This window comes from Albimonas pacifica (assembly GCF_900113695.1).
Taxonomy (GTDB): Bacteria; Pseudomonadota; Alphaproteobacteria; order Rhodobacterales; family Rhodobacteraceae; genus Albimonas; species Albimonas pacifica.
Genome location: NZ_FOQH01000012.1, coordinates 1 through 53,559 on the forward strand (window position 1 = coordinate 1; position 53,559 = coordinate 53,559).

The 53,559-nt window shown below is 71.5% G+C and carries 63 protein-coding genes, 1 tRNA gene and 1 pseudogene (1 of these 65 only partly in view); 52 read left to right on the forward strand and 13 right to left on the reverse strand.

Annotation, left to right across the window (positions count from 1 at the left end; genetic code table 11):
* The 44 genes and pseudogenes from BM064_RS22500 to BM064_RS22715 all read left to right on the forward strand — a co-directional run.
* The coding region (locus BM064_RS22500; protein ID WP_143103427.1) for an EF-Tu C-terminal domain-related protein at window positions 1-111 on the forward strand (111 nt) is incomplete at its 5' end.
* Between the two features lie 87 nt (window positions 112-198).
* On the forward strand, window positions 199-507 hold the full coding sequence (gene rpsJ, locus BM064_RS22505) for a 30S ribosomal protein S10 (RefSeq protein ID WP_092864335.1): 309 nt from the start codon (window positions 199-201) through the stop codon (window positions 505-507).
* An 11-nt stretch (window positions 508-518) separates the two neighbouring features.
* Window positions 519-1,376, forward strand: a complete 858-nt coding sequence (gene rplC, locus BM064_RS22510) for a 50S ribosomal protein L3 (protein WP_092864338.1) — start codon at window positions 519-521, stop codon at window positions 1,374-1,376.
* The gene (gene rplD / locus BM064_RS22515; protein WP_092864341.1) at window positions 1,373-1,993 is read left to right on the forward strand and encodes a 50S ribosomal protein L4; all 621 of its coding nucleotides are present in this window, start codon (window positions 1,373-1,375) and stop codon (window positions 1,991-1,993) included. Before rplC ends, rplD begins: the two co-directional genes overlap by 4 nt.
* Window positions 1,990-2,286 carry a 50S ribosomal protein L23 gene (locus tag BM064_RS22520; protein ID WP_092864344.1) on the forward strand — a complete coding sequence of 99 codons (297 nt, stop codon included), beginning with the start codon at window positions 1,990-1,992 and terminating at the stop codon, window positions 2,284-2,286. The genes rplD and BM064_RS22520 overlap by 4 nt, the downstream gene beginning before the upstream one ends.
* Window positions 2,287-2,350: 64 nt before the next feature.
* The gene (rplB, locus tag BM064_RS22525) at window positions 2,351-3,190 is read left to right on the forward strand and encodes a 50S ribosomal protein L2 (protein ID WP_092864347.1); all 840 of its coding nucleotides are present in this window, start codon (window positions 2,351-2,353) and stop codon (window positions 3,188-3,190) included.
* Window positions 3,191-3,203: 13 nt separating this feature from the next.
* Window positions 3,204-3,482, forward strand: coding sequence for a 30S ribosomal protein S19 (gene rpsS, locus BM064_RS22530; RefSeq protein ID WP_092864350.1), 279 nt, complete (start codon window positions 3,204-3,206; stop codon window positions 3,480-3,482).
* A gap of 7 nt (window positions 3,483-3,489) precedes the next feature.
* Window positions 3,490-3,870, forward strand: a complete 381-nt coding sequence (gene rplV / locus BM064_RS22535; protein WP_092864353.1) for a 50S ribosomal protein L22 — start codon at window positions 3,490-3,492, stop codon at window positions 3,868-3,870.
* Window positions 3,870-4,568 carry a 30S ribosomal protein S3 gene (rpsC, locus tag BM064_RS22540; protein ID WP_092864356.1) on the forward strand — a complete coding sequence of 233 codons (699 nt, stop codon included), beginning with the start codon at window positions 3,870-3,872 and terminating at the stop codon, window positions 4,566-4,568. Before rplV ends, rpsC begins: the two co-directional genes overlap by 1 nt.
* Window positions 4,569-4,586: 18 nt before the next feature.
* Window positions 4,587-5,000, forward strand: coding sequence for a 50S ribosomal protein L16 (gene rplP / locus BM064_RS22545; RefSeq protein ID WP_092864359.1), 414 nt, complete (start codon window positions 4,587-4,589; stop codon window positions 4,998-5,000).
* A 200-nt stretch (window positions 5,001-5,200) separates the two neighbouring features.
* Window positions 5,201-5,410 (forward strand): 50S ribosomal protein L29, encoded by a 210-nt coding sequence (gene rpmC, locus BM064_RS22550; RefSeq protein WP_092864361.1) that lies wholly within the window; start codon window positions 5,201-5,203, stop codon window positions 5,408-5,410.
* Between the two features lies 1 nt (window position 5,411).
* Window positions 5,412-5,663, forward strand: a complete 252-nt coding sequence (rpsQ, locus tag BM064_RS22555; protein WP_092864364.1) for a 30S ribosomal protein S17 — start codon at window positions 5,412-5,414, stop codon at window positions 5,661-5,663.
* Window positions 5,664-5,733: 70 nt separating this feature from the next.
* Window positions 5,734-6,102 (forward strand): 50S ribosomal protein L14, encoded by a 369-nt coding sequence (gene rplN / locus BM064_RS22560; RefSeq protein ID WP_092864367.1) that lies wholly within the window; start codon window positions 5,734-5,736, stop codon window positions 6,100-6,102.
* On the forward strand, window positions 6,102-6,416 hold the full coding sequence (gene rplX / locus BM064_RS22565) for a 50S ribosomal protein L24 (protein ID WP_092864370.1): 315 nt from the start codon (window positions 6,102-6,104) through the stop codon (window positions 6,414-6,416). Before rplN ends, rplX begins: the two co-directional genes overlap by 1 nt.
* Complete coding sequence (rplE, locus tag BM064_RS22570) at window positions 6,409-6,969, forward strand: 50S ribosomal protein L5 (protein WP_092864373.1); 561 nt, start codon at window positions 6,409-6,411, stop codon at window positions 6,967-6,969. Before rplX ends, rplE begins: the two co-directional genes overlap by 8 nt.
* Before the next feature lie 20 nt (window positions 6,970-6,989).
* Window positions 6,990-7,295 carry a 30S ribosomal protein S14 gene (gene rpsN, locus BM064_RS22575; RefSeq protein ID WP_092864376.1) on the forward strand — a complete coding sequence of 102 codons (306 nt, stop codon included), beginning with the start codon at window positions 6,990-6,992 and terminating at the stop codon, window positions 7,293-7,295.
* Window positions 7,296-7,305: 10 nt separating this feature from the next.
* Window positions 7,306-7,704, forward strand: coding sequence for a 30S ribosomal protein S8 (rpsH, locus tag BM064_RS22580; RefSeq protein WP_425426189.1), 399 nt, complete (start codon window positions 7,306-7,308; stop codon window positions 7,702-7,704).
* Window positions 7,705-7,714: 10 nt separating this feature from the next.
* Window positions 7,715-8,248, forward strand: a complete 534-nt coding sequence (gene rplF / locus BM064_RS22585) for a 50S ribosomal protein L6 (RefSeq protein WP_092864379.1) — start codon at window positions 7,715-7,717, stop codon at window positions 8,246-8,248.
* Between the two features lie 12 nt (window positions 8,249-8,260).
* Window positions 8,261-8,620 (forward strand): 50S ribosomal protein L18, encoded by a 360-nt coding sequence (gene rplR, locus BM064_RS22590; RefSeq protein ID WP_092864382.1) that lies wholly within the window; start codon window positions 8,261-8,263, stop codon window positions 8,618-8,620.
* 11 nt (window positions 8,621-8,631) lie between these two features.
* Window positions 8,632-9,204, forward strand: coding sequence for a 30S ribosomal protein S5 (gene rpsE, locus BM064_RS22595; protein ID WP_092864385.1), 573 nt, complete (start codon window positions 8,632-8,634; stop codon window positions 9,202-9,204).
* Window positions 9,205-9,215: 11 nt separating this feature from the next.
* A complete protein-coding gene (gene rpmD / locus BM064_RS22600) occupies window positions 9,216-9,407 on the forward strand; it encodes a 50S ribosomal protein L30 (RefSeq protein WP_092864388.1) in 192 nt (63 codons plus the stop codon).
* A 106-nt stretch (window positions 9,408-9,513) separates the two neighbouring features.
* Entirely contained in the window at window positions 9,514-10,005 is a 492-nt protein-coding gene (gene rplO, locus BM064_RS22605; protein ID WP_092864391.1) for a 50S ribosomal protein L15, read from the forward strand.
* Window positions 10,006-10,103: 98 nt separating this feature from the next.
* Window positions 10,104-11,444, forward strand: a complete 1,341-nt coding sequence (secY, locus tag BM064_RS22610; protein WP_092864394.1) for a preprotein translocase subunit SecY — start codon at window positions 10,104-10,106, stop codon at window positions 11,442-11,444.
* Complete coding sequence (locus BM064_RS22615; RefSeq protein ID WP_092864397.1) at window positions 11,441-12,022, forward strand: adenylate kinase; 582 nt, start codon at window positions 11,441-11,443, stop codon at window positions 12,020-12,022. Before secY ends, BM064_RS22615 begins: the two co-directional genes overlap by 4 nt.
* 307 nt (window positions 12,023-12,329) lie before the next feature.
* Complete coding sequence (gene rpsM, locus BM064_RS22620; protein ID WP_092864400.1) at window positions 12,330-12,698, forward strand: 30S ribosomal protein S13; 369 nt, start codon at window positions 12,330-12,332, stop codon at window positions 12,696-12,698.
* 12 nt (window positions 12,699-12,710) lie between these two features.
* A complete protein-coding gene (rpsK, locus tag BM064_RS22625) occupies window positions 12,711-13,100 on the forward strand; it encodes a 30S ribosomal protein S11 (protein WP_092864403.1) in 390 nt (129 codons plus the stop codon).
* A gap of 134 nt (window positions 13,101-13,234) precedes the next feature.
* Complete coding sequence (locus BM064_RS22630; protein WP_092864713.1) at window positions 13,235-14,254, forward strand: DNA-directed RNA polymerase subunit alpha; 1,020 nt, start codon at window positions 13,235-13,237, stop codon at window positions 14,252-14,254.
* A 156-nt stretch (window positions 14,255-14,410) separates the two neighbouring features.
* Entirely contained in the window at window positions 14,411-15,436 is a 1,026-nt protein-coding gene (locus BM064_RS22635; RefSeq protein ID WP_092864406.1) for a hypothetical protein, read from the forward strand.
* Between the two features lie 133 nt (window positions 15,437-15,569).
* Entirely contained in the window at window positions 15,570-15,989 is a 420-nt protein-coding gene (gene rplQ, locus BM064_RS22640) for a 50S ribosomal protein L17 (RefSeq protein WP_092864408.1), read from the forward strand.
* A gap of 227 nt (window positions 15,990-16,216) precedes the next feature.
* Entirely contained in the window at window positions 16,217-17,626 is a 1,410-nt protein-coding gene (locus BM064_RS22645; protein WP_092864411.1) for a trypsin-like peptidase domain-containing protein, read from the forward strand.
* A gap of 4 nt (window positions 17,627-17,630) precedes the next feature.
* Entirely contained in the window at window positions 17,631-18,968 is a 1,338-nt protein-coding gene (locus BM064_RS22650; protein WP_092864413.1) for a replication-associated recombination protein A, read from the forward strand.
* A 138-nt stretch (window positions 18,969-19,106) separates the two neighbouring features.
* Window positions 19,107-19,493, forward strand: coding sequence for a fluoride efflux transporter CrcB (crcB, locus tag BM064_RS22655; protein WP_092864416.1), 387 nt, complete (start codon window positions 19,107-19,109; stop codon window positions 19,491-19,493).
* A 38-nt stretch (window positions 19,494-19,531) separates the two neighbouring features.
* Window positions 19,532-20,584, forward strand: a complete 1,053-nt coding sequence (locus BM064_RS22660) for an RluA family pseudouridine synthase (protein ID WP_092864419.1) — start codon at window positions 19,532-19,534, stop codon at window positions 20,582-20,584.
* Between the two features lie 397 nt (window positions 20,585-20,981).
* Window positions 20,982-21,683, forward strand: coding sequence for an HAD-IA family hydrolase (locus BM064_RS22665; RefSeq protein ID WP_245779255.1), 702 nt, complete (start codon window positions 20,982-20,984; stop codon window positions 21,681-21,683).
* A complete protein-coding gene (locus BM064_RS22670) occupies window positions 21,683-22,393 on the forward strand; it encodes an ATP12 family chaperone protein (protein WP_092864422.1) in 711 nt (236 codons plus the stop codon). Before BM064_RS22665 ends, BM064_RS22670 begins: the two co-directional genes overlap by 1 nt.
* 14 nt (window positions 22,394-22,407) lie before the next feature.
* Complete coding sequence (locus BM064_RS22675) at window positions 22,408-22,911, forward strand: PaaI family thioesterase (protein ID WP_092864425.1); 504 nt, start codon at window positions 22,408-22,410, stop codon at window positions 22,909-22,911.
* A 33-nt stretch (window positions 22,912-22,944) separates the two neighbouring features.
* Window positions 22,945-23,787: a fumarylacetoacetate hydrolase family protein gene (locus BM064_RS22680; protein WP_092864428.1), complete on the forward strand. Its 843-nt coding sequence runs from the start codon at window positions 22,945-22,947 to the stop codon at window positions 23,785-23,787.
* A 19-nt stretch (window positions 23,788-23,806) separates the two neighbouring features.
* A complete protein-coding gene (locus tag BM064_RS22685; protein WP_092864431.1) occupies window positions 23,807-24,499 on the forward strand; it encodes a DUF1045 domain-containing protein in 693 nt (230 codons plus the stop codon).
* Window positions 24,500-24,659: 160 nt separating this feature from the next.
* Window positions 24,660-24,956: an acylphosphatase gene (locus tag BM064_RS22690; protein ID WP_092864434.1), complete on the forward strand. Its 297-nt coding sequence runs from the start codon at window positions 24,660-24,662 to the stop codon at window positions 24,954-24,956.
* A 352-nt stretch (window positions 24,957-25,308) separates the two neighbouring features.
* A complete protein-coding gene (locus BM064_RS22695) occupies window positions 25,309-26,331 on the forward strand; it encodes an amino acid ABC transporter substrate-binding protein (RefSeq protein ID WP_092864437.1) in 1,023 nt (340 codons plus the stop codon).
* 150 nt (window positions 26,332-26,481) lie between these two features.
* Window positions 26,482-27,690, forward strand: a pseudogene (locus tag BM064_RS22700) (amino acid ABC transporter permease); the annotation flags it as partial.
* Between the two features lie 509 nt (window positions 27,691-28,199).
* Window positions 28,200-29,507: an amino acid ABC transporter permease gene (locus BM064_RS22705; RefSeq protein WP_092864443.1), complete on the forward strand. Its 1,308-nt coding sequence runs from the start codon at window positions 28,200-28,202 to the stop codon at window positions 29,505-29,507.
* Between the two features lie 22 nt (window positions 29,508-29,529).
* Complete coding sequence (locus BM064_RS22710) at window positions 29,530-30,327, forward strand: amino acid ABC transporter ATP-binding protein (protein ID WP_092864446.1); 798 nt, start codon at window positions 29,530-29,532, stop codon at window positions 30,325-30,327.
* 299 nt (window positions 30,328-30,626) lie between these two features.
* Window positions 30,627-31,445: a hypothetical protein gene (locus tag BM064_RS22715; protein WP_092864449.1), complete on the forward strand. Its 819-nt coding sequence runs from the start codon at window positions 30,627-30,629 to the stop codon at window positions 31,443-31,445.
* 83 nt (window positions 31,446-31,528) lie between these two features.
* Here BM064_RS22715 and BM064_RS22720 read toward each other — a convergent pair whose 3' ends face one another.
* From BM064_RS22720 to BM064_RS22760, 9 genes are all read right to left on the reverse strand, one after another.
* Window positions 31,529-32,113, reverse strand: coding sequence for a lipid-binding SYLF domain-containing protein (locus BM064_RS22720; protein WP_092864452.1), 585 nt, complete (start codon window positions 32,111-32,113; stop codon window positions 31,529-31,531).
* 173 nt (window positions 32,114-32,286) lie between these two features.
* Window positions 32,287-33,438 carry a PQQ-dependent sugar dehydrogenase gene (locus tag BM064_RS22725; protein WP_092864455.1) on the reverse strand — a complete coding sequence of 384 codons (1,152 nt, stop codon included), beginning with the start codon at window positions 33,436-33,438 and terminating at the stop codon, window positions 32,287-32,289.
* Between the two features lie 77 nt (window positions 33,439-33,515).
* Complete coding sequence (locus tag BM064_RS22730) at window positions 33,516-33,941, reverse strand: VOC family protein (protein ID WP_218161111.1); 426 nt, start codon at window positions 33,939-33,941, stop codon at window positions 33,516-33,518.
* Window positions 33,942-34,059: 118 nt separating this feature from the next.
* Entirely contained in the window at window positions 34,060-34,983 is a 924-nt protein-coding gene (locus BM064_RS22735) for a calcium-binding protein (RefSeq protein ID WP_092864462.1), read from the reverse strand.
* Window positions 34,984-35,149: 166 nt separating this feature from the next.
* Complete coding sequence (hemB, locus tag BM064_RS22740; protein ID WP_092864465.1) at window positions 35,150-36,157, reverse strand: porphobilinogen synthase; 1,008 nt, start codon at window positions 36,155-36,157, stop codon at window positions 35,150-35,152.
* A gap of 442 nt (window positions 36,158-36,599) precedes the next feature.
* Window positions 36,600-37,232, reverse strand: coding sequence for a GTP cyclohydrolase I FolE (gene folE / locus BM064_RS22745; RefSeq protein WP_092864468.1), 633 nt, complete (start codon window positions 37,230-37,232; stop codon window positions 36,600-36,602).
* 97 nt (window positions 37,233-37,329) lie between these two features.
* Window positions 37,330-38,121 (reverse strand): isocitrate lyase/phosphoenolpyruvate mutase family protein, encoded by a 792-nt coding sequence (locus BM064_RS22750; RefSeq protein WP_245779256.1) that lies wholly within the window; start codon window positions 38,119-38,121, stop codon window positions 37,330-37,332.
* Window positions 38,118-38,762 (reverse strand): methylated-DNA--[protein]-cysteine S-methyltransferase, encoded by a 645-nt coding sequence (locus BM064_RS22755; protein WP_092864471.1) that lies wholly within the window; start codon window positions 38,760-38,762, stop codon window positions 38,118-38,120. Before BM064_RS22755 ends, BM064_RS22750 begins: the two co-directional genes overlap by 4 nt.
* A 151-nt stretch (window positions 38,763-38,913) precedes the next feature.
* Window positions 38,914-40,332 (reverse strand): L-serine ammonia-lyase, encoded by a 1,419-nt coding sequence (locus BM064_RS22760; protein ID WP_092864474.1) that lies wholly within the window; start codon window positions 40,330-40,332, stop codon window positions 38,914-38,916.
* Window positions 40,333-40,757: 425 nt separating this feature from the next.
* On the opposite strand from BM064_RS22760, the gene BM064_RS22765 reads away from it, so the two are divergent.
* Window positions 40,758-42,602 (forward strand): putative bifunctional diguanylate cyclase/phosphodiesterase, encoded by a 1,845-nt coding sequence (locus tag BM064_RS22765; protein ID WP_177236375.1) that lies wholly within the window; start codon window positions 40,758-40,760, stop codon window positions 42,600-42,602.
* On the opposite strand, the gene BM064_RS22770 is transcribed toward BM064_RS22765, so the two are convergent.
* Together BM064_RS22770 and BM064_RS22775 are read right to left on the reverse strand one after the other, a co-directional pair.
* Window positions 42,592-44,892, reverse strand: coding sequence for an ATP-binding protein (locus BM064_RS22770; RefSeq protein WP_143103428.1), 2,301 nt, complete (start codon window positions 44,890-44,892; stop codon window positions 42,592-42,594). The two genes, BM064_RS22765 and BM064_RS22770, sit on opposite strands and share 11 nt — an antisense overlap.
* A gap of 82 nt (window positions 44,893-44,974) precedes the next feature.
* Window positions 44,975-45,367: a response regulator gene (locus BM064_RS22775; protein WP_092864482.1), complete on the reverse strand. Its 393-nt coding sequence runs from the start codon at window positions 45,365-45,367 to the stop codon at window positions 44,975-44,977.
* Between the two features lie 79 nt (window positions 45,368-45,446).
* Between BM064_RS22775 and BM064_RS22780 the strand changes: the two genes are divergently transcribed.
* Window positions 45,447-48,023, forward strand: a complete 2,577-nt coding sequence (locus BM064_RS22780) for a CheR family methyltransferase (protein WP_092864485.1) — start codon at window positions 45,447-45,449, stop codon at window positions 48,021-48,023.
* Window positions 48,024-48,109: 86 nt separating this feature from the next.
* Here BM064_RS22780 and BM064_RS22785 read toward each other — a convergent pair.
* Both BM064_RS22785 and BM064_RS22790 read right to left on the reverse strand, forming a co-directional pair.
* Window positions 48,110-48,184, reverse strand: a tRNA-Asn gene (locus BM064_RS22785).
* 112 nt (window positions 48,185-48,296) lie between these two features.
* Window positions 48,297-49,091 (reverse strand): IclR family transcriptional regulator, encoded by a 795-nt coding sequence (locus tag BM064_RS22790; RefSeq protein WP_092864488.1) that lies wholly within the window; start codon window positions 49,089-49,091, stop codon window positions 48,297-48,299.
* Between the two features lie 220 nt (window positions 49,092-49,311).
* On the opposite strand from BM064_RS22790, the gene pcaD reads away from it, so the two are divergent.
* The 6 genes from pcaD to BM064_RS22820 form a co-directional block, all read left to right on the forward strand.
* Complete coding sequence (pcaD, locus tag BM064_RS22795) at window positions 49,312-50,106, forward strand: 3-oxoadipate enol-lactonase (RefSeq protein WP_092864491.1); 795 nt, start codon at window positions 49,312-49,314, stop codon at window positions 50,104-50,106.
* The gene (gene pcaC / locus BM064_RS22800) at window positions 50,099-50,491 is read left to right on the forward strand and encodes a 4-carboxymuconolactone decarboxylase (RefSeq protein WP_425426190.1); all 393 of its coding nucleotides are present in this window, start codon (window positions 50,099-50,101) and stop codon (window positions 50,489-50,491) included. Before pcaD ends, pcaC begins: the two co-directional genes overlap by 8 nt.
* Window positions 50,481-51,224, forward strand: coding sequence for a protocatechuate 3,4-dioxygenase subunit beta (gene pcaH / locus BM064_RS22805; RefSeq protein ID WP_092864497.1), 744 nt, complete (start codon window positions 50,481-50,483; stop codon window positions 51,222-51,224). The genes pcaC and pcaH overlap by 11 nt, the downstream gene beginning before the upstream one ends.
* A 1-nt stretch (window position 51,225) precedes the next feature.
* On the forward strand, window positions 51,226-51,837 hold the full coding sequence (pcaG, locus tag BM064_RS22810) for a protocatechuate 3,4-dioxygenase subunit alpha (RefSeq protein ID WP_092864500.1): 612 nt from the start codon (window positions 51,226-51,228) through the stop codon (window positions 51,835-51,837).
* Between the two features lie 182 nt (window positions 51,838-52,019).
* On the forward strand, window positions 52,020-53,012 hold the full coding sequence (locus tag BM064_RS22815; protein ID WP_092864502.1) for a TRAP transporter substrate-binding protein: 993 nt from the start codon (window positions 52,020-52,022) through the stop codon (window positions 53,010-53,012).
* Between the two features lie 463 nt (window positions 53,013-53,475).
* A protein-coding gene (locus BM064_RS22820; protein ID WP_092864505.1) for a TRAP transporter small permease crosses the window boundary here: on the forward strand, window positions 53,476-53,559 show its beginning. It continues 429 nt past the right edge of the window; the window shows 84 of its 513 coding nt (coding positions 1-84); it begins with the start codon at window positions 53,476-53,478; its stop codon lies off the right edge, out of view.

The window sequence follows — 53,559 nt, forward strand, 5'->3', positions numbered from 1 at the left end:
TTCACCGTGCAGCTGATCGCCCCGATCGCGATGGAAGAGAAGCTCCGCTTCGCCATCCGTGAAGGCGGCCGCACCGTGGGCGCGGGCGTCGTCTCGAAAATTCTGAAGTAAAACCCGGCAGTTCTGCTCCCTGGCGGCCGGGGGAAACCCTCCCCCGGCCGCCTCGTTGAGTTTCCTGCCTTTCGGAGAGCCAGAGCCATGCAAGGCCAGAACATCAGGATCCGCCTGAAGGCGTTCGACTACCGGGTGCTGGATGCCAGCACCCAGGAGATCGTCGACACCGCCAAGCGGACCGGCGCGCAGGTGCGGGGGCCCATTCCCCTGCCCAACAAGATCGAGAAATTCACGGTCCTGCGCGGCCCGCACATCGACAAGAAGTCCCGCGAGCAGTTCGAGATCCGCACCCACAAGCGGCTCCTGGACATCGTCGACCCCACGCCGCAGACGGTGGACGCGCTGATGAAGCTCGACCTCGCCGCCGGCGTGGACGTCGAGATCAAGCTCTGAGGAGGGTCGAAATGCGCTCCGGAGTGATCGCCAAGAAGCTGGGCATGACCCGGCTGTTCATGGAAGACGGCCGCCAGATCCCGGTGACCGTGCTTCAGATGGAAAACGTTCAGGTCGTGGCCCAGCGCACGTCCGAGAAGGACGGCTATTCGGCCGTCCAGCTCGGCGCCGGCGCCGCCAAGGCCAAGAACACCTCGGCCCCGATGCGCGGCCACTTCGCCAAGGCGAACGTGGCCCCCAAGCGCAAGCTGGCCGAGTTCCGCGTGGCCCCTGAGAACCTCATCGAGGTGGGCGAGGAAATCACGGCCGACCACTACTTCGAGGGTCAGTTCGTGGACGTCGCCGGCACCTCGATCGGCAAGGGCTTCGCGGGCGCGATGAAGCGGCACAACTTCGGCGGCCTGCGGGCTTCGCACGGCGTGTCGATCTCGCACCGCTCGCACGGCTCCACCGGCCAGTGCCAGGACCCGGGCCGCGTGTTCAAGGGCAAGAAGATGGCCGGTCACATGGGCGCCGCCCGCGTGACCGTTCAGAACCTGCAGGTCGTCAAGACCGACTCCGAGCGGGGTCTGGTCATGGTGAAGGGCGCGGTTCCGGGCTCGCGCGGCGGCTGGGTCACCATCCGTGACGCGGTCAAGAAGCCGACGCCCGACAACGTGATCCTGCCGGCCGCCCTGCGCTCGGCCGCCGAGGAGGCCCGCAAGGCCGCCGAAGCCGCCGCCGCCGAAGCCGCCGCCGCCGCCGAAGCCGCCGAGGCCGAGCGTCTCGCCGCCGAGGCCGCGGCCCAGGAGGCTGCGCTGAAGGAAGCCGAAGCGTCGACCGACGAGGGCGATGCTTCCCAGACCCCCGAAGGAGGCGATGAGAAATGAAGACCTCTGTGGTCACTCTCGACGCCGGCGCTGCGGGCGAGATCGAGCTCGACGACGCGATCTTCGGGCTCGAGCCGCGCGCCGACATCCTGCACCGCGTGGTGCGCTGGCAGCTCGCCAAGCGCCAGGCGGGCACCCACAAGACCAAGTCGCGCGGCGAGGTCTCCTACTCGACGAAGAAGATCTATCGTCAGAAGGGCACCGGCGGCGCGCGGCACGGCGACAAGGCCGTCTCGCAGTTCCGCCACGGCGGCACCGTGAAGGGTCCGGTCGTGCGCTCCCATGCGCATGAGCTGACCAAGAAGGTCCGCAAGCTCGGCCTGAAGATGGCGCTCTCGGCCAAGGCCCGCGACGGCAAGATCGTCGTGCTGGACAAGGCCGAGCTCGACGAGGGCAAGACCAAGGCGCTGAAGGCGGGGCTCGAGAAGCTCGGCCTGAAGCGGGTGCTGGTGCTCGACGGGGCGTCGGTGCAGGAGAACTTCTCCCGCGCCGCGCGCAACATCGCCGACGTGGACGTGCTGCCCACCGCGGGCGCGAACGTCTACGACATCCTGCGGCGCGACACGCTGGTTCTGACCAAGGCCGGCGTCGAGGCTCTGGAGGCTCGACTGAAATGACCGCGAAGCACGAGCTCTACGACGTGATCCGCAAGCCGATCATCACCGAGAAGTCCACGATGGCGTCCGAGCAGAACGCCGTGGTCTTCGAGGTGGCGATCGACACGACGAAGCCGAAGATCAAGGAAGCCGTCGAGACGCTGTTCGGCGTGAAGGTGAAGGCCGTGAACACGACCGTCACCAAGGGCAAGGTCAAGAAGTTCAAGGGCAAGCCCGGCCGCCGCAAGGACGTCAAGAAGGCCTACGTCACCCTCGAAGAGGGCAACACGATCGACGTGACGACCGGGCTCTGAGCCCGGTCATCACGCTGAACCCCATCCCCAGGCGAGAGCCTGGACGGCAACGGAAGACAGCAAGATGGCGTTGAAAACTTACAACCCCACGACGCCGGGCCAGCGCGGGCTGGTTCTGATCGACCGTTCGGAGCTGTACAAGGGGCGCCCCGAGAAGAAGCTCACGCACGGGCTTACGAAAAAGGGCGGCCGCAACAACACCGGACGGATCACGGCGCGACGGATCGGCGGCGGGGCCAAGCGGCTCTATCGCATCGTCGACTTCAAGCGGCGCAAGTGGGACGTGCCCGCCACCGTCGAGCGGATCGAGTACGATCCCAACCGGACCGCGTTCATCGCGCTGATCCGGTATGAGGACGGCGAGGTGGCCTACATCCTGGCGCCGCAGCGCCTGGCGATCGGCGACAAGGTCGTGGCCGGCGCGAAGGTCGACGTGAAGCCCGGCAACGCGATGCCCTTCTCGGGCATGCCGGTCGGCACGATCGTGCACAACATCGAGCTCAAGGCGGGCAAGGGCGGGCAGATCGCGCGCTCCGCCGGCGCCTACGCCCAGTTCGTGGGTCGCGACGGCGGCTACGCGCAGATCCGGCTTTCGTCGGGCGAGCTGCGCATGGTGCGTCAGGAGTGCATGGCGACGGTGGGCGCGGTGTCGAACCCCGACCACTCGAACCAGGACTTCGGCAAGGCCGGCCGCACCCGTCACAAGGGCAAGCGTCCGTCCGTCCGCGGCGTCGCGATGAACCCGATCGACCACCCCCATGGCGGCGGCGAAGGCCGCACCTCGGGCGGCCGCACGCCGGTCACCCCCTGGGGCAAGGACACGAAGGGCCGCCGGACCCGCAAGAACAAGGCGACCCAGAAGTACATCATTCGCTCGCGGCATGCCCGCAAGAGCGGCCGCTGAGGAGGGACGATAGATGGCACGTTCCGTCTGGAAAGGTCCGTTCGTCGACTCCTACGTCCTGAAGAAGGCGGAGAAGGCACGGGAATCCACGCGAGCCGAGGTGATCAAGATCTGGTCGCGTCGCTCCACCATCCTGCCGCAGTTCGTGGGCCTCACGTTCGGCGTCTACAACGGCCAGAAGCATATCCCGGTGAACGTCACCGAGGACATGATCGGCCACAAGTTCGGCGAGTTCGCGCCGACCCGCACGTACTACGGTCACATGGCCGACAAAAAAGCCAAGCGGAGGTAACTGGGCGATGAGCAAGTCTTCCAACCCCCGCCGCGTGGCGGACAACGAGGCGATGGCGGTCTCCCGCATGCTTCGCATCAGCCCGCAGAAGCTGAACCTGGTGGCGGGCCTGATCCGCAAGAAGCCGGTCGGCAAGGCGCTGAACGAGCTGGCGTTCTCGAAGAAGCGCATCGCGCTCGACGTGCGCAAGACGCTTCAGTCCGCGATCGCCAACGCCGAGAACAACCACGGGCTCGACGTCGACGAGCTGATCGTGGCCGAGGCCTGGGTGGGCAAGAACCTGGTGCTGAAGCGCGGGCGTCCTCGGGCGCGCGGCCGCTTCGGGCGGATCGAGAAGCCGTTCAGCCAGATCACCATCAAGGTCCGGCAGGTCGAGGAGAGCGCCTGATGGGCAACAAGGTCAATCCGATCGGGCTGCGCCTGCAGGTCAACCGGACCTGGGACAGCCGCTGGTACGCGAACGCCAAGGACTACGGCGCGCTGCTTCACGAGGACATCCGGATCCGGGAGTTCATCAAGAAGAAGTGCGCCAACGCCGGCGTCAGCCGCGTCGTGATCGAGCGTCCGCACCGCAAGTGCCGGGTGACGATCCACACCGCGCGCCCGGGCGTGATCATCGGCAAGAAGGGCGCCGACATCGAGAAGCTTCGCAAGGACGTCGCGAAGCTGACCTCGTCGGAGCTGCACCTCAACATCGTCGAGGTGCGCAAGCCCGAGATCGACGCGCAGCTGGTCGGCGAGAACATCGCCCAGCAGCTCGAGCGTCGCGTCGCCTTCCGTCGTGCGATCAAGCGCGCGGTGCAGAACGCCATGCGCATGGGCGCGCTGGGCATCCGCATCAACGCCGGCGGCCGTCTCGGCGGCGCCGAGATCGCGCGGACCGAGTGGTATCGCGAGGGCCGCGTGCCCCTGCACACCCTGCGGGCGGACATCGACTACGCGCATGTCGAGGCGAAGACTGCCTACGGCATCATCGGGATCAAGGTCTGGATCTTCAAAGGCGAGATCATGGAGCACGATCCCCAGGCGCGCGACCGCCGTCAGCAGGAGCTGCAGGAGGGCGCGGCGCGCCCGGCCCGCGCCTGAGCTTGAGGAGTTGACAGGATGCTTTCTCCGAAGCGCACCAAGTTCCGCAAGCAGCACAAGGGCCGCATCCACGGCCTGGCGAAGGGCGGCACGGAGCTGAATTTCGGCGCCTACGGCCTGAAGGCCATCGAGCCGGAGCGCATCACCGCGCGCCAGATCGAGGCCGCCCGCCGCGCCATGACGCGTCACATGAAGCGTCAGGGCCGCGTGTGGATCCGGATCTTCCCGGACGTGCCCGTCACCCAGAAACCCACCGAGGTTCGCATGGGCAAGGGCAAGGGCTCGGTCGAGTACTGGGCCGCCAAGGTGAAGCCTGGCCGCGTCATGTTCGAGATTGACGGGGTGGCCGAACCTGTGGCACGGGAGGCCCTCCGATTGGCGGCCATGAAGCTGCCGATCAAGACCCGATTCGTCCAGAAAGAGGACTGGTGATCTCCGGGGCTCGCTTCACGCGGGCCACGGCGCTCAGTCTGACACGGATGAGACGCGGTTGAAGGCGAGGGGCTGGCGCTGGCCGGCCCCCCGTCGTCGTCATGAGATCGCCGGGACGGTTCCGGCAGGTGAATTCGGGGCTCGGCGCCGCCCGCAAGGGAACGGTCGAGGCCCCTAGGGATGCGAGAGGACGTAGGCTGATGAAAGCCGCCGATCTGCGCGAGAAGACGCCCGACCAGCTGCGCGACGAGCTCGCGGCGCTGAAGAAGGAGCAGTTCAACCTGCGCTTCCGGGCCGCCACCGGTCAGAACGAGAACACCGCGCGGATGAAGACCGTGCGCCGTGATGTGGCGCGCGTGCTGACCGTGCTGAACCAGAAGGCCGCCGCTGCGGTCTCGCAGGAGGCCTGACATGCCCCGTCGTATTCTCCAGGGCACCGTCGTCTCTAACAAGAACGACAAGACCGTCACCGTGCTGGTGGAGCGTCGCTTCACCCACCCGCTGATGAAGAAGACCGTGCGCATGACCAAGCGGTATCATGCCCACGACGAGACCAACGCGTGCGAGGTGGGCCAGACGGTCCGCATCACCGAGTGCCCGCCGCGGTCCAAATCGAAATCTTGGGAAGTCCTGACCGGCGAAGCCGGAGTCTCTCGGGACTGACGACCCAATTGTCGAAACCGCAGGGCCTCGGAACACCGAGTGAGGTCCCTGCAGGTCGGGAGAAACTGCCATGATCCAGATGCAGACCAACCTGACGGTGGCCGATAATTCGGGCGCGCGTCGGGTGCAGTGCATCAAGGTGCTCGGCGGCGCGAAGCGCAAGTACGCTTCGGTCGGCGACATCATCGTGGTCTCCGTGAAGGAGGCCATTCCGCGCGGCCGCGTGAAGAAGGGCGACGTGCGCAAGGCCGTCGTCGTTCGGACCGCCAAGGAGGTGCGTCGCGCCGATGGCACCGCCATCCGCTTCGACGACAACGCCGCCGTCCTGCTGAACAACCAGGGCGAGCCGATCGGCACCCGCATCTTCGGCCCGGTGGTTCGCGAGCTGCGCTCCAAGAACTTCATGAAGATCATCTCGCTGGCGCCGGAGGTGCTGTGATGGCCGCGAAGCTCAAGAAGGGCGACAAGGTCGTCGTGCTCGCCGGCCGCGACAAGGGCAACGAGGGCGAGATCCTCAAGGTCCTGCCGGCCGAGAACCGTGCGATCGTCTCGGGCGTGAACATGGTCGTGCGCCACCAGCGCCAGACCGCGCAGTCGCAGGGCGGCCGCATCTCGAAAGAGGCGACCATCGACCTGTCGAACCTGGCGCTCGTCGATCCGAAGACCGGCGGGGCGACCCGCGTCGGCTTCAAGATGGTCGACGGCAAGAAGGTCCGCTTCGCCAAGAAGTCGGGGGAGGTCATCGATGCTTGATACGACCGCATACGTTCCGCGTCTCCGCACCCACTACCGCGAGGTGGTGCGTCCGGCGATGAAGGAAGAGTTCGGCTACAAGAACGACATGCAGATCCCTCGCCTGGACAAGATCGTCCTGAACATGGGCGTGGGCGAGGCGGTGTCCGACTCCAAGAAGATCAAGGCCGCGGCGGACGATCTGACCAAGATCGCCGGCCAGAAGGTCGTGATCACCAAGGCGCGCAACTCGATCGCCGGCTTCAAGGTCCGCGAGGAGATGCCGCTCGGCGTCAAGGTCACGCTCCGCAAGGACCGGATGTACGACTTCCTGGACCGCCTGATCACCATCGCGCTGCCCCGCGTCCGCGACTTCCGCGGCGTGAAGGGCACGGCTTTCGACGGCCGCGGCAACTACGCCATGGGCCTGAAGGAGCATATCGTGTTCCCCGAGATCGAGTACGACAAGATCGATCAGATGTGGGGCATGGACATCGTGATGGCGACCACCGCCAAGACCGACGCGGAAGCCAAGGCGCTGTTGAAGCTTTTCAACATGCCCTTCGCGAGCTGAGCGCGGGAAAGGATATCGACATGGCCAAGACGAGCATGATCGAGCGTCAGAAGAAGCGCGAGAAGCTGGTGGAGCAGTATGCCGCCAAGCGCGCCGCGCTGAAGGAGCAGATCCGCGACGAGAGCCTGTCTCTCGCCGACCGCGTGAAGCTCTCGATGAAGCTGGCGAAGCTGCCGCGGAACTCCTCGGCGACCCGCCTCCACAACCGTTGCGAGATCTCGGGCCGCCCCAAGGCCTACTATCGCAAGCTGAAGATGTCGCGCATCGCGCTGCGGGATTACGCCTCCGTTGGCCAGATCCCCGGCATGGTGAAGTCGAGCTGGTGAGGAGCGCACAATGAACGTGAACGATCCCATCGGCGACATGCTGACCCGCATCCGCAACGCGCAGATGCGTTTCAAGTCGACCGTCCGCACCCCGGCGTCGAAGCTCCGGGGCCGCGTGCTCGAGGTGCTCGTCGCCGAGGGCTACATCCGCGGCTTCGAGGCCGTGGAAGGCCCCCGCGGCCTTCCCGAGTACGAGATCGCCCTGAAGTATTTCGACGGCATGCCGGCGATCAAGGAGATCAAGCGCGTCTCCAAGCCCGGCCGCCGCGTGTACTCGCCCGTCGAGACGCTTCCCTCGGTCCGTCAGGGCCTGGGCGTCGCGATCGTCTCGACGTCCAAGGGCGTCATGTCCGATGCGCAGGCCCGCGCCGACAAGGTCGGCGGCGAAGTCCTGTGCACCGTGTTCTGAGGAGACTGCAATGTCCCGCATCGGAAAGAGGCCGGTCGAGCTTCCCAAGGGCGTGACGGCGACCGTCTCCGGTCAGACCGTCGAGGTGAAGGGCCCCAAGGGGACCCGCGCCTTCACGGCCACGGACGACGTCACCGTCGCTGTCGAGAACGACGCGATCCAGGTCACCCCGCGCGGCACGTCCAAGCGGGCGCGCCAGCAGTGGGGCATGTCCCGCACGCAGGTCGCGAACCTGGTCACCGGCGTGACCGAGGGCTTCAAGAAAGAGCTCGAGATCCAGGGCGTCGGCTACCGCGCCCAGGTCCAGGGCAAGGTCCTGAAGCTGGCGCTCGGCTATTCGCATGACGTGGAGTACGCGATCCCCGAGGGGATCGACATCGTCTGCGCCAAGCCCACGGAGATCGCGATCACCGGCATCGACCAGCAGCAGGTCGGCCAGGTGGCGGCGAACATCCGCGACTGGCGGCGGCCGGAGCCCTACAAGGGCAAGGGCATCCGCTACAAGGGCGAGTACATCTTCCGCAAGGAAGGCAAGAAGAAGTAACCGGAGGCCGACATGGCACTGAGCAAGCGAGAGCTGTTTCAGCGGCGCCGCCTTCGGGTGCGCAACCGACTGAAGAAATTCGCGAACGGGCGTCCGCGTCTGAGCGTGCACCGTTCGAACAAGAACATCTCGGTCCAGGTGATCGACGACGTCGAGGGCAAGACCCTCTGCGCCGCGTCGACGCTGGAGAGCGCCCTGGGCGTGATCGGGAAGAACAACAAGGACGCCGCCGCGAAGATCGGCGCCGCGATCGCCGAGCGCGCCAAGGCCGCCGGCATCGAGGAAGTGGTCTTCGACCGTGGCGGCTACCTCTTTCACGGGAAGGTCAAGGCGCTCGCCGACGCCGCCCGTGAAGGCGGCCTGAAGTTCTGAGGAGGGCGACAATGGCCAGGGAAGACAACCGCGGCAATCGTCGTCGCGACCGCGACGAGGATCCGGAATTCCAGGATCGCCTCGTTGCGATCAACCGCGTGTCCAAGACGGTGAAGGGCGGCAAGCGCTTCGGCTTTGCGGCGCTCGTCGTCGTGGGCGACCAGAAGGGCCGCGTGGGCTTCGGCAAGGGCAAGGCCCGCGAGGTCCCCGAGGCGATCCGCAAGGCGACCGAGCAGGCCAAGCGCGGCCTGATCCGGGTGCCCCTGCGCGAGGGCCGGACCCTGCACCACGACGTGAACGGCCGCCACGGCGCCGGCAAGGTCGTGATGCGGACCGCCGAGGCCGGCACCGGCATCATCGCCGGCGGCCCGATGCGTGCGGTGTTCGAGATGCTGGGCGTTCAGGACGTGGTGGCGAAGTCCATCGGGTCCCAGAACCCCTACAACATGATCCGCGCCACCATCGACGGGCTGAAGAACGAGGCGTCTCCGCGCCAGGTCGCCTCCCGTCGCGGCAAGAAGGTCGCCGACATCCTGCCCAAGCGCGACAACGCGCCGGCGGATGCCGAGGCCGCCGAGGCCTGAGGAGCGAGAGCATGGGCAAGACCATCGTCGTGAAGCAGATCGGCTCGCCGATCCGCCGTCCGAAGATCCAGCGCGAGACCCTCAAGGGTCTCGGGCTGAACAAGATGCACCGCACCCGCGAGCTCGAGGACACCCCCTCGGTGCGCGGCATGGTGAACTCGATCCCGCATCTCGCGGTGATCATCGAGGAAAAGGGCGAGTAATCGCCCGCTCCGCCCGGGCGCCCCGCGCGCCCGGGCTTTCCATCCCAGGTCGATGGCCCGCCGCGGATGACGCCGCAGGCAGGGTCCGACACAAGGAACACGCGTCATGAAACTCAACGAACTCCGCGACAATCCCGGCGCCACGAAGCCCCGCAAGCGCGTCGGCCGGGGCCCCGGCTCCGGCGTCGGCAAGACCGGCGGCCGCGGCATCAAGGGTCAGAAATCCCGCTCCGGCGTGGCCATCAACGGCTACGAGGGCGGCCAGATGCCGATCTACCGGCGTCTGCCCAAGCGCGGCTTCACCAAGCCGTTCCGCGACGAATTCGTGGTGATCAACCTCGACGGCCTGGCCAAGTTCATCGAGGCCGGCAAGATCGACGCCTCGGCGAAGATCGACGAGGACGTGCTGATCGCCTCGGGCCTGGTGCGCCGCAAGCGCGACGGCGTCCGCCTGCTGGGCCGCGGCGAAGTCACGCAGGCCCTGACGATCGAAGTCACCGGCGCCTCGAAGTCCGCGATTGCGGCCATCGAGAAGGCCGGCGGCACGGTCACCGTCCTCGCCCCGGCCAAGGCCGCGGCCGAGAGCGACGCCGAATGACATTGCGGGCTCCCCGCCCTTTCTTTAACTAAACCGCGACGCCGCCGCGGGGCCTCGTCCCCCGGCGGCGTATGCATGACAGCCTGCGGGAGAGAAGCATGGCGTCCGCCGCCGAGCAGATGGCCCAGAACCTGAGCTGGAGCGCCTTTGGCAAAGCCAAGGAGCTGCAGAGTCGGATCCTCTTCGCGCTGGGCCTGCTGGTCATCTACCGGCTGGGGACCTACATCCCCATGCCCGGCATCGACCCGGTCCAGCTCGCGAGATTCATCGAACAGACGCAGTCCGGGATCCTGGGCATCTTCAACATGTTCGCCGGCGGCGCCGTGAGCCGCATGGCGATCTTCGCGCTGGGCATCATGCCCTACATCTCCGCGTCGATCATCATGCAGCTGATGAGCTCCATGATCCCGTCGCTGGAAGCGCTGAAGAAGGACGGCGAGGCCGGCCGGCGCAAGATCAACCAGTACACCCGCTACGGCACCGTGGTGCTGGCGGCGGTGCAGGCCTACGGCATCGCCGTGGGGCTGGAGGGGCAGGGCCTGGCGCTCGATCCCGGCTGGTACTTCCGGGCCTCGACGGTGATCACCCTGGTCGGCGGCACCATGTTCCTGATGTGGCTGGGCGAGCAGATCACCGCCCGCGGCATCGGCAACGGCATCTCGCTGATCATCTACGTCGGCATCGTGGCGACCATGCCCAGCGCGCTGGCGCAGCTGTTCGAGCTGGGCCGCACCGGGCAGCTCGCCGCCGGGATCATCGTCGCGGTGATCGTGGGCGCCGTCGCGGTCATCGCGGCCGTGGTCTACATCGAGCGGGCGCAGCGCCGGATCCTGGTCCAGTATCCCAAGCGCCAGGTCGGCCAGAAGATGTACGGGGGCGAGAACTCGTTCCTGCCGCTGAAGGTCAACACCGCGGGCGTGATCCCGCCGATCTTCGCCTCGTCGCTGCTGCTGCTGCCCGCCACCGTGGCCGGCTTCTCGGCCGACGGCGGCGCGGGCGGGATCATGGGCTACGTCTCGGCCTACCTGGGCCGCGGGCAGCCGCTGTATCTCGTCATGTTCGTGGCGCTGATCGTCTTCTTCGCGTTCTTCTACACGTCGGTCGTGTTCAATCCCGACGACGTGGCCGACAACCTCAAGAAGAACGGCGGCTACGTGCCGGGAATCCGGCCGGGCGCGAAGACGTCCCAGTACCTCGACTACGTGCTGACCCGACTGACGCTGGTGGGCGCGATCTATCTGTCGGTGATCTGCGTGATGCCCGAGATCCTGATCTCGAACGTCGGCATCCCGTTCTACTTCGGCGGCACGTCGCTGCTGATCGTGGTCTCGGTCACCATGGACACCGTCACGCAGGTGCAGAGCCATCTGCTGGCGCACCAGTACGAAGGACTGATCGAACGGTCCCGTCTCGGACGGCGAGGGAAGAGGAAGAAATGAACATCATTCTGCTCGGGCCGCCGGGCGCCGGCAAAGGCACCCAGGCGAAGCGTCTTGTCGAGGAGCAGGGCATGGTCCAGCTCTCCACCGGCGACATGCTCCGCGCGGCCCAGGCCTCCGGGTCGGAGATGGGCAAGGTGGTGGCCGACGTGATGGCCCGCGGCGACCTGGTGACGGACGAGATCGTCATCGGCCTGATCAGGGAGCAGCTCGAGTCGGGCGCCGCCGCGAAGGGCGCGATCTTCGACGGCTTCCCCCGCACGCTGGCCCAGGCCGACGCGCTGGGCGAGCTGCTGGCGAGCGAGGGGCTGACCCTCGACCGGGTGATCGAGCTCCAGGTGGACGACGAGACGCTGGTGAAGCGGGTCGTCAACCGCGCGAAGGAGGCCGAGGCCGCCGGCGAGAAGGTCCGCGCCGACGACAACGCGGACGCGATGCGCACGCGGCTGTTGAACTACTACAAGGACACCTCGCCGCTGATCGGCTACTACCATGCGCACGGCAAGCTCGCGCGCATCGACGGCATGGCCTCTCAGGACCAGGTCGCGGCCGATCTGAAGGCCGCGATGAACGGCTGACGAGGTTTCGGCGGCGTGGAGTGAGAAAAAGGACCCGAGTCTCGGCCCGCCCGGGTTGACGCGGGACCCGGCCTTCATATACTCTGCGCCTCCGAACAAGGGGAGTCGTCGGACGGCGCTCTGGACAAGGATCCAGAGAATCGCTGTGCCGGCGCTCGTTCGCAGACCGGGCAGGGGATCTCACGTCCCGCCGCGGTCCGACCCGCGGACAGGATTTCAGCCCGCTGGCGCCGCCGGGGGCGACGACAGGACAATGGAACCTTCGGCCCCCCGGGCGGCGGACCGGATCGAGATACGGAGCAGGACCTTGGCGCGCATCGCTGGCGTGAACATCCCCACGAACAAGAGGACGCACATCGCCCTCACCTACATCCACGGCATCGGGCATTCTTCCGCGAAGGAAGTCTGCGCCGCCGTGGGCATCGCCGAAGAGCGTCGGGTCAACGAGCTGTCCGACGCCGAAGTTCTGGCGATCCGCGAGTACATCGACGGCAACCTCGCGGTCGAGGGCGACCTCCGCCGCGAAGTCGCGGTCAACATCAAACGGCTGATGGACCTGGGCTGCTACCGCGGCCTGCGTCACCGTCGCCAGCTGCCCGTCCGCGGCCAGCGCACCCACACCAACGCCCGCACCCGCAAGGGCAAGGCGAAGCCGATCGCCGGCAAGAAGAAGTAAGGAGAGGCGTCGATGGCTCGCGACAAGCAGCGCGTGAAGCGCAAGGAGCGGAAGAACATCACGTCCGGCGTCGCCCACGTGAACTCTTCGTTCAACAACACCAAGATCCTGATCGCCGACGCGCAGGGCAACGCGATCGCGTGGTCGTCGTCGGGCGCGATGGGCTTCAAGGGCTCGCGCAAGTCGACCCCCTACGCGGCGCAGGTCGCCGCGGAGGATGCCGGCAAGAAGGCCGCCGAGCATGGCATGCGCACCCTCGAGGTCGAGGTTCAGGGTCCGGGCTCGGGGCGCGAGAGCGCGCTGCGCGCCCTGCAGGCGGTGGGCTTCACCATCACCTCGATCCGGGACGTGACCCCGATCGCCCACAACGGCTGCCGTCCCCCGAAGCGCCGGCGCGTCTGACGCGCCGCTTTTCGGTGGCCCCCGGCCCGCGCCCGCCGCGCGGGCCTTCGGCCGTTTACGTGGACGGAATTCAATTCCTCGGGACGCCCGGGCGGTCTGCGGATCCCGCTCAGGCACGGATGGAGGACCATCGCATGATCCACAAGAACTGGCAGGAGCTGATCCGGCCGACCGCCCTGGACATCCGTCCGGGCGCCGACCCCCAGCGCCAGGCCACCGTGATCGCCGAGCCGCTCGAGCGGGGCTTCGGCCTGACGCTCGGCAACGCCCTGCGTCGCGTCCTTCTGTCGTCGCTCCAGGGCGGGGCGATCACCTCGATCCAGATCGACGGCGTGCTGCACGAGTTCTCGTCCGTCGCCGGCGTCCGTGAGGACGTGACCGACATCGTCCTGAACATCAAGGGCGTCGCGGTCAAGATGGACGTCGAGGGACCCAAGCGCCTGACGCTCCGCGGCGAGGGCCCCGGCCTGGTCGTCGCCGGCGACATCCAGGAGACGGCGGGGATCGAGATCCTGAACCCGGATCACGTGATCTGCCACCTCGACGAGGGCGCCAGCTTCCACGTCGAGCTCGTGGTCGACACCGGCAAGGGCTACGTCCCCGCGGACCGCAACAAGTCCGAGGACAGCCCCATCGGCCTGATCCCGGTCGACGCGCTGTTCAGCCCGGTCAAGAAGGTCAGCTACAAGGTCGAGCCCACCCGCGAGGGCCAGGTGCTGGACTATGACAAGCTGACCCTCCAGATCGAGACCGACGGCTCGCTGACCCCGGACGACGCGGTGGCTTATGCCGCCCGCATCCTCCAGGACCAGCTGTCGATCTTCGTGAACTTCGACGAGCCCGAGGCCGCCGGCCGGTCGGACGACGAAGAGCTGCCGGGCGGCATCAACCCGATCCTCCTCAAGAAGGTGGACGAGCTGGAGCTGTCGGTGCGCTCGGCCAACTGCCTGAAGAACGACAACATCGTCTACATCGGCGATCTCGTTCAGAAGACCGAGGCCGAGATGCTGCGCACGCCGAACTTCGGCCGCAAGTCGCTGAACGAGATCAAGGAAGTCCTCACCCAGATGGGCCTCCACCTCGGGATGGACGTGCCGGACTGGCCGCCGGACAACATCGAGGACCTGGCCCGCAAGTACGAGGACCAGTTCTGAGATCCGGCCTCCGGGCCCTCTCGAACCAGATCAGCGACCGGCGCCCCAGGCGCCGGTCGTTTTCGTTTCCGGCTGGGGTCTTGCCTCGCGGCTGGGGCCATCGCAGCCTCGGCGCCCGACGGCCCCTCGCCCGGCCGTCGCGCGCAGGAGGCGCCCATGTCCGTCCCCGTCCGTGCCGCCCGCCCCGCCGACATCCCTGCGATGGTCGACCTGCTGAAGCGCGACGCCGACCGCCGCCACGCCTGCGATCCGGCCCTCTGGTCGCTGGCCCCCGACGCGCCGGCGCGCATCGCCGAGGCGCTGGCCGCCGCGCTCTCCGACGCGCCGCAGCCGATCCGCCAGACCTGGCTGCTGGCCGAGACCGGGGACCGCCCCGTCGGCCTCGCCCATGTCCTGCACGTGCCGGTTCCCCCGATCTATCTCGGCGCAGACGGCCCCCCCGGCCTGACGATGCCCGAGATCGCGCTCGCTCCCGACGCGCCCGACGCCACGCTGGACTCCCTCGCCGACGCCGCCGAGACGGCGCTGCGCGAGGGCGGCGCGCGCCTGCTCCTCGCCACGCAGGTCGGCGATCCGCCCTGCGCGCCCGCCTGGAGCGCCGCGTTCGCGCGTCGCGGCTACGCGCCCCTGACCCTCTATCTCTCGAAGACCGGCCTCGCCTCCGCTCGGCCTGAGAGGCCGCCCGAGGGGCCGCGCCCGGCCGGGGCCGCCGACATTCCGGGCCTCGTCGCGCTCAGCGCCGCGCATCGGGCGACGCTCGAAGGCCTGGACCCGTTCTGGCGCCGCCACCCCGACGCCGACGCGAGGTTCGAGGCCTGGATGCGCCGCAGCCTGACGCTCGCCGACCGGGACATGCGGGTCGGCGGCCCGGCCGAGGACGTCGCGGGCTACCTCGTCGCGCAGCCGGCCTCGCGCCTGCATGTCCCGCCGGCCCACGACCTGTCGCCCATCGGGGTGATCGACGACTTTCACCATCGCGACCTCGCGGACCCGGAATCGCTCGCGAACGGGGGGCGGGGCGCGCTCGCGCTGCTGCAGGCCGGCGAGGCCGCCTTCGCCGCGCGCAGCGTCGACACGGCCTTCGTGGTCTGCCCGGCCGCCTGGCGTTCGAAGGCCGCGCTGCTGGCGGCGGCAGGCTACCGGACGGCGATGACCTGGTCGATCCGGCGCGGCTTCGGCTGACCCGGCGGGCGGCGCGGGGTTGCGTCCGCCCGCCCGATCCTGTATCGCGCGCGGGCTCGGGCCGCTCCGGCCCCAAGGAGGAGGACGCCATGGACGTCCTCCGGACAAAGCATAACGCGAAAGGAACTCTCCCATGCGCCACGGTCACGGTTACCGCAAACTCAACCGCACCCATGAGCATCGCAAGGCGATGTTCGCCAACATGTCCTGCTCGCTGATCGAGCACGAGCAGATCAAGACGACCCTGCCCAAGGCCAAGGAGCTGAAGCGGATCATCGACAAGCTGATCACGCTGGGCAAGCGCGGCGATCTCCACGCCCGCCGTCTCGCCGCCGCCGAGATCAAGCAGGACGCCGCCGTCAAGAAGCTCTTCGACGTGCTGGGCCCCCGCTACAAGGAGCGCCAGGGCGGTTACTGCCGCGTTCTGAAGGCCGGCTTCCGCTATGGCGACATGGCCCCGATGGCCTTCATCGAGCTGGTCGAGCGCGACGCCTCGGCCAAGGGCAAGGGCGACAAGGAGCGTGTCGCCGCCGAAGAGGCCGCCGCCGAGTAATCGCGCGCCTCATCGCCGACCTGAAACGGAGCCGTCCCCCCGGGGGCGGCTCTTTCGTTTCCGCCCGTCCCCCGCCCGCCGGGAGCGCCTGCGCTCGGGTGAGTTCACAAGCGCCCCCCGCGCCCCCCGCGTCCCTCGATCCCATGCCCGCGACCCGCCTTCTCTTTCCCGCCCGGCGCGCCTAGGTTTCCTGCGCACCCCGTCCCGACCCGCCAGGAGGCGCCTTCATGGTCCCTGTCCGCCCCGCCCTCGCGTTCGCCCTCGCGCTCGCCCTTGCGACCGGACCGGGCTCGCCGGGGTCGGCGCAGACGCAGGTTCCGGACACGATGACCGAGATCCAGCTCTCCTTCGCCCCGGTGGTGAAGGCGGCCGCGCCCTCGGTGGTCAACATCTACGCCAAGCGGGTGGTCGAGCGCGGCGGCCTCGCCGGCCCCTTCGCCCAGGACCCGTTCTTCCGCCGCTTCTTCGAGGGCATCGCGCCCAGGACCCAGCAGGTGCAGAACTCGCTGGGCTCGGGCGTGATCGTGCGCCCCGACGGGCTGGTGGTGACCAACCTGCACGTCGTGGGCCAGGCGACCGAGATCCGCGCGGTGCTGACCGACCGGCGCGAATACGAGGCCGAGATCCTGCTCGCCGACGCGGACAGCGACCTGGTGGTCCTGAAGCTGGAGGGAGCCGAGGACCTGCCCGCGCTGGAGCTGCGCGACACCGCCGAGGTGGAGGTGGGCGACCTGGTGCTCGCCATCGGCAACCCGTTCGGGGTGGGGCAGACGGTGACCTCCGGCATCGTCTCGGCGCTGGCGCGCACGCGCGAGGCGCCGGGCGGGGGCGCGGGCTACTACCTGCAGACGGACGCGGCGATCAACCCGGGCAACTCCGGCGGCGCGCTGGTCGACATGCGCGGGCGGCTGCTGGGGATCAACACGGCGATCCTGTCGCGCACGGGCGGCTCGATCGGGATCGGCTTCGCGGTGCCCTCGGACCTGGTCTCGCAGGTGGTGGCGCAGGCCGAGGCCGGGCGCTCGACCCTGGCGCGGCCCTGGGCCGGGCTGACGGGCCAGCCGGTGGACGCCGCGCTCGCCGAGGCGCTGGGGCTGGAGCGGGCGCAGGGGCTCGCGGTCTCGGAAGTCCACCCGCTCTCGCCCTTCGCCGAGGCCGGGCTCGCGCGCGGGGACGTGCTGCTCTCGGTCGACGACCGTCCGGTGGGGGCGGAGACGGAGCTGGAGTTCCGGCTCTCGGCCCTCGGCGTGGGCCGCACGGCCGAGGTCGCCTGGCTGTCGGACGGGGCGCGGCGCACGGCCGAGATCCGGCTGACCGCGGCGCCCGACGAGCCGGCGCGCGACCTGCGCCGCCTGCCCGGACCCTCGCCGCTGGGGGGGCTGGAGGTGTCGAACCTCAACCCGGCCGTGGCGATGGAGACGGGGCTGCCCGACGACGCGGCCGGCGTCGTGGTGACCGACGTGGCCGAGGAAGCGGTGCGCGCAGGCTTCCGCGAGGGGGACCGCATCCTCGCGATCAACGGGGCCGAGGTGGCCGACACCGAGGCGCTCGAGGCGATCGCGGCGCGCCCGCCCCGGGTGCTGGAGCTGGTCGTCGAGCGCGCCGGCCGCCGCGGCACGATGCGCTTCTCGCGCTGATCCGATGGCGGACCTCTTCGACCGATCGGGAGACGGGGGCGAGGGCGAGGGCGCCCCGCCGCCGCCTGCGCGCGCCGCGTCCCGGCCGCTGGCCGACCGGCTGCGCCCGGCCGCGCTGGACGAGGTGATCGGCCAGGACCACCTGCTGGGCGAGGGCGCGCCGCTGGCCGCGATGGTCGCCGCGCGGGAGCTGCCGAGCCTGATCCTCTGGGGCCCGCCCGGCGTCGGCAAGACCACCATCGCGCGGCTGCTGGCGGAGGCGACGGACCTCGCCTTCGTGCAGATCTCGGCGATCTTCACCGGGGTGGCGGACCTGCGGAAGGTCTTCGACGCCGCGCGGATGCGGGCGGGGAACGGGCAGGGGACGCTGCTCTTCGTCGACGAGATCCACCGCTTCAACAAGGCCCAGCAGGACGGGTTCCTGCCGCATATGGAGGACGGGACGATCACCCTGGTGGGCGCCACCACCGAGAACCCGTCCTTCGAGCTGAACCGCGCGCTGCTGTCGCGCGCGCAGGTGCTGGTGCTGAACCGGCTGGAGGCCCCGGCGCTGGAGGCGATGCTGTCGCGCGCCGAGGCGCTGGAGGGCCCGCTGCCCCTGACCGCGGAGGCGCGCGCGGCGCTGGTGAACCTCGCCGACGGGGACGGGCGCGCGCTTCTGAACCTCGCCGAGCAGGCGCAGCGGATGGGGCCGGGACCCGTGGACGCCGAGGCGCTGGCGAAGCGCCTGACCCGGCGGGCGGCGCAGTACGACAAGACCGGGGACGGGCACTACAACCTGATCTCGGCGCTGCACAAGTCGGTGCGCGGCTCGGACCCCGACGCCTCGCTCTACTGGCTGGCGCGGATGATCGAGGGGGGCGAGGACCCGCGGTTCCTGGCCCGCCGGATCACGCGCATGGCGGTCGAGGACATCGGGTTGGCGGACCCGCAGGCGGTGACGCTGTGTCTGGATGCGTGGGAGACCTACGAGCGGCTGGGCAGCCCGGAGGGGGAGCTGGCGCTGGCGCAGGCGGTGGTGCATCTGGCGCTCGCGCCCAAGTCGAACGCGGTCTACCGGGCCTGGAAGCAGGCGGTGTCGCTGGCGAAGAAGTCGGGCTCGAGCCCGCCTCCGATGCACATCCTCAACGCGCCCACGCGGATGATGAAGGAGCAGGGCTACGGCTCGGGCTACGCCTACGACCACGACGCCGAGGACGGCTTCTCGGGGCAGGACTATTTCCCCGACGGGATGGAGCGCCCCACCTTCTATCGCCCGGTCGAGCGGGGGTTCGAGCGGGAGCTGGCCAGGCGGGTGGAGTATTTCGCCAGGCTGCGCGCGAAGCGCGGCGAGGAAGGCTGAGGGCGGCGGCCGGGACGGATCTCGTCGTCGCTGCGCGCCGACGTCGCCCGCCCGGCCGCCCTCATCCCGGCGCCGCCCCGCCGGGACGACGCGCCCGGGCGCCTTGACCGGGACGGCCCCGCGGCGCAGAAGCGGCGGATGACGATCCTCTACGTGGCACTGGGCGGGGCCTGCGGGGCTTCTCTGCGCTGGCTGTTCGGGCGCTGGACGCTGCGCGTCCTGGGCGCGGACTTTCCCTGGGGCACGTTGGGGGTGAACGTGATCGGCTCCTTCGCGATGGGGCTCGCCGCGGTCGTGCTGATGGAACGGATGGACGGGGGCTGGGCGCGGCTCGCCCCCTTCGTGATGACCGGGGTGCTGGGCGGGTTCACCACCTTCTCGGCCTTCTCGCTGGACGCGCTCTATCTGATCGAGCGTGGGCGGATGCTGACGGCGGCGGTCTACGTGGCGGGCTCGGTGGCGCTGTCGGTGGCGGCGCTGTTCGCGGGGCTGGCGCTGGCGCGCGCCGCCTGGGGCCAGGGCTGACGCCGCGGGCGCGGCCCGGATTGAAGGAGGATCGGGCGATGCCCGGCGTGCAGACCGTGACCGTGGCCGAGGACGAGGCCGACAGCCGCATCGATCGCTGGCTGCGCCGGCGCTTTCCCCAGCTGACCCAGGGGCGCATCGAGAAGATGCTGCGCAAGGGCGAACTGCGGGTCGACGGCGCCCGGGCCAAGGCCTCGACCCGGCTCGAAGCCGGCCAGTCGGTGCGCGTGCCGCCGATCCCCGACGAGATCCTGGAGGCTTCGAGCCCCGCGCCGAAGGCCGAGATCTCGGCCGCCGACGCGCGGATGATCCAGGAGTGCGTGATCTTCCGCGACGACCACCTGATCGTGCTCAACAAGCCCGCGGGGCTGCCGGTGCAGGGCGGCTCGGGGCAGGGGATGCGGCACCTGGTCGGCCTCGCCTCGGCGCTGCGCTTCGGGCGCGACGACGACCCCCACCTGGTGCACCGGCTGGACCGGGACACCTCCGGCGTGATGGTGATGGCGCGCTCGGCCAACGCGGCGAAGGCGCTGGCGGGGGCGTTCCGGGCGCGGGCGACGCGCAAGATCTACTGGGCGGTCTGCGCCGGCGTGCCGGACCATCGCGCGGGCACCATCAAGTGGGGGCTGGTCAAGGCCGGCGGCCACGGCAAGGGCGGCGAGGGCGAGAAGATGCGCATCGTCCACCCCGACGAGATCGAGACGACCGAGGGCGCCAAGCGCGCGGTCACCGACTACATGGTCATCGAGGCCGCCGCCAAGCGCGCCGCCTGGATCGCGCTGAGCCCGATCACCGGGCGCACCCACCAGCTGCGCGCCCACATGGCCGCGCTGGGCCACCCGATCGCCGGGGACGGGAAATACGGCGGATCCGGCCAGACCAACGACGGCGAGGGCTGGGGGGCGCAGCTGGGCGGCGTGATCAGCCGCAAGCTGCACCTGCACGCGCGGATGCTGACCATCGTCCATCCCGGCACCGGCAAGCCGATGAAGTTCAAGGCCCCGCTGCCCGAGCACATGGCCCGCACCTGGGAGGTGTTCGGCTGGCGGCCCGAGGATGCGCTGGACGACCCGTTCCTCGACGAGGCGTGAGCCGGGTCGGGGGCTCGGGTCCATGGGCGCCCTGCGGGCGGGCTTGGCGGCGTCGCGTGGGGGGCGAGGGCGTGAGGGATCTGCGGGCGTGGGAGCCTCCGGCGGGCTCCTGACTCACCCAAGAACAAGCCCCGCGCCTGTTCTCCGGATCCGTCTCTCGCTTCGGCTGCCTGAGCGACTCGCCCCCTCCGGTCAAGGACGAGCCCGCCTTCGGCGGGTCGCTTCGCGATCCTTGACCGGAGGGGGCGAGTCGCTCTGACGGCGCCTGCGAGAGACGGCTCCGGAGAACAGGCGCTTCGCGAGGGCCGCAGGGCGGTCGCGCGCGGGGCGGGCGGCTGGACAGGCGGGGGCTGGGGGGCTAGGCCTCGGCGCGTCCGTCACGTCTTCGGAGCTTCCCTTGGCCACGTCCCTTCGCGCCGACCGGCTGAAACTCGCCGTCTTCGACATGGACGGGACCATCATCGACAGCCAGCGGATGATCGTCGCGGCCATGAACGACGGCTTCGCCGACGCCGGCCTGCCCGCGCCCTCGACCGCCGCGACGCTGTCGATCGTGGGCCTGTCGCTGCCGGTGGCCGTGGCGCGCCTGGCGCCGGGGCTGACGGAGGCCGAGGTCGACCGTGTCGTCGAGCGCTACAAGCAGGCCTTCATCCGGCTGCGCAAGGAGACGGGGGGCGAGGCGGCCTCGCCGCTCTATCCCGGGGCGCGCGCGGCGCTGGAGCGGCTGGCGCGGCGCGACGAGGTGCTGATGGGCGTCGCCACCGGCAAGGCGATGCGCGGGCTGAGCCATGCGCTGGCGGCCCATGAGCTGGCGTCCTTCTTCCAGACCCTGCAGACCGCCGACGGGCATCCCTCGAAGCCCCATCCCGCCATGCTGCTCGACGCGCTGGCCGAGACCGGGGCCGAGGCGGAGGACGCCGTCATGGTCGGCGACACCGAGTTCGACATGGAGATGGCCCGCGCCGCCGGCATGACCGCCATCGCCGTCACCTGGGGCTACCACCCCGAGACCCGCCTGCGCGCCGCCGGCGCCCATCACGTGATCCATGGCTGGGACGAGCTCGACGCCGCCCTGGCCCTGAGCTGGGGGGAGGTCTGATGGCCGCGCCGAAACGCTTCTGGAAGCAGGCCGGAGCCGTGCAGACCCCCGACGGCTGGGGCGTCGCCCTCGACGGCCGCCCGCTGCGCACCCCGGGCAAGGCGCCGCTGACCGCGCCGACCCGGGCGCTGGCGCAGGCGCTGGCCGAAGAGTGGGACGCGCAGGCGGAGGTCGTCGACCCCTCCTCGATGCCCCTGACGCGCAGCCTCAACACCGCCATCGACCGGGTGGGCGAGAAACATGCCGAGGTGGTGGACGCGGTCGCGGCCTACGCCGGCTCCGACCTGCTGTGCTACCGCGCCCCCCACCCCGAGGCGCTGGCGAGGCGCCAGGCGGAAGCCTGGGATCCGCTGCTCGACTGGGCCGCGCGGACCCACGGCGCCCGGCTGCTCTGCGCCGAGGGCGTGATGCACGTGGCCCAGCCCGAGGAGGCGCTGGCCCGCCTGCGCGCCGCCGCCTCCGCCCATGACCCGCTGGCGCTGGTCGCGCTGCACGAGCTGACCGTGCTCTCGGGCAGCCTGGTGATCGCGCTCGCCGTCTCGGCCGGGGAGCTCGCGGCCGAGGAGGGTTGGAAACGCTCGCGCGTGGACGAGACCTGGCAGGCCGAGCAGTGGGGCGAGGACGCCGAGGCCGCCGCCATGGCCGCCCGCAAGCGCGCCGACTTCCTCGCCGCGCGCCGCCTGCTCGACCTGATGACCGACCCCTCCTGACAGGACCCTGCCGCATGACCGACACCGGCGCCTCGCCCCGCTGGCCCGAAAGCCTCGAGGACGTTCCCACCCTGGCGGAGGCCGCCAGATACACCGGCATCGAGATGCTGGAGGCGCTGCGCACCGGCGAACTGCCCTCGGCCCCGATGTCGAAGACCTGCGGGTTCCTGATCCACTCGGTCGAGCTGGGGCGGGTGGTGTTCCGCGGCGAGCCGTCGTTCGACGTCTACAACCCCCTCGGGTCCGTGCACGGGGGCTGGTACGGGGTGATGCTGGACAGCGCCATGGGCAGCTCGATCCACACCCATCTGCCGGCGGGAAAGGCCTATACGACGCTGGAGTACAAGGTGAACATCCTGCGCGGCGCACGCGCCGACACCGGGCCGCTGCTGGCGATCGGCGAGTCGATCCACGTCGGCCGCTCGACCGGGACCGCGCAGGGGCGGATCGTGGGGGAGACGGACGGCAAGGTCTACGCCACCGCCACCACCACCTGCCTGATCATGGATTTCGACTGAAGCCGGGGCCCGCGGGGCCGAAGGGAGGACGCGATGAAACTGCTGCGCTGGGGCCCGAAAGGGGCCGAGAAGCCGGGGATGCTGGACGGGGAGACGGTGCGGGATCTCTCGGGCGTGATCGACGACCTGAGCCCCGCGACCGTGACGCTGGAGAGCCTCGCGAAGCTGCGCGCGCTCGATCCCGCCTCGCTCCCCGCCGTGAGCCCCGGCCGCATCGGCGCCTGCCTCTCGCGGGTCGAGACCTTCCACGCCATCGGCCTCAACTACCGCCTGCACGCCGACGAGACCGGCAACCCCTGGCCCAAGGAGCCGATCGTCTTCGCCAAGGCGGCCTCCTGCCTCGCCGGGCCGGACGACACGCTGGTGATCCCCAAGGACAGCGTGAAGACCGACTGGGAGGTCGAGCTGGGCGTGGTCATCGGCCGGGCGACCGAGCATGTCTCCGAGGCCGAGGCGCTGGGCTGCATCGCCGGCTACTGCGTGGCCAACGACGTCTCCGAGCGCGAGTGGCAGCAGGAGCGGGGCGGCACCTGGTGCAAGGGCAAGGGCGCGCCGGGCTTCGGCCCGCTCGGCCCCTGGCTGGTCACCGCCGACGAGATCCCCGACCCCCAGGCCCTGCCGATCTGGCTGAAGCTGAACGGGAAGACGGTGCAGGACTCGACCACCGGCGACATGATCTTCTCGGTCGCGGAAATCGTGAGCTACCTCAGCCGCTTCGTGCGCCTGGTGCCGGGCGACGTGATCGTCACCGGCACGCCCTCGGGCGTGGGGCTAGGCATGAAGCCGCCGCGCTTCCTCGCCCCCGGCGACACGCTGGAGCTGGGGATCGAGGGATTGGGAATTCAGCATCAGACCGCGGTCGCGTATCCGGGCTGAGGCGCAGGAGGGCGGGGCGATGACCTGGGAACGTCTGGCGATCTACTACGCGCCGCCCGCGGGCTCGGCGCTGTGGGACTTCGGCTCGGCCTGGCTGGGCTGGGACGCGGAGGCGGGGGAGGTCCCGCCCCGCCCCGACGTGCAGGGCCTGCCGGACGATCCGCTGGCGCTGACCACCTCGCCCCGCCGCTACGGCTTTCACGGCACGCTGAAGCCGCCCTTCTTCCTGGCCGAGGGGACCTCGGCCGGGGAGCTCGTGCAGGCCGCCGCCGAGATGGCCGCCGCCCTCGCCCCGTTCGAGGCGCCGCCGCTGTCGCTGCAGACCACCGGGCGCTTCGGGTTCCTCGGCCTGTCCGCGCCCTGCGCGGAGATGGCCGCGCTCGCCTTCGCCTGCGTCGAGCGGCTGGACCGGTTCCGCGCGCCGCCGTCGGAGGCGGAGCTCGCCCGCCGCCGCCAGGCGCGGCTGGGGCCGGAGCACGAGGCGAACCTCGCCCGCTGGGGCTATCCCTACGTGGCCGACCAGTTCCGCTTCCACCTGACCCTGACCTCGGCGCTGGCGCCGGCGACGCTGGAGGCGACGACCGCCGCGCTCGCCCCCCATGTCGCGCCCCTGTGCCGGGATCCGTTGCCGGTGCGCGAGGTGGCGATCTACGGCGATCCGGGCGGCGGCGCGCCGTTCCGGCTGCTGCGCCGGCTGCCGCTGGGCGGCTGACCGCGGCGGCTGGGCCGGGCGCTCAAGGGGCGTTCAGGCGGGCGGAGCGATATTTTCGCGGCCGAACGGTGCTCGCCTTTTTCGAAACGACCCCGCGCGCTAGGTTGAGGTTGGTTCGCAACCCGGCGCGCCTGGCCGCGCCTTTCTCCGAGGTCGCCCGATGAACCAGGTCGCCATCCTCGCCGTTGTGCGCGGCCGCGTGCAGATGGTCGGCTACCGTGACTGGACATGCCGCGAGGCCGACCGGCTCGGCGTGTGGGGATGGGTCCGCAACCTTCCCTCGGGGGCGGTGGAGCTGCTGGCGGTGGGCGAGGAAGAGCAGGTCCAGGCCCTGCTCGACGCCTGCGCGGGGGGACCGCCGATGGCCGCGGTGGAGCGGGTCGAGACCCGGCCTTTCGGGCAGGAGCCGCGGATGCCCGACGGCGCGCCCCTGGGCGGTTTCCTGCGCGCCAACTGATCTGCAACCGCAGGTATCGCGACGTCGCCCCGGCGCTGGCGCGAATCGCTTGTTTCATTGAGACTTGCTCAACGCCCGCGAATGAGGCGCCATGCTGACCGGGCGCCTTCCTGACCGGCGTTTTCTTCGCCGGCGCCGCAGGATTTCGGCGCCGCGGCGCGAGGGGTTGACCTTCTGTGAAGCCCCCGTTCATTGTTCGTGATGGGCCGAGGGGGACCGGCCCGCGGGACCGGTCAGGGGCCCGAAGACGACGACATTCGCCGCGGTCGGAGGGGCCGAGGCGACCCAACCCGGAAACCGCCCGTGCAAACAGGGCGAGGACCCGGACCCACAGGAAGAGGTGTACGGACTTATGAAACGCAACCTTCTGATCGGCGCTGTGGCCGCCGCTGCCGGCATGACCGCGGCCGGCGCCGCCTCCGCCGCGACGCTCGACGACGTGAAGGCCAAGGGCTTCGTCCAGTGCGGCGTCGCGACCGGCGTGCCGGGCTTCGCCTACACCGAGGCCTCGGGCGAGTGGACCGGCTTCGACGTCGCCGTCTGCCGCGCGGTCGCCGCCGCCATCTTCGGCGACGCCCAGGCGGTGAAGTTCACCCCCACCACCGGCAAGACCCGCTTCACCGCGCTCGCCTCCGGCGAGATCGACATGCTGGCGCGCAACACCACCTGGACCTTCAGCCGCGACGTCGACCTGAAGTTCACCTTCGTGGGCGTGAACTACTACGACGGCCAGGGCTTCATGGTGCCCAAGGCCCTGGGCGTGACCTCGGCCAAGGAGCTCGACGGCGCCACGGTCTGCATCCAGACCGGCACCACCACCGAGCTCAACCTGGCCGACTACTTCCGCATCAACAACATGTCCTATGAGCCGGTCCCGATCGAGACCAACGCCGAGGCTCAGCAGAAGTACCTGGCCAACGCCTGCGACGTCTACACCACGGACGCCTCCGGCCTCGCCGCCACCCGCTCGACCTTCGAGGCGCCCAAGGATCACGTGATCCTGCCCGAGATCATCTCGAAGGAGCCGCTGGGCCCGCTGGTCCGTCACGGCGACTCCGAGTGGGCCGACGTCGTGCGCTGGGCCTTCAACGCGATGGTCATCGCCGAGGAGCTGGGCGTCACCTCCGAGAACGTCGAGGAGATGGCGAAGGGCACCGACAACCCCGAGATCAACCGCATGCTCGGGACCGAGGGCGAGTACGGCGCGATGCTGGGCCTCGACAAGAACTTCGCCGTCAACATCATCAAGACCGTGGGCAACTACGGCGAGGTGTTCAACGAGTTCATCGGCCCGGACACCGCCATCGGCCTCGAGCGCGGCCTGAACGCGCAGTGGACCCAGGGCGGCCTGCTCTACGCGCCGCCGTTCCGTTGATCGGATGAAAACGGAGGGGCGCGCCGGACCACGGCGCGCCCCTCTCGCTTTGCGACACGCTTTGCACAACACGACGCCCGCCACGGCACGACCGGATCAACCGGCGGCCAGGAGGAGGCCGGGCGCGACGACAGGCGAAGGATAAGCCGAATGACGGCGATAACGGACCCGCCCCGCGCGGACTTCCGCCTCGGCATGCTTTGGACCGACACGCGATACAGGTCGCTGACCATCCAGGTCATCGCCCTGATCCTGGTCCTGCTGGGCGCGAGCTACCTGGTGTCCAACGTGCTGGCGAACCTCGCCGCGCTGGGCAAGGACTTCAGCTTCGGCATCCTCACGGGGCCCGCTTCCTACGACATCAACCAGCGCCTGATCGACTACACCTCGCGCTCCTCGCACACGACCGCCGCCGTGGTGGGGATGCTCAACACCCTGCTGGTCGCGGTGATGGGCTGCCTGCTGGCGACGGTCATCGGGGTCGTGGCCGGCGTGCTGCGCCTGTCCAACAACTGGCTGATCTCCAAGCTGATGACGGTCTACATCGAGACCGTCCGCAACATCCCCGTGCTGATCCAGATCCTGCTGCTGGCGGCGGTCTTCGACGAGTTCCTGCCCTCGCCCCGACAGGCGGGCGCGGACGCGCACATGCTGGGGATCGTGGCCACCAACCGCGGCTTCTACATCCCCGGCCCGGTGTTCGGCGCGGGCTCGGTCTTCGTGGTCGCGGCCCTGATCCTGGGCATCGTCGGCTCGGTCTGGTACGCGCGCCACGCCAAGCGCGTCCAGCAGGAGACCGGCCGCCTGCTGCCGATCTGGCGGGTGCGCCTGGGCCTGATCGTCGGCCTGCCCTTCGTGGTCTGGGCGGCGATCGCGCTGGTCGCCGGCGCCCCGATCACGCTCGCCTATCCCGAGCTGCAGGGCTTCAACTTCGACGGCGGCATCTACATGCGCAACAGCCTCGTGGCGCTGTGGCTGGCGCTCTCGATCTACACCGGCGCCTTCATCGCCGAGAACGTGCGCGCGGGCATCCTCTCGGTCTCCAAGGGCCAGACGGAAGCGGCCTACGCGCTGGGCCTGCGCGCCAACCGCACCATGAGCCTGGTGATCCTGCCGCAGGCGCTGCGCGTGATCATTCCGCCGCTGATCTCGCAGTATCTCAACCTCACCAAGAACTCGTCGCTGGCGATCGCGGTGGGCTACATGGACGCGACCGGCACGCTGGGGGGCATCACGCTCAACCAGACCGGCCGCGAGTTCGAGACGCTGCTGCTGCTGATGGCCTTCTACCTCAGCATCTCGCTGACGATCTCGATGATCATGAACCTCTACAACGAGCAGGTGAAGCTGGTGGAGCGGACCTCCGCCTCCGGCACCGCCTTCAGCTTCGGCAAGCTCTTCGACTCGATGACGGGGCCCTGGGACACGCTGAAGAAGGGCGACGCGGCCCACCAGCCCAACTTCGGGGTGGCGAGCTGGCTGAACCTGGTGGTGCTGCTCTATGCGGGGATGCTGGCGGCGGAGCTGGCCTTCCTGTTCCTCGCCGACGTGCCCGAGCTGCGGCGGGCCTACTTCGACTGGACGCTGGTCCAGCAGCTGACCTTCCTGCTGCTGGTGACGCTCACGCTGTCGACCCTGCTGACGGCGGTGTTCAAGCACTTCCGGGTCATCGACCTGGCGGTGGGCACGCTGGCGATGTGGATCGTGGCGCTGCTGGCGGGCAATCCGCTGGGGCTGATGATCCCCTCGCTGCCCTCGATCCTGGTGGTGGTGGGCTGCGCGGCGGCCCAGCTCGGCGCCATCGCCTACCTGGTGTTCGGCGCGCGGCCGAACGTCACCTACTTCTGCCGCGTTCGGAGGGATGGCTGATGTCGGACGTTCACGCGCAGACCGTCGCCTACGTCGCGCCCAGCCAGATCCCCCCCTCGCCCCCGCCGGCGCGGGAGCGGGGGGCGGTGAAGTGGCTGCGGGCGAACCTGTTCTCCTCGATCAGCAACGGCATCCTGACGGTGATCGCGATCCTGATCATCGCCTACGCCCTGCCGGCGCTGGTCCAGTGGGCCTTCGTGGACGCCGTCTGGTCCGCCGGCAGCCTGAGCGAGTGCCGAGAGATCGCGGCCGCCCGCGGGGTCGAGGGCGCCTTCGCCTGCTGGGCGGTGATCAACGAGCGCTTCAACCAGTTCCTCTTCGGCTTTTACCCCGAGGAGCTCTACTGGCGCCCGATCCTCACCTTCCTGCTGATGTTCGCGGCCGCGGCCCCGATCCTGTTCAACGCCATCCCGCGCAAGGCGCTGATCGGCTCGGCGCTGTTCCCCTTCGTGGCCTACTGGCTGCTGTGGGGCGGGCCGGCGGCGCCCGTGATCCTCGCGATCATCGGGCCGGTGGTGGGCTACGTCGCCTTCCGCTTCGTCGAGAAGGCGATGCACGGCGATGCCGGCGCCACCGGCATGGTGGTCGGCGCCCTGGCCATGGTGCTGTGGTGGAGCTTCGTGCCCGGCCTCGTCGACGCGGGCCCGGCACTCGAGCCGGTGGAGAGCGCGCGCATGGGCGGCTTCATGCTGGCGCTGATCATCGGCATCACCGGCATCGCGGCCTCGCTGCCCTTCGGGATCCTGCTGGCGCTGGGGCGCAAGTCGGACCTGATCTTCATCAAGACGCTGTCGGTGATCTTCATCGAGTTCATCCGCGGCGTGCCGCTGATCACGCTGCTGTTCGTCGCCTCCTCGGTGCTGAACTACTTCTTCCCGCCGGGGACCGCGCTGGACCTGATCCTGCGCGTGGTGATCATGGCCACGCTGTTCGCGTCGGCCTACATGGCCGAGGTGATCCGCGGCGGCCTCGCGGCGCTGCCCTCGGGCCAGTACGAGGCGGCCGACAGCCTCGGCCTCGACTACTGGAAGTCGATGCGCCTGATCATCCTGCCGCAGGCGCTGAAGATCTCGATCCCCGGCATCGTCAACACCTTCATCGGGCTGTTCAAGGACACCACGCTGGTGTCGGTGATCGGCCTGCTGGACCCGGTGGGCATCATCAACCCGATCCGCGCGGACTCGAACTGGAACGGCATCGTCTGGGAGTTCTACGTCTTCGTGGGCCTGTTCTTCTGGGTCTTCTGCTTCGGCATGTCCCGCTATTCCATGTACCTCGAGCGCAAGCTCGCCACCGACCATCGCTGAACCCAAGGGAAGGAGAGAGAAAATGACCGAGACCGCCTTCTCGAGCGAGAGCGCCGTCGACCCCAGCCTGATGAAGGTGTCGAGCGAGGTCGCGATCCAGATCTCGAACATGAACAAGTGGTACGGCGAGTTCCACGTGCTGCGGAACATCGACCTGACCGTCCATCGCGGGGAGCGGATCGTGATCTGCGGCCCCTCGGGCTCGGGCAAGTCCACCCTGATCCGCTGCATCAACCGGCTGGAGGAGCATCAGCAGGGCAAGATCGTCGTCGACGGGACCGAGCTGACCTCGGACCTCAAGAACATCGACACGATCCGCAAGGAAGTCGGGATGTGCTTCCAGCACTTCAACCTCTTCCCGCACCTGACGATCCTCGAGAACTGCACCCTGGCCCCGATCTGGGTCCGCAAGATCCCCCGCAAGGAGGCGGAGGAGACGGCGATGCACTTCCTGGCCAAGGTGAAGATCCCCGACCAGGCCCACAAGTATCCGGGCCAGCTCTCGGGCGGCCAGCAGCAGCGCGTGGCGATCGCGCGGTCGCTGTGCATGAAGCCGCGGATCATGCTCTTCGACGAGCCGACCTCGGCCCTCGATCCGGAGATGATCAAGGAAGTGCTCGACACCATGATCGAGCTCGCGCAGGAGGGCATGACCATGATCTGCGTGACGCACGAGATGGGCTTCGCCCGCCAGGTCGCCAACCGGGTGATCTTCATGGACCAGGGCCAGATCGTCGAGCAGAACGAGCCGGAGGAGTTCTTCAAGAACCCCCGCTCCGACCGTACCAAGCTTTTCCTGAGCCAGATCCTGGGTCACTGACCGACGCCGCCGCGTCGGCGTCGAACGGGCGGGCCTCCGGGCCCGCCCGTTTCATTTCCACCGATGATTTTCCGGAGAGTATGTCATTCTGGAACAACGGCTTGGCGCGGCGCCGGCGGGCGAGGCGGGATCGCGTCTCGCTTGGCGAGAATTCGTTCATTCCAGCGTCATCTAGATTGCCAACTGGCGACTCTCACGCTACGGAAGCAAGCGATCAGTGCGTTTGGGGCCGGAATTGAGACGGTCGCCGCGCCGAGGGCGGTTATTTCCAGCCGTCTGATGATCCTGGGGACAAGCACATGAAGATCTTCCTCGCCGCGGCGGCGCTCGCCGCGACGGTCGGACTCTGCGCGGCCGGCGCCGCCCAGGCCACGCCCGTCGCCATCTACGACTTCGAATCCGGAACGCCGCTGGTCGACCAGACCGGCAACTTCGGCACGATGCAGCTCCACGGGACCGCGTCGCTCGAGGCCACGGGGCTGCGGGTGAGAGGGGCCGGCACGACGCCCCAGGGCTACGCGTCCGCGGACTATGTGGTCGGGTCGGCCACCTTCGAGTCGATGACCCTGATCAGCTGGGTGACGCTGCTGGACTATTCCGCGCGCGCCGGCTCGGCCCTGACGCTGGACACCGTCTCCACCGACCGGTTCAACGGCATCGTCTTCGGCGAGTCCGTGCTGCAGGAATGGACGGTGGGGAGCAACAACTTCCGCCGCCTGGGCGACTCGGTGAACTGGGACGCCACGCAGCCGCTGAACCAGAAGGTGCAGATGGCCTACACGTTCGAGAAGACGGACGGCGGGGCCAAGACCCGGGTCACCGGCTACCGCGACGGCGCGCTGCTGGGGACCTACGAGGTCGCTACGTTCGAGCAGTTCGACGTGACGGACGGCGTGATCTGGCTGGGCGCCCGGCACCAGGCGGGGGCCACCATGGTCGGCGCGCTGAACGCGATCATCCACCGGGTCGAGATCCACGACAATCCGCTGAGCAGCTCCGAAGTCGAGGACAACTTCGAGACCGTCGGCGCCGCCGTTCCGGCCCCCGCGGCCCTGCCGCTGGCGGCGATGGGCCTGGGCGCGCTGGCCGCCGTCGCGCGGCGTCGCCGCCAGGCCTGAGCCGGCGCCGCAAGCCTGCCCGAAACCGGAAGGCCCCGTCGAGGATCTCGCCGGGGCCTTCGCATGTCCGGGGGGCGGGGGTCTTACCGCTCCTTGAGCTGGGTGTACTTGGCGCCTTCCAGGCTGACGCCGGCCATCAGGCCTTCCTGGCCGTAGATCACCGCGATGACCGGATGCTGGGTGGTGCGCGAGGTCACGGTGCCGGCGAGGTTGTTGTTCATCGCCGTCACCTCGGCGTCGGCCGCGAGCTCCCAGCCCGACGAGCGGCGGAAGTTCTCCAGCGCCGCGGTGGTCATGAAGAACAGCGCCTGGTCGAACTTCTGCACCCCCGCCTGCAGGCCGAGGGAGGCCGCGCCGACCGAGTAGTAGCCCACCGACTGGCCGCCGATGCGCAGCGCGCCCTCGCCGTACATGCCGCCGACCAGCAGGCCCGCCTTGGTGATCGAGGGCATCACCAGCACGCCCTTGGCCCGCGACATCAGCTCCCGCGCGCCGTCGACCGAGTTCATCAGGTCCTGGATCGAGTGGTCGACCCGCAGGTCGATCACGTCGGCGGCGTCGGCGGCGCGGGCGGGGGCGAGAGGGGCCGCGAGCGCGAGCGCGGCGGCGGCGAGGCCCGCGCCCAGCAGGCGGCGGCGGGCGGGGTCGGCGCGATGGGCGCGGGTCATTGGAACTGCTCCTGTCCTCACGGATCGCCGTCGTTGCGGCGATGGAATTGGACGGCGCGGACCCGGAACCGGCCCCGCCGCCGGGGAAAACCATACATGGGAGGCGCGCGCTTGTCCCGCCATCCCTCCCGGCGGCGCAGGCGCGCAGGTCCGCCCGCCGCCCCGCCCGCCGGTCAGTCCGCGGGCGCCATGCGCAGCAGCCGGCCCTCGGCCTCGTCGGTCAGGAACCAGATCGCGCCGTCGGGGCCCGCGCGCACGTCGCGGATGCGGCCGAAGGCGTCGGGGACCAGGTCCTCCTGGCCGACCACCTCGCCGTCCTGCATGTCGAGGCGCACGATCTTTTCGAACTTCAGCGCCCCCACCAGCAGGTCGCCGTCCCACTGCGGGAACAGATCGCCCCGGTAGACCGCGAGGCCCGAGGGGGCGATGGACGGGTCCCAGTAGTGCACCGGCGCCTCGATGCCCGGGGCGGCGCCGTCCCTGGGAAAGTCGCGGCCCGAGTAGTGCGTGCCGTAGGAGGCCTCCGGCCAGCCGAAGTTCGCCCCCGGCTTCGGCAGGTTGATCTCGTCGCCGCCGCGGGCCCCGTGCTCGACCACCCAGTAGGTCCCGGTCTGCGGGTCCACCGCCGCGCCCTGCGGGTTGCGGTGGCCGATGGACCAGACCGAGGGCAGCCCGCCGCCCCCGACATAGGGATTGTCCTGCGGGATTGCGCCGTCGGGCAGGATCCGGTGCACCTTGCCGTTCGCCGCCATCGGGTCCTGGGCGGAGGGGCGGTTCCCCCGCTCGCCCATGGTCACGAACAGGGTCCCGTCGGGGGCATGAGCGAGGCGGGAGCCGAAGTGGCGCCCGCCCCGCTCGTTCGTCTCCATCGCCAGCACCACCTCGAGGTCGACCAGCCGCCCCGCTTCGCGGTCGAGCCGGGCGCGGGCGACATGGGTGTTCGCGCGTCCGCCCCCGACGGGCGCGGCGTAGGTCAGGTGCAGGACGCCCGTCTGGGCGAAATCGGGCGACAGCGCCACGTCCAGCAGGCCGCCCTGGCCCTCGGCGTAGATCTCGGGCAGGCCCTCGATCGCGCGGGCGCCGTCGCGGGTCACCAGGGTCAGGCGGCCCGGGCGCTCGGTCACCAGCAGGGCGCCGGTGGTCGCGAAGTCGGGCAGGAAGGCCACCGCCCAGGGATGCTCGAACACCGGGCCGACCGCGGTCACGTCGACGGGGCCGGCCGAGGTCTCGAACACCTCGGCGCGGGTGGCGGGGGTGCAGGCGACGCCTGCGGCGAAGGCCACGAGGGCCAGCGCCAGGGCGGCGCGGAACGGTCGGGCGGTCATGGGGGGCTCCCTCTCCGGCGGTCGGCGCCGCGCGCCTCTGGGCCAGAGGTGGGCGGGCCGCGCCGCCCGGCAAGGGCTCAGGCGGGCGCAGGGCCGTCGGGAGCCGCAACACAGATCACGTGTGCGTCAGGATCGCGGAAATAGACCTCCCGCATGCCGTACCAGGAGGTCTCGGGGCCCTTCAGCACCGCCCCGGCGGGCAGGCCGGCGGCGACCGCGTCAGGGGAGAGGTCGCGCAGGTAGACCGCGATCCCCGGCCGGTCCGGCAGGCCGCCCGCGAAGCCCTCGGGCAGGTCCTCGGCGAGGCTGCCGGCGGTCTGCAGCATCAGCTGGCCGCCGGCGCCCTCGAGGATCGTGAAGACCGCCGTCTCGGGCATGGCGTCGGGGCCGAAGCGCGTCTCGCGCGCCGCGTCCACAGTCATCGTCACGGCGAAGCCCAGCCGGTCGCGCCAGAAGGCGACCGAGCGGCCCATGTCCGAGCACATCAGGTTGGGGATGATCACCGCGGGCTCCCGAGGCAAGAACATTTCGCGAACATTCTGCCTGATTCCCCCGCGCCGGTCGAGCGGCCCGGGGGGCTCGGAACGGGGGGCTCGGAACGGGGGGCTCGGAACGGGGGGCTCAGAACAGGAAGTCGGCCTTGCGCAGGGCATCCTCGGCGAAGACCTCGACGGCGTTTCCGTCGAGCGTCGCCCGCCAGGCGCCCTCCGCGGTCTCGGCGATCGTCAGGTCCCGCCAGCGCACGTCGAGCGCGCGCAGGTCGAGCCGGTCGCCCTCGGCGCGCGAGAAGTCCTCGATCACGTCCTCGCCCCAGTTGCGGCCGTGCACGAAGCGGTCGGGGCCGGCGCCGCCGACCAGCAGGTCGTCGCCGCGCCCGCCCTCGATCACGTCGCGCCCGGCGCCGGCGTAGACCCGGTCGTCGCCGCCGCCGGCCTCGATCCGGTCGCGGCCGCCGTCCTCGTAGATGCGGTCGTCGCCCCGGCCGGCGACCATCCGGTCGCGCCCGGCGCCGCCGTAGAGATAGTCGTCGCCGCCGCCGCCGAAGAGCGCGTCGCGCCCCTCGTCGCCGTAGAGCGCGTCGTTCCCGCCGCCGCCGCGCAGCAGGTCGTCGCCGCGGCCGCCGCTCAGCGAATCCTGACCGCCCCGACCGACGGCGCGGTCGTTCCCGTCGAAGCCGATCAGCCGGTCGATGCCCGAGCCGCCGAACATCACGTCGTCGCCGGTTCCGGCCGAGATCGTCTGCCAGTCGCCGTCGCCGAGATGCATCCAGTCGTCGCCTTCGCCGCCGTAGATCGTGTCGCGGTCGGCGCCGCCGTAGAGGCGGTCGTCCCCGAGGCCGCCGGTCAGCGTATCCTCGCCCGCGCCGCCGTAGAGCTCGTCGGCGCCCTCCAGCCCGCCGAGGCGGTCGTCGCCGCCGGCGCCGTAGACCAGGTCGTCGCCCTCGGTCCCGCCGTAGTCGTCGTCGCCGTCGCCAAGGGCGACGGGGTCCAGCAGGGCCTCGGCGACGGTCGTCTCGAAAGGGGAGGGGGGGAACGCTCGGGCCATGGCCGGTCTCGCAGAAAAACGCCGGGCGCGGGGCCCGGCTGCACGAAGGGGCGAATCTGCGGGACACCCTGACACGGGGAGGGGCTGCGACCCAGCGGAACGGGCGCCGTAGCGTCGCCTGGCCCGCTGGGTGGGCCGCCCGCCCGGCAGGCGGGACGTCGAGCGCTCAGCCGGCGGAGTCGAGCAGCTCGGCCGCCTGCGGGGCGAAATAGGTCAGGATCCCGTCGCAGCCGGCGCGGCGGAAGGCGCCCAGGCTCTCGAGGATCACCCGGTCGCCGTCGAGCCAGCCGTTGGCGATGGCGCCGGCCAGCATCGCGTACTCGCCCGACACCTGGTAGGCGAAGGTCGGCACCTGGAAGGTGGTCTTCACCCGGTGGCAGATGTCGAGATAGGGCATCCCGGGCTTCACCATCACCATGTCCGCGCCCTCCTCGAGGTCGGCGGCGACCTCGCGCAGGGCCTCGTCGGTGTTGGCGTAGTCCATCTGGTAGGTCTTCTTGTCCCCCTTCAGCGCGCCCGTCGCGCCGACGGCGTCGCGGAAGGGCCCGTAGAAGGCCGAGGCGTACTTGGCCGCGTAGGACATGATCATCGTGTCGGGGAACTCGTTCTCCTCCAGCGCCCGGCGGATCACGCCGATGCGGCCGTCCATCATGTCGGAGGGCCCGAGGATGTCGCAGCCGGCCTCGGCCTGGGCCAGCGCCTGCTTCTCCAGCGCCAGCAGGGTCTCGTCGTTGAGGATCACCCCGTCGCGCACGATCCCGTCATGGCCGTCGGAGTTGTAGGGGTCGAGCGCCACGTCGAGCAGCACGCCCATCTCCGGCAGGGCCTTCTTGATGGCGCGGGTGGCGGTGTTGACGAGGTTGTCGGGGTTCCAGGCCTCCTCGGCCTCGGGCGACTTGTTCTCGGCCTCGGTGTAGGGGAACAGGGCGACGCAGGGGATGCCGAGGTCGGCGGCCCGGCGGGCGGCCTCGACCGCGCGGTCGACGGTGAGGCGGGAGACGCCGGGCATCGAGGGGATCGGCTCCTCGGCGTCGACGCCCTCGCGCACGAACATCGGCCAGATCAGGTCCTCGGGGCGCAGGCGCGTCTCGCGGACCAGGTCCCGGATCCAGCCGGCCTGGCGCAGGCGCCGGGGGCGCGAGAACGGGAAGGGCGCGAGGCGGGCGGGGCTCATGGCTGCGATCCTCCAGAGGCGGGTCCAGCGGGAATGCCACGAACGCGGGGGGCGGGACAAGCGCGAGGGAACGGGGACGGAGGCGCCCTGCGGGCGGGCATGGCCTGCGCCGGCTGCGCCGGCGGGCGGGCCGGCGGCCCGCGGGAAGGGGCTCGGGAGCTCACCAGGGAACAGGGCCGCGCCTGTCCCCCGAAGCCGTCCGTCGCTGAAGATGCCTGAGCGACTCGCCCGAAGGGGTCAAGGACAAGCCGCGCAAGCGCGGTCGCTTCGCGATCCTTGACCCCTTCGGACGAGTCGCTCTGATCGGCATCAGCGACGGACGGCTCCGGGGAACAGGCGCTTCGCGGCGACCGCCCTGGGGGGGCGGGCGGCGCGCGGGGCGGCGGGGCGAGTTGACAGCTGTCGACGCTGCAACGCCGCCGCGCCGGGCGTTGCGCCCGCGTCAGCGGGAGCGGCGGTCGGGCTGGGCGAGGGCCATGAACTCGGCGCGGAGCGCGGGGTTCTCCTGGAAGGCGCCGGTCAGGCGGGTGGTGACCATCGAGACGCCGGGGCGGTGCACGCCGCGGGTGGACATGCAGTGGTGCTCGCCCTCGATCAGCACCGCCACGCCGCGGGGCTTGAGCGCGCGGTCGAGCGCGCCGGCGATCTGGGCGGTCAGCTTCTCCTGAACCTGCAGGCGCTTGGCGTAGGCGTCGACGAGGCGGGCCAGCTTGGAGATCCCCACCACCCGGTCGGTGGGCAGGTAGGCGACATGGGCCTTGCCGATGATCGGGGCCAGGTGATGCTCGCAATGGCTCTCGAAGCGGATGTCGGTCAGGAGCACCATCTCGTCGTAGCCCTCGACCTCCTCGAAGGTGCGCTGGAGCATCGCCTCGGGGTCGTCCTCGTAGCCGGCGAACCACTCGCCATAGGCGCGCGCGACCCGGGAGGGGGTGTCGAGCAGCCCCTCCCGCGCCGGGTCGTCGCCGGCCCAGCGCAGCAGGGTCCGCACGGCGGCCTCGGCCTCCTCGCGGCTGGGACGGTCGAGGGGGGCGGGGCCCTCGGGGGGCTGGAAGCCGGTCTGGCGGACGTTCATGAGCGGTCTCCGCTGGGAGGCGACGGATGTGCTGAGGGATACGTCGGGGCCCCGTCGCGCGGATCAACCGTTTCGAAAGAAATTTCCGCCAAGCGGATCAGCCCCGGGAGGCGGCCCCGAGCATCGTCCGGGCGGCGGCCTCGACGCCGGCCATCGCCTCGCGCCAGGCGCGGGGGCCGTAGCTGATCCGCCCGACGCCCAGCGCGGCCAGCGCCGCCACGCCCTCGGGCCCGCCCGGGGGGCCGAAGATGTTGGTGGCGACCGGGCAGTCCTGGCAGAAGGCCGCCACCAGATCGGGGTCCGAGAGGGTGATGGGGTAGATCGAGGCGGCGCCGGCCTCGGCGTAGGCGGCGGCGCGCGACAGCGCCTCGTCCATCAGCCCGGCATGGGCGGCGGGGTCGCCCGAGCGGATGAAGAGGTCGATGCGCGCGTTGACGTGGAGCGGCAGGCCAGCCTCGGCGCAGGTCTCGACGATCGCGGCGATGCGCGCGGCCTGGGCGGCGGCCGGGTGCACGCCCTCGCCCCCGATCACGCTGTCCTCGACGTTGATCCCCACCGCGCCGACGCGGGCGAGGCGCAGGGCGTTGGCCGCCGCCTGCGCGGGGTCGGTGGCGTAGGCGCCCTCGAAGTCGATGCTGACGGGGAGCTCGCCGGCCGCGAGGACCACCCGCTCGGCGATCGTGGTCACGAGGTCGAGGGGCAGGGCCTCGCCGTCCGGAAATCCCATCGCCTGGGCGACCGAGGCGCTGCCGGTGGCGACCGCCTTCGCGCCCGCGCGCGCCACCGCCGCGGCGGAGCCTGCGTCCCAGGCGTTCCACAGGACCACGGGGTCTCCGGGCCGGTGCAGGGCGGCGAAACGGGCGAGCTTCTCGTCTCGGGTCAGGGTCACAGGGGCAGCTCCTCCTGGTGGTGCGGGGCGGGGGCGAGGGGCGACTCGTGCGCCAGCAGGGCGCGCTTGCGCCACAGGCCGCCGCCGTAGCCGGTCAGCGTGCCGTCGGCGCCGATCACCCGGTGGCAGGGGATCAGCACGGCGATCGGGTTGGCGCCGTTGGCCGCGGCCACGGCGCGGGTGGCGGTCGGCCGGCCGATGCGGGCGGCGACCTGGGCGTAGGAGCGCGTGGCGCCCGAGGGGATCTCGCGCAGCGCCGCCCAGACCGAGAGCTGGAAGGCGGTCCCCAGCGGCGCGAGCGGCAGGTCGACGGGCGCGGCGGGGTCGGCGAAGAACGCCTCCACCGTTGCCGCGGCGCGCTCGAGCATCGCCGAGCGCCCCTCGCGCACCGGGCCGAGGGCCGCGCGCAGGCGGCGGAACTCGGCGGTCAGGACGGCGCGCTCGGGGAACTCCAGCAGGCGCAGGGCCTGGTCGTCGGCGACGGCGAGGAGGGGGCCCAGCGGGCTCTCGATCCAGGCGGCCAGCGCCGCGGCCTCGGTCCCGGGCGGGTCGAGATGGGCGCTCGCCTCGGCGCGGGCGGCGGCGAACTCGGCCTCGGTCGGGCGTCGGGCGTGGGGGTCGGAGGGGCGAATCTGGACCATGCGTCAGGGATAGCGCGGAACGGGGCGCGGGGGCGCCCGGATCTTGCGCGACGCACGCGCGGGCCCCCGGCCGGGACCCGGCCCGCGCGCGCGGCCCGGCGGGGCGCGCGGCGGGGCGGGCGAGGCGACGCCCGGGCGAGCGCCCCGAGGCTCAGCACTCCGGCACGTTCACCGCGAGCCCGCCGCGGGAGGTCTCGCGGTACTTCTCGTTCATGTCGAGCCCGGTCTGGCGCATGGTCTCGACCACCTGGTCGAGCGTCACCCGGTGCTGGCCGTCGCCCTGCAGGGCCAGCGAGGCCGCCAGGATCGCCTTGGTCGCGCCGAAGGCGTTGCGCTCGATGCAGGGGATCTGCACGAGGCCCGCGACCGGATCGCAGGTCATGCCCAGGTGATGCTCGAGCGCGATCTCGGCGGCGTGCTCGACCTGCGCGGGCGTGCCGCCCTGGGCTGCGGCGAGGCCGGCGGCGGCCATGGCGGCGGCGGTCCCCACCTCGCCCTGGCAGCCCACTTCCGCCCCCGAGATCGAGGCGTTGCGCTTCACGATCCCGCCGATGGCGGCGGCCGAGAGCAGGAAGCGGCGAGGGCCCTCGCGGTCCACCAGCGGGCAGAACTCGCGGGCGTAGCGCAGGGTCGCGGGGATCACGCCGGCCGCGCCGTTGGTGGGGGCGGTGACCACGCGCCCGCCGGCGGCGTTCTCCTCGTTCACCGCGATCGCCCAGGAGGCGACCCGGCGCATCGGCGCGTCCGCCGGCTGCATGTTCACGCCCGAGGCCTGGTCCATGCCCTCGGTCAGCGCCCGCGCCCGCCGGCGCACGCGCAGGCCGCCCGGCAGCATCCCCTGCGCGGTCAGGCCCCGGTCGATGCAGGCCAGCATCTCGTCGGCGATCCGGTCGACCAGCGCGAGCGTCCGGGCGCGGGGGCGGAAGCGGTCCTCGTTGGCGAGCTGCATCTGCGCGACGCTCAGGCCCGAGGCCTCCGCCGCCCGCAGCATCTCCTCGGCCGAGATCCAGCGGTGCACCGGGTCGGGGACGGGCGCGGCGGCGGCGGCGGCGTCGCCCTCCCGCTCGATGAAGCCGCCGCCGACGGAGTAGTACATCTCCTCCGCCACCGTGACGCCGGAGGGGGAGACGGCGGCGAGCGACATGGCGTTGGGATGCCGCGGCACGTGGGTGCGCTTGTCGAGGTGGATGTCGGCGTCGGGGTGGAAGGGGACCGTCGCGCCCGAGGGCAGGGTCAGGCTCCGCGTCTCGCCGATGTCGCGCCACAGGCGCTCGGCTTCCTCGGGGTCGATCTCGTCGGGGCGGGCGCCGGTCAGGCCGAGCGCGATGGCCTTGTCGGTGCCGTGGCCCTTGCCGGTCCAGGCGAGCGAGCCGTAGGCGGTCACCTGCAGCCGCGCCACCGCCAGCCCGTCGAGCGCCGCCGCGAAGGCCGCCGCGGCGCGCATCGGCCCGACGGTGTGCGAGGAGGAGGGGCCGAGCCCGATCTTGAACAGGTCGGCGAAGCCCGCCGGCCAGCCGGCGGCGGCGGGACCGGGGAGCCTGGTTCCGGTCAGGGGGGCGGTGTCGGACATGCAACCTCGGGCGCTGGAGGGGGGGGCTGGGCGCGGGGCAAGCCTGCCATGCCCGCGCCCGCAGGCGAAGCGCGCAAGCGACAGGGCGCTCTCCGCCCGCGACGCGGGTCCGCGCCGCCCCCGCCCGCGGCTTCCGCGCGCCGTGCCGGGCGCCCGGCGCGCGGAAGCCGCGGGCGGGGGGCGGCCGGGCCGCGGGCTTCGGGCGCCCTGGAAATGATTTGTTAACCATTGCCGACCGACAGTCCTCGCCAGATCCGCGGCCCGCTCCGGCGGAGGGGCCGCCGGGCGGGATCGCCGACGAACAGGGACGGAGGCGGGGACGGGGACGGCTGGGGACACGACGCGCGACGACGACGCCGGGGGGCGTCGCGGCGCCATGCCCGCACCTGCCGCAGAGCGCCGCCATATTGCACGAGGGGATCGTTTTGCTGGCAGAGAAGCAGCCGATTTCGGCTTTCGAGCGGTTCTGCGCGCAGGCCGCGGCCGCGGTGGGGGCCCGGCGATGTCGCCTGCTGGTCGCGGCGCCGGGCGCCGAGGACCCGCCGGCGGCGGAGGGCCGCGCCGGGGATCGCGACGGCGAGCGCAATGGCGCCTTCGACGGCGATCGCGACGGGCGCCCGGTCGGGGACCGCCGCGAGGACGAGCGCGCCGAGACCGCGGCGCTCGACCGTCTCAACCGCCGTCTCCTGCACGAGGCGGGCGCGGCGACGCCGCAGCGGCCCGCGCCCGGGGATCCTCCCGGGAGCCTCGCGGGGCTGGTGCTGCGCGACGCCTCGGGCGCGCCCCTCGCCGCGGCGGCCTTCGCCTTCGACGCCGCCGGGCCGCGGCCGGCGGCGCTCGAGGCCTGCCGGCCGATCCTCGACTTCGCGCTGTCGGCGCTGCTCGACGCGCTGGCGCGCGCGGCGGACCTGCGCGCGATCGAGGCGCGCTGCAGCCGGCTCAGCCGGCAGGTGGATTCCGACGCGCTGACCGGGCTGAGCAACACCCGCGCCTTCCGCGACCTCGCCCGCCGGCGGCTGGCGGAGCCCAGCCGCGACCGGGCGCTGATCCTGCTCGACATCGACCATCTCAAGCGGGTGAACGACGTCTTCGGGCACGCCTTCGGCGACGCCTACATCCGCACCGTCGCCCGGGCGCTGGAGGCGTCGCTGCCCGACACCGCGCTGATCGGGCGGATCGGGGGCGACGAGTTCGCGATGATGGTCGACCTGCCGCGGCCGGGGCACGCCTATCTCGCGGGCCTTCTGGAGCGGTGCCGCGCCTCGGTCCAGCGCGCCGCCGCGATGCTGGGCAAGCCGGACCTCGGCCGCGTCAGCATCGGCGTCAGCCGCAGCCCCGAGCAGGCCGAGACGCTGTCGAGCCTGTTCGAGAAGGCCGACGCCGCGCTCTACGCCGCCAAGGATTCGGGGCGCGGCGCCATCGTCCACTTCCGCCCCGGCCCGCATCGCCGCTTCAACCGGCGCGAGCTCGCCAAGGGCTTTTCCCGCGCGGTGCGGGAGGGGCGCGTGGTCCCGTTCCTGCAGCCGCTCGTCGACCTCGACACCGGCCAGTGCCTGGGTTTCGAGGTGCTGGCCCGCTGGATCGAGATCGACGGCGCCGTGCTGCTGCCCGGGGAGTTCAGCGGCATCTTCCGCGACCACCGCAACGCCGAGCTGCTGACCCGGGAGATGCTGCGCCAGGGGCTCGACGTCTTCGCCGCCTGGCGCGGCCGCCACGGCCCCCGCGCCCGGCGCGCGCGGCTGGCGGTGAACCTCACCACGCTCGACCTGATGAACCCCGAGTTCGCCTTCGACCTGCAGGCGGAACTGTCGGAGCGCGGGCTCGACTGGTCGACGATCACCCTCGAGGTGACCGAGAACATCATGCTCGGCGACGTCAACGGCCAGATCCACCGCAACCTGACCGAGCTGCGCGCCCGGGGCGCGAAGCTCGCGATGGACGACTTCGGCACCGGCTACGGCGGGCTCCAGCACCTCGGCCGCTGGCCGCTGGACGTGCTCAAGGTCGACCGCCAGTTCGTGCAGCGCCTGCACGAGGGCGAACATGCGCGCGCGGTGATCGAGGCGATCGCCGGCATCGCCGGGCGCTGCGGCTTCGACGTGGTGGCCGAGGGGATCGAGACCCGCGACCAGCTCGCGGCGCTGCGCGGCCTGGGTTGCCGGATGGGGCAGGGGGAGTTCTTCGACCGCCCGCTCCCCGCCGCCCAGGCGGTGCTCGCGCCGCTGGACTACGACCTGGGCCAGGTCGAGCGGTCGCGGCTCATCGCCTGAGGGCGAGGTCGACGGTGTTGACCAGCGCCGTGGCGCTGGGCGGCTTGCGCAGCACCAGGCCGGGCGTGTCGCGCCCGGCGCGGCTGAGCGCGTCGGCGTAGCCCGAGAGATAGATCACCGGCGTCGGCCCCAGCGCCGCCTGCACTCCGGTGGCGAGCCGGTAGCCGTCCATCTCCCCGGGCAGCATCACGTCGGTCAGCAGCAGGTCGAAGGCCGCGCCGCTCTCGACGAGGGCCAGCGCCTCCTCGCCGGTGGCGGTGCGCGACACCTCGGCCCCCATCGCCAGCAGCAGCTCGGCGGAGACGTCGGCGAAGGCGGGATCGTCCTCGACCAGCAGGATCCGCCGGCCGGCGAGGCTGGGCGCCGCGTCCTCGGCCGCCTCGGGCGCGGCCGGGTCCGCGGCGGCGCGGGGCAGGGTCAGCTCGACCGAGGCGCCGCCCCCCGGGGCCGCGGCCAGCTGCAGCGATCCGCCCGCCTTGCGCGCGAAATTGTCGACCATGGCCAGCCCCAGCCCGCTGCCGCCCCGGCCGAGGCGGGTGGTGTAGAAGGGCTCCGCCGCGCGGCCGAGCACCCCGGGGCTCATGCCCGGGCCGTCGTCGCGCACCGCGATCCGGATCGTCTCGCCGACCGTGGCCAGCACCTCGATCCGGCCGGTGGCCGCGCCGCTCTCCACGATCGCGTTGCGGGCGTTGATCGCGAGGTTCAGCAGCGCCGCCTGGAAGTCGGAGGGCGAGACGCGCAGCCAGGCCTCGTCCCCGGCGTCCGCCCCGTCCTGCCGCCGCTCGTGCACGCTCAGCGCCACCGAGGCGGGCAAGGCCGCGCGGGCGATCTCGGCGAAGGCGTCCAGCGCCGGGGCGAGGCGGAAGCGCTCGGCGTCGTCGGGCTGGTCGCGGGTCAGGCCGAGCAGCCGCCCGGTCAGCCCCGCGCCGCGCGCGCAGGCGCCCTGGATGGCGCGCAGGTGGCGGGCCTGCGCCTCCGGCGCGCCGGTCAGCAGGGCGGTGTCGGCGCTGAGCCGCGCCACGCCGAAGATGTTCGCCATCTCGTGGGCGATGCCGCCGGCCATCTGCCCGATCGCGTCCAGCCGCTCGGTCCGGGTCAGGTTCTCGCGCAGGATCCAGCCCTGGGTCTCGTCGAGCACCGAGAGGATCATCATCTCCTCGTCGGCCCCGCGGCGCAGGCTGAAGCGCAGGGCGTGCTCGGCGCCCCGGCGGTCCTGCCAGCCCACGAAGAGGTCGCCCGCGCTGCGCCCCTCCAGCAGCAGGCGGGCGGGACGCTCGGCCTCGGTCAGCCGGCGGCGGTCGCCCAGGGCGTGGAAGCGGGTCTTGAACAGCCAGGCCTCGGGCGAAGCCTCGCCTGCGCAGAGCCGCAGGGCCCCGGCGTTGCTCATCTTCAGGCGTCGGTCGCGGCCGAACAGGAAGACGGCGGCGTCGATCCCGTCGAGCGCGGTGCGCAGGCGCGTCTCCTCGGCGCGCAGCAGCGCCTCCTGGCGGTTGCGCAGGGCGGCGATGCGCAGCACCGTCACGGTCGAGACCAGCGCCAGCGCCGCGGCGAGCGCGGTGGACCAGAGGCTGGAATGCATCAGCCCGCGCGCGTCGATCTCGATGGCGAGCTCGGCCAGCAGCAGCGGGCCCAGCACCGCGAGCGGCAGCAGCAGGCGCGCCGCGCGGCTGCCCGCGCCCGGCCCGAAGGCGACCCGGGCGAGGCGCGAGTCGCGCCGCGCCAGCAGCGCCGCCAGGAACAGCGCCACCAGCGAGGCCGCGGTGTGCGGCGCCATGCCGGTGAAGACGATCGAGGTGTCGTAGGCGGCCCGGTCGAGCAGCCAGGCCCCCAGCCCGGCGAGCGCCAGCGTCAGCCCCAGCGCCCCGACGGAGGAGACCACGCGCTCGGCCAGCCAGCTGCGGCCGCCGACGCAGAAGACGGCGAGGCCGGCCAGCAGCAGCCCCAGCGAGGTCGCGAGCGCCATGCGGTCGCCCGCGCCGGGCGGCGCCTGCAGGTAGGAGATCGCGATCGAGCTCCCGCGCAGGGCCGCGACGACCGCCGCCACGCCCGCCGCCCAGCGCCCGGCCGCGCGCAGCGCCGGCCCGCCGTGGAGCTGGAGCAGCAGCGCCGCGGCGATCCCGCCCAGCATCGTCGCGGTGGCCGGCACCATCGCCGCCCCCTGCGGGCTGAGGCGCACCAGCGTCTCGACCCCCAGGCCCCAGCCGAGCGCGAGCACGGCCAGCGTCTCGACCAGCACCAGCGCGGCCAGCGTCCGCGACCAGGTCTCGAGCCGTCGGCGCGTCGCGGGCATCAGCCCGCGTCCCGCCCGGCGCGCCGCGGCCGGCGCGTCGCCGCGCCGGCCGCCGGTCCGCGCGGACGGGGCGGCGCGCGCCTCATCCCGTGCGCCCCCGCGCCTCGCGGCGGGCGCGGGCATGGCGGCGCACGAGCTGGTCGAGATGGGCGAGGGGCGTGGCCTTGTGCACCTTGGCGCGCGCCGCGCGCAGCCCCTCGCGGAACAGGGGCGAGCCGATCAGCTCCGGGCGCCCGGTGATGATCACCACGGGCAGGTCGGGATCGAGCTTCCCGACCTCGTGGATCAGGGTGATCGCGCCGCCGCCGGCCATCACCACGTCGAGGAACACGATGTCGTAGCGCGCGGCCTGCAGCCGCTCGAGAAGCTGGTCGCGGTGCGTCACCGCGGTCGGGTCGTGCCCGAGGGCCTCCATCCCTTCGCAGAATGCGTCCAGATAGGCCACCTCGTCGTCCGCGATCAGCACCCGCGCCACGTCGCTGCACTCCCCATGGATGTGGTCGAAAGTTGTGTTACGCCTTATGAGGTAGCGACGCCGAGGGGAAACGCAACGCATGACACGCCGTCCGGATCCGGCCGCAAACGACGCCGCAGCCCTTCCGCTCGTCGTCGTCGGCGCCTCCGCGGGAGGGCTCGAGCCGCTCGAGGCCCTGTTCGAGGCCGCGCCCCTCGATGCGGGGTGGTGCTTCGTCGTGGTCCAGCACCTGTCTCCGGACTACAAGTCGATGATGCACGAGCTGCTCTCGCGCCGCTCGAAGCTGACCATCCGGCATATCGAGGACGGCGCGCGGCTGGCGCCGGACACGATCTTCCTCAACCGCCCCAGCACCCTGGCCACGCTGGAGGGGGACGTGTTCCGCACCCGCGCCTTCGCGCCCGGCGACGGGGTCCCGCATCTGCCGATCGACGCGCTGCTCAGCTCGCTCGCCGCGCGGGATCCCGCCCGCACCGCGGCGGTGATCCTGTCGGGCTCGGGCAGCGACGGCACCCGCGGGGCCGAGAGCGTTCACGCCGCCGGCGGCATGGTGCTGGTGCAGTCGCTGGCCGAGGCGGCCTTCGCCTCGATGCCGCGCTCGGCGCTCGCCTCCGAGGTCGCCGACCGGGTGCTGCCGGCCCGCGACATCCCCCGGGCGCTGGCCGAGTTCTTCCGCACCGGCGCGCGCAAGCCGCCCGTCGCCGAGGCCGAGGCCGAGGGACCCAAGAGCATCCTCAAGCTGCTGGAGGAAGCGCACAACCTCGACTTCTCGGACTACAAGCCGCAGAACGTCCGCCGCCGGATCGAGCGTCGCCAGCACCTCGAGAACTACGCCGACATGGAGGCCTACCGCGCCGCGCTGGAGCGCAGCCCCGCGGCGCTGGAGGAGCTCTACCACGACCTGCTGATCGGGGTGACCGAGTTCTACCGCGACGAGGAATCGATCGTCGCCCTGCGCCGCAAGGTCTTCGACGCGCTGGCCGCCGAGCCGGAGGCGAGCACGCCCCTGCGGGTCTGGGTCGCCGCCTGCTCCAGCGGGGAGGAGGCCTACACGATCGCCATCGAGCTGAGCGAGGCGCTGGCCGCCGCCGGGCGCACCCGCAGCTTCCGGGTGATCGCGACCGACGTGCACCGCCGCTCGATCGACATCGCCTCGGCGGGGGTCTACTCGGCCGACGCGGTGGCGCGCGTGCCCCCCGAGATCCGCGAGCGTTACTTCGACCGGGTGCAGGACCGCTACGTGGTCTCGCCGGCGCTGCGCCAGAAGATCATCTTCTCGGTCCACGACGTGCTCAGCGATCCGCCGTTCATGAACCTCGACCTCGTCTCCTGCCGCAACCTGCTGATCTATCTGACCGAGCAGGCGCAGGCGCGGCTGGTGTCGATGTTCCTGTTCGGGCTGCGCAAGGACGGCGTGCTGCTGCTGGGGGCCTCCGAGAGCCTGGGGCGCTACGCCGCCGAGTTCCAGCCCGTCGACACCCGCTGCCGGCTCTACCGCAAGGCCACCAACCGCCGGGTGCTGGACCGGGAGCTGCTGTCGGGCAAGCTGGGTTCGGCGGCGCGCTCGGACGCGGCGCTGCGCGGGCACGCGGGGCCGCGCCCCACGGTGTTCCGCGCGCCGGTGTCGGAGTTCCGCGACCGCGACACGCTGATCCGCTGCTACGACGCGCTGCTCAAGCGCTATGCGCCCTCGTCGATCCTGGTCACCGACCAGGGGTCGGTGCTGGCCTGGTTCGGGGCGGCGGCCGAATACATCGACACGATGAACAACCTCGCCGAATGGACGGTCGAGGAGGTGGTCCACCCCGACCTGCATTTCGTCATCAACGTCGCCGCCGAGAAGCTGCGCCAGCAGCAGCTCGAGACCTACGAGCGCCGGGTGACGATCGAGTTCGGCGACGGCCGCACGCGGCACTGCGACGTGCGGGTGGAACCGCTGCAGGAGGTGCAGGGCGGCCGGCTGATGCTGGTGGGGCTGAAGCCCGCGGCCTCGGGCGATCCGGCGGAGGACGTCGCCGTCGGCGTCGCGCCGCCGGCGGCGGCCGACGAGGACTCGCTGATCCTCAGCCGCCGGATCGTCGCGCTGGAGCGCGACCTGCGCCTGACCGAGGAGACCCTCCAGCACGTCACCGAGCGGCTGGAGGCGAGCGGCGAGGAGCTCCAGGCCTCCAACGAGGAGCTGCAGGCGTCGAACGAGGAACTGCAGGCCTCGAACGAGGAGCTGCAAAGCTCGAACGAGGAGCTGCACGCGGTCAACCAGGAGCTGGTTTCGGTCAGCGCCGACCACGAGCGCCAGATCGTGCAGCTCTCGGATCTGAACGCCAACATCGAGCAGGTGCTGCGGATGCTGAACGTGGGGGTGATCTACGTCGACTCCCAGCGCCGCGTGCGTCGGTTCAGCGCCCTGATCGTCGAGCGCTTCGCGCTCGAGCCCCATGACGTGATGCGCTCGGTCGACGTGATCGGCCCGCGCCCGACCTTCTTCGACCTTCCCGCGGCGGTCGCGGAGGTGGTCGGCGGCGGCCCCTCGCGCCGCTGCGAGGGCGACGACCGGGGCGAGCGCCTCTCGGTGCGCATCCAGGCGACGGAGGACCCCGACGGCGGCGAGGGCGCGCGCGGCGCGGTGCTGATCTTCGAATGGGCCCGCCCGGCCTGATCCCGGGCCGACGGGCGCAGGAAGGGGGCCGAAACGGAAACGGGCCTCCCCGTGGGGAGGCCCGTTCGGCGCACGAGGCCGGAGATTGGCTCCGGCGGTAGGATTCGAACCTACGACCAGCGGATTAACAGTCCGATGCTCTACCACTGAGCTACGCCGGATCAGGTCCGGCCTCGCGGCGCGGCTGCCTATTAGCAACCCGCGCCGGGCGCGTCCAGAGGGGTTTCGCAACATATCGACCCGCGCCGAGGGCGGCGCAGGCGCGCAGGCGGATCAGCTTCCCGCCGGGCGCCCGCCGTACTCGCGCGTCACCTCGGACACGATCCGCCCGACCGCGTCGCGGAGCTGCTCCAGACGCTCGTCCGAGATCCGGCTGCGCGGGCCCGAGACCGAGATCGCCGCGGCCGCCGTGCCGTTCTCCGACAGCACGGCGGAGCCCACGCAGCGCAGGCCGTCGGCGTGCTCCTCGTCGTCCACCGCCACGCCCTCGGCGCGGATCTTCTCCAGCTCCGCGGCGAGCGCGGAGGGATCGGTGATGGTGCGCGCGGTGGCGCGGGCCATGCCCTGCTCCTCGAGCACGCGGCGCGCACGCTCGGGGCGCATCTGGGCGAGGATCGCCTTTCCTGCCGCCGACCAGTGCATCTTGGTGCGCCCGCCCACCCGGGTGAGGGCGCGCATGGCATGGCGGCTCTCGACCTGGCCCATGCAGACGATCTCGCCGCCGGACTCGAGGTAGATGTTGGCCGTCTCGCCGGTGCTTTCCATCAGCCGGCGCATGTAGGGTTTCGCCAGCACGATCACGTCGCGGGTGCGGGCGAAGGCGGCGCCGACGGTGAAGGCGGAGACGCCCACGTGCCAGCATCCGCTGGCGGTTTCGAAGCGGACGAATCGCTCGCTTTCGAGCGTGGTGAGGATCCGGTGCGCGGTCGACGCGGCCAGTCCGGACTGGGCGGCGGTTTCGGACAGGGTCAGGCCGTCCGCGCTCTCGGACAGGGCGCGCATGACCGACACCGCCCGGGTGATCGCCCGGACCTGGCCTGCACGTCCATTGGTGTCCTTCGGAGACATCAGCAGCTTCCTTTCTGTTCCGATCTCAATCTAGGTCCCCGCTGCGGAAGGGCTAGAGCCGCCTCGACATGGCCCCTCTTGCATGAAGTCCGCCTTGGAATGGCCGTCTGAGGGCTCGACAGCGGCGGGATCTGGGCGATAGCTGTTGACCCCTCCGCCGCCCTCCGCGGACGGCGGCGAGAGCGGGCCGGGCCCGCCGAGACGACAGGGGAGGGAGGCCATGCACGCGTTCCGCGCAGGGGGCGGCGTCATCCATTTTCGCGACGAGGGCGACCGCGGCGGACTGCCGGTGGTGTTCGCCAACTCGTTGGGATCGGACCTGCGGGTCTGGGACGCGATGGCGGCCGCGCTGCCCGCGAGGCTGCGGCTGATCCGCTACGACAAGCGGGGCCACGGCCTGTCCGACTGCCCCCCCGGCCCCTACACGATCGAGGCGCTGGCCGACGACCTGGCGGCCCTGCTCGACCACCTCGAGGTGCGCCGCGCGCTGGTCGTGGGCCTGTCGATCGGCGGGCTGATCGCCCAGTCGCTGGCCGCCCGCCGGCCCGACCTGGTGCGCGCCATGGTGCTGATGGACACGGCCGCCAAGGTCGGCGACGCGACGATGTGGGAGAGCCGCATCGCCCAGGTGCGCGAGCAGGGGATCGAGTCCCTCGCCGACGGGCTGATGCAGCGCTGGTTCTCCGCCGCCTTCCGCGCCAACCGCTCCGAGGAGCTGGCGATCTGGCGCAACATGGTCTGCCGCCAGACGGTCGAGGGCTATGCCGCCTGCTGCGCCGCGCTGCGCGACGCGGACCTGCGCGACGCGGCCCGCAAGCTGTCGCTGCCGGTGCTGGCGATGGTGGGCGACGAGGACGGCGCCACGCCCCCCGCGGTGGTGGAGGCCACCGCCGAGCTGATCGCCGGCGCCCGCTTCGAGGTCGTCCGGCAGGCCGGCCACATCCCCTGCGTCGAGCATCCGCGCACCTGCGCCGCGATGCTCCTGTCCTTCATCTCGGAGCATGACCTTGACTGACCGCCGCACCCTTGGGGAAGCCACCCGCCGCAGCGTCCTCGGCGACGCCCATGTCGACCGCAGCCAGGGGACCGCGACGCCCTTCGACGCCCCCTTCGTCGACTTCATCACCGAGGGCGCCTGGGGGACCGTCTGGTCCGGCGACCAGCTGACCAAGCGCGAGCGCTCGCTGATCACGCTGGCCCTGCTGGCGGGCCTGGGGCGGGAGGAGGAGTTCCAGCTCCACTGCCGCGCAACCGAGAACACCGGCGCCACCCCCGAGGACATCCGCGAGATGCTGCTGCATGTCGCCGTCTACGCCGGCGTCCCGGCCGCCAACACCGCCTTCCGGCTGGCCAAGAAGATCCTGGCCGACCGCATCGAGGAGGCCGAGGATGCGCAATAGTCCAGGCGGCCTGCCGGGCGCCTTCTTCGCCCGCGACCGCGACCAGCACCCCCCCGCTTACGCGCCGGGCTACAAGACCTCGGTCACCCGCTCGCCGACCAAGCCGCTGATCGCGCTGGACAACACGCTCTCGGAGATGACGGGGCCGGTGTTCGGGCATGACCGGCTGGGGCCGCTCGACGACGACCTGATCCTGAACTTCGCGAAGCCCGGAGAGCTGCCGGTCGGGCCGCGGATCGTCGTCCATGGCCGGGTGCTGGACGAGAACGCCCGCCCCGTGCCGGGCGCGCTGGTCGAGGTCTGGCAGGCCAACGCCGGCGGGCGGTATCGGCACAGGAAGGAGAGCTACCTCGCGCCGCTCGACCCCAACTTCGGCGGCTGCGGGCGGTGCATCACCGACGAGGAGGGCTGGTATCGCTTCCGCACCATCCAGCCCGGCGCCTACCCCTGGCCGAACGGGCCGAACGACTGGCGCCCCGCGCACATCCACTTCTCGGTCTTCGGCCACGGCTTCGCGCAGCGCCTGATCACCCAGATGTATTTCGAGGGCGATCCGATGATCTGGAAATGCCCCATCGTGCGCACCATCGCCGACCCGGCGGCGGTCGAGCGGCTGATCGCGCCGCTCGACTGGGCCAACACGATCCCGATGGACGCGCGCGCCTATCGCTTCGACATCGTGCTGCGGGGGCGGCGCTCGACGCTGTTCGAGAACCGGCTGGAGGGGAACTGAGATGCGCCTGCCCGACCAGCTGAAGGAAACCCCCTCCCAGACCGCCGGCCCCTACGTGCACATCGGCTGCTTTCCGCGCATGTGCGGGATCGAGGTCTACGAGCACGAGATCGGCGCCGACATGGTCTCCGACGCCACCAGGGGCGAGCGGATCGAGATCCGCGGCACGGTCTACGACGGCACCGGCGCGCCGCTGCGCGACGCGCTGATCGAGATCTGGCAGGCCGACGCCGAGGGCCGGCACCCGGGCCGGGGCGACCCGCGGGGGCTGGCGGACCCTGCCTTCACCGGCTTCGGCCGCTCGGCCGGCGACCCCGACACCGGCGAATTCGTCTTCCAGACCATCAAGCCCGGCCGCGTCCCCTTCAAGGACGGCAAGCCGATGGCCCCGCACATCACCTTCTGGATCGCCGCGCGGGGCATCAACATCGGCCTGCACACGCGGATGTATTTTCCCGATGAAGAGGCCGCCAACGCCGAGGACCCGGTGCTGGGCCGGATCGAGCTGAAGAGCCGGATCCCCACGTTGATCGCCAGACCGGAAGCCCCCGGCGTCTACCGCTTCGACATCCGCCTGCAGGGCGAGGGCGAGACGGTGTTCTTCGACATCTGACGCCCGGGCGGCGCCCCGCGCTCCCGGGACCGGAGGCGCCTTGCGGGCGGGCTGCGGTCCGCGGCCCGGGGCGCGTCCTGCGAGGGCGGCGGGCGCCCTCGCGACTTGCCCGACCCGGCTCCGCATGGAACAAAGGGTCGACCGCACGCCTATAAAAACGCGGACCACAGGGAGAGAAGACCATGAAACCCGCAATTCTCGCGGCGGGCGCCGCGCTCGCCTTTTCGCTCGGCGTCCCGTCCGCCTGGGCGGCCGACCTGACCATGCGCATCTCGCTTCAGCTTCCGCTGAAGAGCCACCTCGGCCAGAACCTGGCGCTGTTCAAGGAGGAGGTCGAGACGACCTCGGACGGCGCCATCGCGGTCGAGATCTACGACTCGGCCCAGCTCTACAAGGACAAGGAGGTGCCGCAGGCGGTCGGCTCCGGCTCGATCGAGGCGGGCGTCGCCTCGCTGACCCGCTACGTGGGCGACATCCCGGCGGTGGACATCTTCTACCAGCCCTTCCTGCTCGACAGCGAGGAGAAGGTCCGCGCCGCCACCGCCAAGGGCGGCCCGATCCGCGGGCCCATCGACGAGGCGATCAAGGACACCGGGGCCACCGTCCTGTGGTGGCAGGCCTATGGGGGCGCGATCCTGCTCTCGAACGGCGGGCCGCTGAAGACGCCGGCGGATCTCGAGGGCAAGAAGGTCCGCGTCTTCGGCAAGACGCTGGGCGACTTCACCGAGGCCGCGGGCGGCGCGCCGACGATGATCTCGGGCTCGGAGCAGTATCTTGCCTACCAGCGCGGCACGGTGGACGTGGGCATGACCGGCGTCTCGGGGGTGAAGTCCCGCTCGCTGTGGGAGGTGATGGACACGATCACGGTGACCAACCACGCCGACATCGAGTTCATCGTGGTGGTCAACACCGAGTGGTGGGAGGGCCTGACCGACGACCAGCGCGCGATCCTGACCGCCGCCGCCGAGAAGGCCGACGAGACCGTGCGCGCCGAGATGGCGGCCATCGAGGCCGAGGCCTATGCCGCCGCCAGGGAGAACGGCATGGCCATCTACGAGCCCACGCCCGAGGAGATGGAGGCCTGGCGCGCCACCGCCCAGCCCGTCCATGACGAGTACCTCGAGAAGGCCGGCCCCCTCGGCAAGCAGCTGATGGAGGCCGCGAAGGCCCTCTGAGCTCCGGGCGCCTCGTCCCGTCGCCCCGATGGAGGTCGGGGAGGCGGGCGGCGCGCGCCGCCCGGAGCGATCCGGCCTCCCGGGTCTCTCGGCGTTTCGCGGCGACCGGCGCAGGGCGCCCCGGGCTCGACCCGGGGCCTCCGCCGGCCGGGGCTGGGCGCCGGCGGCGAAGGCTCCTGCCGCCGCCGCATGCAGGCGCCGGAGGCGGCCGTCGGGTCGAGGCCCCGGGTCAGGCCCGGGGCGCGCCCCCGGCCCCGGCGGCGGCGCGAAACCCGCGTCGGGCGCCCGGGTCCGCAGGGTCGCTCCGGTGCGTTCGGCGATCGTCCCGCGCTTGCGGACCTGCCGCCCGGCGGTCGCCTCGAGCGCCGGGGCCTCGCCGCTCCGCGATCCGGCCGCCGGCCGGGCCGCGCCGCCGCTTCCGTCCTGCGCCCTTCGGCGTCTCTCCCGGCCCCGGAACCCTCGGATGACCGATCTTCTCCGCTCCGTCGCCGCCGTCCGGCTGGGCCTCGCCTGGCTGGGGGCGCTGCTGTTCGCGGCCTCGGGCGCG

What these genes read in the sequence shown, in the direction of transcription:
- rpsJ (WP_092864335.1), top strand. Translation starts at nt 199, where the DNA reads ATGCAAGGCCAGAACATCAGGATCCGCCTGAAGGCGTTCGACTACCGG.
- rplC (WP_092864338.1), top strand. Translation starts at nt 519, where the DNA reads ATGCGCTCCGGAGTGATCGCCAAGAAGCTGGGCATGACCCGGCTGTTC.
- rplD (WP_092864341.1), top strand. Translation starts at nt 1,373, where the DNA reads ATGAAGACCTCTGTGGTCACTCTCGACGCCGGCGCTGCGGGCGAGATC.
- BM064_RS22520 (WP_092864344.1), top strand. Translation starts at nt 1,990, where the DNA reads ATGACCGCGAAGCACGAGCTCTACGACGTGATCCGCAAGCCGATCATC.
- rplB (WP_092864347.1), top strand. Translation starts at nt 2,351, where the DNA reads ATGGCGTTGAAAACTTACAACCCCACGACGCCGGGCCAGCGCGGGCTG.
- rpsS (WP_092864350.1), top strand. Translation starts at nt 3,204, where the DNA reads ATGGCACGTTCCGTCTGGAAAGGTCCGTTCGTCGACTCCTACGTCCTG.
- rplV (WP_092864353.1), top strand. Translation starts at nt 3,490, where the DNA reads ATGAGCAAGTCTTCCAACCCCCGCCGCGTGGCGGACAACGAGGCGATG.
- rpsC (WP_092864356.1), top strand. Translation starts at nt 3,870, where the DNA reads ATGGGCAACAAGGTCAATCCGATCGGGCTGCGCCTGCAGGTCAACCGG.
- rplP (WP_092864359.1), top strand. Translation starts at nt 4,587, where the DNA reads ATGCTTTCTCCGAAGCGCACCAAGTTCCGCAAGCAGCACAAGGGCCGC.
- rpmC (WP_092864361.1), top strand. Translation starts at nt 5,201, where the DNA reads ATGAAAGCCGCCGATCTGCGCGAGAAGACGCCCGACCAGCTGCGCGAC.
- rpsQ (WP_092864364.1), top strand. Translation starts at nt 5,412, where the DNA reads ATGCCCCGTCGTATTCTCCAGGGCACCGTCGTCTCTAACAAGAACGAC.
- rplN (WP_092864367.1), top strand. Translation starts at nt 5,734, where the DNA reads ATGATCCAGATGCAGACCAACCTGACGGTGGCCGATAATTCGGGCGCG.
- rplX (WP_092864370.1), top strand. Translation starts at nt 6,102, where the DNA reads ATGGCCGCGAAGCTCAAGAAGGGCGACAAGGTCGTCGTGCTCGCCGGC.
- rplE (WP_092864373.1), top strand. Translation starts at nt 6,409, where the DNA reads ATGCTTGATACGACCGCATACGTTCCGCGTCTCCGCACCCACTACCGC.
- rpsN (WP_092864376.1), top strand. Translation starts at nt 6,990, where the DNA reads ATGGCCAAGACGAGCATGATCGAGCGTCAGAAGAAGCGCGAGAAGCTG.
- rpsH (WP_425426189.1), top strand. Translation starts at nt 7,306, where the DNA reads ATGAACGTGAACGATCCCATCGGCGACATGCTGACCCGCATCCGCAAC.
- rplF (WP_092864379.1), top strand. Translation starts at nt 7,715, where the DNA reads ATGTCCCGCATCGGAAAGAGGCCGGTCGAGCTTCCCAAGGGCGTGACG.
- rplR (WP_092864382.1), top strand. Translation starts at nt 8,261, where the DNA reads ATGGCACTGAGCAAGCGAGAGCTGTTTCAGCGGCGCCGCCTTCGGGTG.
- rpsE (WP_092864385.1), top strand. Translation starts at nt 8,632, where the DNA reads ATGGCCAGGGAAGACAACCGCGGCAATCGTCGTCGCGACCGCGACGAG.
- rpmD (WP_092864388.1), top strand. Translation starts at nt 9,216, where the DNA reads ATGGGCAAGACCATCGTCGTGAAGCAGATCGGCTCGCCGATCCGCCGT.
- rplO (WP_092864391.1), top strand. Translation starts at nt 9,514, where the DNA reads ATGAAACTCAACGAACTCCGCGACAATCCCGGCGCCACGAAGCCCCGC.
- secY (WP_092864394.1), top strand. Translation starts at nt 10,104, where the DNA reads ATGGCGTCCGCCGCCGAGCAGATGGCCCAGAACCTGAGCTGGAGCGCC.
- BM064_RS22615 (WP_092864397.1), top strand. Translation starts at nt 11,441, where the DNA reads ATGAACATCATTCTGCTCGGGCCGCCGGGCGCCGGCAAAGGCACCCAG.
- rpsK (WP_092864403.1), top strand. Translation starts at nt 12,711, where the DNA reads ATGGCTCGCGACAAGCAGCGCGTGAAGCGCAAGGAGCGGAAGAACATC.
- BM064_RS22630 (WP_092864713.1), top strand. Translation starts at nt 13,235, where the DNA reads ATGATCCACAAGAACTGGCAGGAGCTGATCCGGCCGACCGCCCTGGAC.
- BM064_RS22635 (WP_092864406.1), top strand. Translation starts at nt 14,411, where the DNA reads ATGTCCGTCCCCGTCCGTGCCGCCCGCCCCGCCGACATCCCTGCGATG.
- rplQ (WP_092864408.1), top strand. Translation starts at nt 15,570, where the DNA reads ATGCGCCACGGTCACGGTTACCGCAAACTCAACCGCACCCATGAGCAT.
- BM064_RS22645 (WP_092864411.1), top strand. Translation starts at nt 16,217, where the DNA reads ATGGTCCCTGTCCGCCCCGCCCTCGCGTTCGCCCTCGCGCTCGCCCTT.
- BM064_RS22650 (WP_092864413.1), top strand. Translation starts at nt 17,631, where the DNA reads ATGGCGGACCTCTTCGACCGATCGGGAGACGGGGGCGAGGGCGAGGGC.
- crcB (WP_092864416.1), top strand. Translation starts at nt 19,107, where the DNA reads ATGACGATCCTCTACGTGGCACTGGGCGGGGCCTGCGGGGCTTCTCTG.
- BM064_RS22660 (WP_092864419.1), top strand. Translation starts at nt 19,532, where the DNA reads ATGCCCGGCGTGCAGACCGTGACCGTGGCCGAGGACGAGGCCGACAGC.
- BM064_RS22670 (WP_092864422.1), top strand. Translation starts at nt 21,683, where the DNA reads ATGGCCGCGCCGAAACGCTTCTGGAAGCAGGCCGGAGCCGTGCAGACC.
- BM064_RS22675 (WP_092864425.1), top strand. Translation starts at nt 22,408, where the DNA reads ATGACCGACACCGGCGCCTCGCCCCGCTGGCCCGAAAGCCTCGAGGAC.
- BM064_RS22680 (WP_092864428.1), top strand. Translation starts at nt 22,945, where the DNA reads ATGAAACTGCTGCGCTGGGGCCCGAAAGGGGCCGAGAAGCCGGGGATG.
- BM064_RS22685 (WP_092864431.1), top strand. Translation starts at nt 23,807, where the DNA reads ATGACCTGGGAACGTCTGGCGATCTACTACGCGCCGCCCGCGGGCTCG.
- BM064_RS22690 (WP_092864434.1), top strand. Translation starts at nt 24,660, where the DNA reads ATGAACCAGGTCGCCATCCTCGCCGTTGTGCGCGGCCGCGTGCAGATG.
- BM064_RS22695 (WP_092864437.1), top strand. Translation starts at nt 25,309, where the DNA reads ATGAAACGCAACCTTCTGATCGGCGCTGTGGCCGCCGCTGCCGGCATG.
- BM064_RS22705 (WP_092864443.1), top strand. Translation starts at nt 28,200, where the DNA reads ATGTCGGACGTTCACGCGCAGACCGTCGCCTACGTCGCGCCCAGCCAG.
- BM064_RS22710 (WP_092864446.1), top strand. Translation starts at nt 29,530, where the DNA reads ATGACCGAGACCGCCTTCTCGAGCGAGAGCGCCGTCGACCCCAGCCTG.
- BM064_RS22715 (WP_092864449.1), top strand. Translation starts at nt 30,627, where the DNA reads ATGAAGATCTTCCTCGCCGCGGCGGCGCTCGCCGCGACGGTCGGACTC.
- BM064_RS22720 (WP_092864452.1), bottom strand. Translation starts at nt 32,113, where the DNA reads ATGACCCGCGCCCATCGCGCCGACCCCGCCCGCCGCCGCCTGCTGGGC.
- BM064_RS22725 (WP_092864455.1), bottom strand. Translation starts at nt 33,438, where the DNA reads ATGACCGCCCGACCGTTCCGCGCCGCCCTGGCGCTGGCCCTCGTGGCC.
- BM064_RS22735 (WP_092864462.1), bottom strand. Translation starts at nt 34,983, where the DNA reads ATGGCCCGAGCGTTCCCCCCCTCCCCTTTCGAGACGACCGTCGCCGAG.
- hemB (WP_092864465.1), bottom strand. Translation starts at nt 36,157, where the DNA reads ATGAGCCCCGCCCGCCTCGCGCCCTTCCCGTTCTCGCGCCCCCGGCGC.
- folE (WP_092864468.1), bottom strand. Translation starts at nt 37,232, where the DNA reads ATGAACGTCCGCCAGACCGGCTTCCAGCCCCCCGAGGGCCCCGCCCCC.
- BM064_RS22755 (WP_092864471.1), bottom strand. Translation starts at nt 38,762, where the DNA reads ATGGTCCAGATTCGCCCCTCCGACCCCCACGCCCGACGCCCGACCGAG.
- BM064_RS22760 (WP_092864474.1), bottom strand. Translation starts at nt 40,332, where the DNA reads ATGTCCGACACCGCCCCCCTGACCGGAACCAGGCTCCCCGGTCCCGCC.
- BM064_RS22770 (WP_143103428.1), bottom strand. Translation starts at nt 44,892, where the DNA reads ATGCCCGCGACGCGCCGACGGCTCGAGACCTGGTCGCGGACGCTGGCC.
- BM064_RS22780 (WP_092864485.1), top strand. Translation starts at nt 45,447, where the DNA reads ATGACACGCCGTCCGGATCCGGCCGCAAACGACGCCGCAGCCCTTCCG.
- BM064_RS22790 (WP_092864488.1), bottom strand. Translation starts at nt 49,091, where the DNA reads ATGTCTCCGAAGGACACCAATGGACGTGCAGGCCAGGTCCGGGCGATC.
- pcaD (WP_092864491.1), top strand. Translation starts at nt 49,312, where the DNA reads ATGCACGCGTTCCGCGCAGGGGGCGGCGTCATCCATTTTCGCGACGAG.
- pcaH (WP_092864497.1), top strand. Translation starts at nt 50,481, where the DNA reads ATGCGCAATAGTCCAGGCGGCCTGCCGGGCGCCTTCTTCGCCCGCGAC.
- pcaG (WP_092864500.1), top strand. Translation starts at nt 51,226, where the DNA reads ATGCGCCTGCCCGACCAGCTGAAGGAAACCCCCTCCCAGACCGCCGGC.
- BM064_RS22815 (WP_092864502.1), top strand. Translation starts at nt 52,020, where the DNA reads ATGAAACCCGCAATTCTCGCGGCGGGCGCCGCGCTCGCCTTTTCGCTC.